Origin of the sequence: Odoribacter sp. N15.MGS-14, assembly GCF_000980245.1 — a bacterium.
GTDB lineage: Bacteria > Bacteroidota > Bacteroidia > Bacteroidales > Marinifilaceae > Odoribacter > Odoribacter splanchnicus.
On record NZ_LARE01000021.1, the window covers coordinates 1 to 43,055 of the forward strand.

General features: G+C 43.5%; 39 protein-coding genes and 1 tRNA gene. 15 read left to right on the plus strand and 25 right to left on the minus strand.

The genetic code is table 11. The features are described 5' to 3' along the window. The 4 genes from WS34_RS06530 to WS34_RS06550 form a co-directional block, all read right to left on the minus strand. The coding region (locus tag WS34_RS06530) for a carboxypeptidase-like regulatory domain-containing protein (RefSeq protein ID WP_046403857.1) at positions 1–1,043 on the minus strand (1,043 nt) is incomplete at its 3' end. Between the two features lie 398 nt (positions 1,044–1,441). Then, the gene (locus WS34_RS06535; RefSeq protein WP_041556885.1) at positions 1,442–1,861 is read right to left on the minus strand and encodes a MarR family winged helix-turn-helix transcriptional regulator; all 420 of its coding nucleotides are present in this window, start codon (positions 1,859–1,861) and stop codon (positions 1,442–1,444) included. A 134-nt stretch (positions 1,862–1,995) separates the two neighbouring features. Next, positions 1,996–2,670, minus strand: coding sequence for a potassium channel family protein (locus WS34_RS06540; protein ID WP_013613007.1), 675 nt, complete (start codon positions 2,668–2,670; stop codon positions 1,996–1,998). Between the two features lie 244 nt (positions 2,671–2,914). Then, positions 2,915–4,723: a TrkH family potassium uptake protein gene (locus tag WS34_RS06550; protein WP_286693658.1), complete on the minus strand. Its 1,809-nt coding sequence runs from the start codon at positions 4,721–4,723 to the stop codon at positions 2,915–2,917. Positions 4,724–5,061: 338 nt separating this feature from the next. Between WS34_RS06550 and WS34_RS06555 the strand changes: the two genes are divergently transcribed. Next, on the plus strand, positions 5,062–5,241 hold the full coding sequence (locus WS34_RS06555; RefSeq protein ID WP_041556887.1) for a hypothetical protein: 180 nt from the start codon (positions 5,062–5,064) through the stop codon (positions 5,239–5,241). Here the strand turns inward: WS34_RS06555 and WS34_RS06560 are convergent. After that, on the minus strand, positions 5,231–5,599 hold the full coding sequence (locus WS34_RS06560) for a DMT family protein (protein WP_013613009.1): 369 nt from the start codon (positions 5,597–5,599) through the stop codon (positions 5,231–5,233). The two genes, WS34_RS06555 and WS34_RS06560, sit on opposite strands and share 11 nt — an antisense overlap. Positions 5,600–5,794: 195 nt before the next feature. On the opposite strand from WS34_RS06560, the gene WS34_RS06565 reads away from it, so the two are divergent. The 9 genes from WS34_RS06565 (at position 5,795) to WS34_RS06605 (ending at position 14,606) form a co-directional block, all read left to right on the plus strand. Next, positions 5,795–6,634 (plus strand): AAA family ATPase, encoded by an 840-nt coding sequence (locus WS34_RS06565; protein WP_013613010.1) that lies wholly within the window; start codon positions 5,795–5,797, stop codon positions 6,632–6,634. A gap of 55 nt (positions 6,635–6,689) precedes the next feature. Further along, positions 6,690–7,055, plus strand: coding sequence for a four helix bundle protein (locus WS34_RS06570; protein WP_046403862.1), 366 nt, complete (start codon positions 6,690–6,692; stop codon positions 7,053–7,055). A gap of 82 nt (positions 7,056–7,137) precedes the next feature. Then, positions 7,138–8,112: a DUF4435 domain-containing protein gene (locus WS34_RS06575; RefSeq protein WP_013613012.1), complete on the plus strand. Its 975-nt coding sequence runs from the start codon at positions 7,138–7,140 to the stop codon at positions 8,110–8,112. A gap of 62 nt (positions 8,113–8,174) precedes the next feature. Then, positions 8,175–9,203: a Holliday junction branch migration DNA helicase RuvB gene (ruvB, locus tag WS34_RS06580; protein WP_013613013.1), complete on the plus strand. Its 1,029-nt coding sequence runs from the start codon at positions 8,175–8,177 to the stop codon at positions 9,201–9,203. A 195-nt stretch (positions 9,204–9,398) separates the two neighbouring features. Further along, the gene (locus WS34_RS06585; protein WP_013613014.1) at positions 9,399–10,949 is read left to right on the plus strand and encodes a sensor histidine kinase; all 1,551 of its coding nucleotides are present in this window, start codon (positions 9,399–9,401) and stop codon (positions 10,947–10,949) included. Between the two features lie 43 nt (positions 10,950–10,992). Then, positions 10,993–11,682 carry a response regulator transcription factor RprY gene (gene rprY, locus WS34_RS06590; RefSeq protein WP_013613015.1) on the plus strand — a complete coding sequence of 230 codons (690 nt, stop codon included), beginning with the start codon at positions 10,993–10,995 and terminating at the stop codon, positions 11,680–11,682. Between the two features lie 147 nt (positions 11,683–11,829). Next, on the plus strand, positions 11,830–12,261 hold the full coding sequence (gene rpiB, locus WS34_RS06595; protein ID WP_013613016.1) for a ribose 5-phosphate isomerase B: 432 nt from the start codon (positions 11,830–11,832) through the stop codon (positions 12,259–12,261). Positions 12,262–12,388: 127 nt separating this feature from the next. Beyond that, positions 12,389–12,928: an RNA polymerase sigma factor gene (locus tag WS34_RS06600; protein ID WP_046403864.1), complete on the plus strand. Its 540-nt coding sequence runs from the start codon at positions 12,389–12,391 to the stop codon at positions 12,926–12,928. A 334-nt stretch (positions 12,929–13,262) separates the two neighbouring features. After that, positions 13,263–14,606 carry a TlpA family protein disulfide reductase gene (locus WS34_RS06605; RefSeq protein WP_022160427.1) on the plus strand — a complete coding sequence of 448 codons (1,344 nt, stop codon included), beginning with the start codon at positions 13,263–13,265 and terminating at the stop codon, positions 14,604–14,606. Between the two features lie 363 nt (positions 14,607–14,969). Here the strand turns inward: WS34_RS06605 and WS34_RS06610 are convergent, their stop codons facing one another. From WS34_RS06610 to aspS, 11 genes are all read right to left on the minus strand, one after another. After that, positions 14,970–15,902 (minus strand): ATP-binding cassette domain-containing protein, encoded by a 933-nt coding sequence (locus WS34_RS06610; protein WP_046403866.1) that lies wholly within the window; start codon positions 15,900–15,902, stop codon positions 14,970–14,972. A 29-nt stretch (positions 15,903–15,931) separates the two neighbouring features. Continuing rightward, positions 15,932–17,785, minus strand: coding sequence for a DNA mismatch repair endonuclease MutL (mutL, locus tag WS34_RS06615; RefSeq protein WP_046403867.1), 1,854 nt, complete (start codon positions 17,783–17,785; stop codon positions 15,932–15,934). A gap of 62 nt (positions 17,786–17,847) precedes the next feature. After that, positions 17,848–18,165, minus strand: a complete 318-nt coding sequence (locus tag WS34_RS06620) for a hypothetical protein (RefSeq protein ID WP_013613021.1) — start codon at positions 18,163–18,165, stop codon at positions 17,848–17,850. Between the two features lie 5 nt (positions 18,166–18,170). Next, positions 18,171–19,298 carry a lysylphosphatidylglycerol synthase transmembrane domain-containing protein gene (locus WS34_RS06625; RefSeq protein ID WP_046403869.1) on the minus strand — a complete coding sequence of 376 codons (1,128 nt, stop codon included), beginning with the start codon at positions 19,296–19,298 and terminating at the stop codon, positions 18,171–18,173. 121 nt (positions 19,299–19,419) lie between these two features. Further along, a tRNA-Ala gene (locus WS34_RS06630) sits at positions 19,420–19,493 on the minus strand. A 76-nt stretch (positions 19,494–19,569) separates the two neighbouring features. Continuing rightward, the gene (locus WS34_RS06635) at positions 19,570–20,631 is read right to left on the minus strand and encodes an endonuclease/exonuclease/phosphatase family protein (RefSeq protein WP_022160432.1); all 1,062 of its coding nucleotides are present in this window, start codon (positions 20,629–20,631) and stop codon (positions 19,570–19,572) included. Positions 20,632–20,693: 62 nt separating this feature from the next. Beyond that, positions 20,694–21,647, minus strand: coding sequence for a rhomboid family intramembrane serine protease (locus tag WS34_RS06640; protein WP_013613023.1), 954 nt, complete (start codon positions 21,645–21,647; stop codon positions 20,694–20,696). Positions 21,648–21,653: 6 nt separating this feature from the next. Further along, positions 21,654–22,475, minus strand: a complete 822-nt coding sequence (locus WS34_RS06645) for a rhomboid family intramembrane serine protease (protein WP_013613024.1) — start codon at positions 22,473–22,475, stop codon at positions 21,654–21,656. Beyond that, a complete protein-coding gene (locus tag WS34_RS06650) occupies positions 22,472–23,992 on the minus strand; it encodes a PSP1 domain-containing protein (protein WP_022160434.1) in 1,521 nt (506 codons plus the stop codon). The genes WS34_RS06645 and WS34_RS06650 overlap by 4 nt, the downstream gene beginning before the upstream one ends. A 43-nt stretch (positions 23,993–24,035) precedes the next feature. After that, positions 24,036–25,157, minus strand: a complete 1,122-nt coding sequence (locus WS34_RS06655; protein WP_046403872.1) for a DNA polymerase III subunit — start codon at positions 25,155–25,157, stop codon at positions 24,036–24,038. Positions 25,158–25,178: 21 nt separating this feature from the next. Beyond that, the gene (gene aspS / locus WS34_RS06660) at positions 25,179–26,924 is read right to left on the minus strand and encodes an aspartate--tRNA ligase (protein WP_046403874.1); all 1,746 of its coding nucleotides are present in this window, start codon (positions 26,922–26,924) and stop codon (positions 25,179–25,181) included. A gap of 160 nt (positions 26,925–27,084) precedes the next feature. Here aspS and WS34_RS06665 point away from each other — a divergent pair, with 160 nt between their 5' ends. Then, a complete protein-coding gene (locus WS34_RS06665) occupies positions 27,085–27,564 on the plus strand; it encodes a CvpA family protein (RefSeq protein ID WP_046403876.1) in 480 nt (159 codons plus the stop codon). A gap of 21 nt (positions 27,565–27,585) precedes the next feature. Beyond that, the gene (gene tyrS / locus WS34_RS06670; RefSeq protein WP_013613029.1) at positions 27,586–28,878 is read left to right on the plus strand and encodes a tyrosine--tRNA ligase; all 1,293 of its coding nucleotides are present in this window, start codon (positions 27,586–27,588) and stop codon (positions 28,876–28,878) included. Between the two features lie 201 nt (positions 28,879–29,079). On the opposite strand, the gene WS34_RS06675 is transcribed toward tyrS, so the two are convergent. From WS34_RS06675 to WS34_RS06685, 3 genes are all read right to left on the minus strand, one after another. Continuing rightward, a complete protein-coding gene (locus tag WS34_RS06675) occupies positions 29,080–29,766 on the minus strand; it encodes an energy transducer TonB (protein WP_046403877.1) in 687 nt (228 codons plus the stop codon). A gap of 157 nt (positions 29,767–29,923) precedes the next feature. Next, positions 29,924–31,153 (minus strand): GTPase HflX, encoded by a 1,230-nt coding sequence (gene hflX / locus WS34_RS06680; RefSeq protein WP_046403890.1) that lies wholly within the window; start codon positions 31,151–31,153, stop codon positions 29,924–29,926. A 134-nt stretch (positions 31,154–31,287) separates the two neighbouring features. After that, positions 31,288–31,980 (minus strand): energy transducer TonB, encoded by a 693-nt coding sequence (locus WS34_RS06685; RefSeq protein WP_013613032.1) that lies wholly within the window; start codon positions 31,978–31,980, stop codon positions 31,288–31,290. Positions 31,981–32,187: 207 nt separating this feature from the next. On the opposite strand from WS34_RS06685, the gene WS34_RS15475 reads away from it, so the two are divergent. After that, a complete protein-coding gene (locus tag WS34_RS15475) occupies positions 32,188–32,868 on the plus strand; it encodes a 4'-phosphopantetheinyl transferase family protein (protein ID WP_286693659.1) in 681 nt (226 codons plus the stop codon). 24 nt (positions 32,869–32,892) lie between these two features. On the opposite strand, the gene WS34_RS06695 is transcribed toward WS34_RS15475, so the two are convergent. The 3 genes from WS34_RS06695 to WS34_RS06705 form a co-directional block, all read right to left on the minus strand. Beyond that, positions 32,893–33,897: an aspartate-semialdehyde dehydrogenase gene (locus tag WS34_RS06695; protein WP_046403879.1), complete on the minus strand. Its 1,005-nt coding sequence runs from the start codon at positions 33,895–33,897 to the stop codon at positions 32,893–32,895. Positions 33,898–34,065: 168 nt separating this feature from the next. Next, the gene (locus WS34_RS06700; RefSeq protein ID WP_046403881.1) at positions 34,066–35,784 is read right to left on the minus strand and encodes a phosphoethanolamine transferase family protein; all 1,719 of its coding nucleotides are present in this window, start codon (positions 35,782–35,784) and stop codon (positions 34,066–34,068) included. Between the two features lie 9 nt (positions 35,785–35,793). After that, a complete protein-coding gene (locus WS34_RS06705) occupies positions 35,794–36,957 on the minus strand; it encodes a BamA/TamA family outer membrane protein (RefSeq protein WP_046403882.1) in 1,164 nt (387 codons plus the stop codon). Between the two features lie 135 nt (positions 36,958–37,092). Here WS34_RS06705 and WS34_RS06710 point away from each other — a divergent pair, with 135 nt between their 5' ends. After that, entirely contained in the window at positions 37,093–37,611 is a 519-nt protein-coding gene (locus WS34_RS06710) for a YtfJ family protein (protein WP_046403884.1), read from the plus strand. Positions 37,612–37,670: 59 nt separating this feature from the next. Here WS34_RS06710 and typA read toward each other — a convergent pair whose 3' ends face one another. From typA to WS34_RS06725, 3 genes are all read right to left on the minus strand, one after another. After that, on the minus strand, positions 37,671–39,494 hold the full coding sequence (gene typA / locus WS34_RS06715; protein WP_046403886.1) for a translational GTPase TypA: 1,824 nt from the start codon (positions 39,492–39,494) through the stop codon (positions 37,671–37,673). Positions 39,495–39,599: 105 nt separating this feature from the next. Then, positions 39,600–40,901, minus strand: coding sequence for an NAD(P)/FAD-dependent oxidoreductase (locus tag WS34_RS06720; protein WP_022160444.1), 1,302 nt, complete (start codon positions 40,899–40,901; stop codon positions 39,600–39,602). A gap of 107 nt (positions 40,902–41,008) precedes the next feature. After that, positions 41,009–42,004: a class II fructose-bisphosphate aldolase gene (locus tag WS34_RS06725; protein WP_013613047.1), complete on the minus strand. Its 996-nt coding sequence runs from the start codon at positions 42,002–42,004 to the stop codon at positions 41,009–41,011. Between the two features lie 134 nt (positions 42,005–42,138). Here WS34_RS06725 and WS34_RS06730 point away from each other — a divergent pair, with 134 nt between their 5' ends. After that, positions 42,139–42,930: a pyrroline-5-carboxylate reductase family protein gene (locus tag WS34_RS06730; RefSeq protein WP_046403887.1), complete on the plus strand. Its 792-nt coding sequence runs from the start codon at positions 42,139–42,141 to the stop codon at positions 42,928–42,930. The last annotated feature ends 125 nt before the right edge of the window (positions 42,931–43,055 follow it).

Sequence of the window (43,055 nt, forward strand, 5' to 3'; positions counted from 1 at the left end):
CCCGAGACTACTGCCGATAGTTTCTGATTGTATATTTTCTGGGCCATTCGTTGATTGTCGTAGTTTGCATCTTCGTCGTCGTACATACCGAATTCCTTTTCGATTTCTAATTTTTCGGCGGCACTACATAAGTCGTAAGAACTGAGATCCGGAGCTTCGATCTCTACACTTCCCTGATACGTTACCCGTAAATCGCCCGAAGGGTTTTTCTTCAACTCGATGACAATCACCCCGTTGGCTGCTTTCGAACCGTATATGGCTTTCGCAGAAGCATCCTTCAGGATCGTCATACTTTCGACACGGTCCATATCCAGGTCCATTATTTTTTGTATCGAAACTTCAAATCCATCCAATACAAAAAGAGGGGCATTCGGGTCGTTCCCATAGGTCGCCTTCAAATCGGTCTCTTCCATGTTGATCGAGGATTTTCCTCTCAATACCATTTCCGGTACCGCATTCGGGTCCGATCCCAGGGCCATGTTGTCGATAAATAGAATCGACGGATCGAGATTTTTGAGTGATTGCAACACATTCGAGTTCCCCACCCGTTTCAGCTCATCGTTGCTGATGGTTTTCACCGATCCGGTAAAAGTGTTGGCTTTCCGCTCGAAAACACCGTTCACGACAACCTGTTCCAGCGTCTGCGAGTCTTCTTTCAGGATGACGTTTAATGTCGGGGCTGTTCCCACTTTGATTTCCTGGGTTTTCATACCCACAAAAGAAATAACCAGGACGGTATTGGGATCCGAGGGAATGGTAATGGAAAAATTACCGTCGATATCCGTGACTACACCTAAAGTTGTGCCTTTCACTTGAATGGTTGCTCCGGGGAAAGAGCCGCCCTGTTCATCCTTAACGGTTCCTTTTAGGGTGCGCATATTTTGCGTTTGAGGAAGAGCGGTCGAAGTGGTTATTTTTACATCGGTATTGGCACACACTGCTGAAGAAATCAGTAGGGGTGCGATAAACAAATTGCATGTTAAGCACAGTCTAAGCAGCGATCCCTTGGGGACTCCCCGCCCATAACATTGTTTTTCTTTCATAAACGTTCGTTTTTTTTCGGTATTGTTTCAGAGACAAAAGCGAAAAACGAAGGACAGAAAGGAAAAAAGGTGTAAGCTGAAATTCCGATAGGTGAAAAAGGGCGGGTGTGAAGGTTAAATGAAAAATAGATACTGATAATAAGTGAGATATAACAAGAATATTGATTAGAGTATGCGCTAGTCAATTAAATGATATAAACGAAAAAGGGATAAAAATATCCTGTAATCTGCTGTATATTATAATGCTTTAATATTGAAACTTTATAACCAAAAAAAACGAACGTTTTATTAGTTGAATAACATAATTTTATAACATTCCCGAATCGGAAAATTATTCTGTTTTTTTATCGGATTATTCCTTGGGTTTTCATCGTTTATTCTAATAAACCGTCTGATTATCAGTTTCCTTTCAGGGCTTCACAATAACGATGAATTCCGTGTATTACGATTTCAATTTCCTCGTCATCCAATACCTCCAGTATTTTGGATATCGTTTCATTAATCGAATCTGTTGCTTCTGCAAGCCGGGACTCCCCTGCTGCCGAGAGGGTGATCACTTTCCTCCGTTTGTCCTTTTCATCCTGATAGATATCCACCAAGCCGGCTTGGACTAACTTTTTTATATTTCTACTCATCGTAGAATGTTCGACATGAAGAAAATCTGCTAATTCCTGAATAGAAAGACTTATATTGTTCTTTATATGATAGAGGATATGCCGCTGACTGAATGATAAGCCCGCACGATGTTTGAATAAACCCAATTCCTTGACCAGTTCATAGTTCAGTTGGCGGAGTATATCGATATAGTTTTGCATCATGTCGTTAATAAAGGTGTTTTTATATATGTATCAAACATGGATCTTCTCTCTGCAAATATATGTATTATGCATATAAATCCAAATAAAGTTTGAAAATTTAACACAAATAATTTAAAAAATCCAAATTTTCCGGCTCAATTGCGCGAAAGTACCCGGAATCGGTTGCGTTTACCGAAAAGAATAAACACATCGTTGGCGTTGACCACAAAGTCATCGGATACTTCTTCGAGAAGTTCCATGCGTAAATACCCCTTTTCTTCATCCCGGTCATAATGTTTTATAGCGATTAATTTGAGCGAGAAATCTTTTTCCAGTTTGATGTCTCCCAGTCGTCGTCCGACAAAAGCAGGGGGAAGCTTCATTTCATAAATATAATAATCCGGTGATACCTGATAAGAATAGATTAATGTAGTTAATTCGGTTTTTGTTGCGAAAAAATCGGCATATTCTTTTTCGAGTTGAATGATTTCCGTTATACCCATTGCTTCCAGAACCGTTTTATGTAAGGTAGAAATAGCTCGGACAATAATACGTTTAGCTCCGTTTTGTTTAAGAATAGCCACGGTCAGTATAGAAGCTCCTGCATCCTTACCTAACGAAACGATATTCAGGTCTGCATCTTTCAACGGTAAATTGCGGGCAGCCTGTTCGTTGTTGAGGTTCAGGCAGATCGTATTTTTAATACTATCTTTATATGCATTCACTTTATCTATATCTTTATCGACCCCGATAACTTCATATCCCATGGCCGTCAACCGTTGAGCCAGCGCCATCCCGAAATTCCCCAAACCGATGATAATACATTTCATAACAAAAAACAAAAAACAATAAGCAATAGGCTAAAGGCTATAAGCAATAGGCTAAAAGTAAAAATGAATAACAATAACGTCTACGTATATTTTAAAAATGAGTTCCTTTTCTTTTCCCCCTTTTAGCTTCCTCCTTTTCTTCTCCTTGTCCCTCGTTTCTTGCCTTTTTCTTTTCGCTTTTCGCCTATAGCCTATAGCTTTTCGCCTATAGCCTTTGGCCTTTCGCTTATAGCCTTTCGCCTTTTTAAACAATCACATTCTCCTCCGCATAAGTATAACTTTGTGAACTTTGCCGGGGAATAAGTCCTGAAAGTAAAGTGATCAATCCCACTCTACCTACGAACATCGTCAGGCTGATGATGATTTTTCCGGCCGTATTCAACTGGGAGGTAAAGTCGAGGCTAAGGCCTACGGTACTTATCGCCGACGTGACTTCGAATAAAATTTGGGTGACCGATCCCTCCGGTACCCAAAAAGCCACCAGGCAGGTGGCGGTTCCGATCCACAGGATAGATAATAATATGATTGCATGAGCCCGTCGCACGTTTTCCGATGGGAGTTGACGTTTAAAAATTTCGATTTTTTCTTTGCCTCTCAGCGTATTGATGATATTCTTCAACGCAATAGTAATCGTTGTTGTTTTTATCCCCCCGCCGGTAGATAAGGGCGAAGCGCCGATCCACATCAATAGGAGAGTCAGGAACAAAGTCGACGGCAGGAGAGAAGTCAGATCGACTGTATTAAAACCCGCAGTGCGGGGAGTCACTGCACTGAAGAAAGACACCGCCAGCTTTCCTCTTAATGGAAGCCCTCTCAGGCAATTGTTGTTTTCAGACAACCAGAAGAGTAAAGTTCCTCCCACAAGGAGCAGTAAAGTTGCCGTAATGACAATACGGGTAGTGGTATTCACAATTCTTACATGCGACGGCATACGTTTCGAAGAGCCGGTAAGCCGGTAAAAAAGGTTTCTGACTTTATGATTTACCAGTTTACCGTAATTGAACAGGATGGGAAACCCGATCCCTCCCAATATAATCAGGGTGGCTATCCAGCACTGTAAGCCGTATAAATCCCGGATACCCGGATGGTACAGATTGCCCGTTAAAGTTGAAAAACCGGCATTGCAAAAGGCCGATACGGCATGGAAAATAGCAAAAAATATCTTATTCGGTATAAGGTAGGGGGAGAGATCCCGGATCTCCCACCACAAGATCCAGGCTCCGATAGCTTCCACGATAATCGTCGTGAAAAGTGTGTAGAAAAGAGTTCGGAAAATATTGTTCATCGATTCCTCGCTCAGGATATTTTTTAAAGCCATTTGATCGTTAAAAGAGGTTTGGGTGAAAAAAGACAAAGCGATAAAACTGGTGAAAGTCATGACCCCGATCCCTCCGATTTGGATCAGCAAAAGGAGAACCACCTGACCTGTTGTAGTAAAAGTGGTGGCCGTATCGACAACCGTCAGGCCCGTAATACACACGGCACTCGTAGAAGTGAACAGGGCATCGATGAAACTCAGCGATCCATGATGCGCTTTCGGTAACATAAGCAGGAAAGCACCTGTCAGGATGATGGCCAGGAAACTGTAGACAAACGTCATTTCAGGTCTTATATGCCGTTGTAATCCCGTAACTACCACTTTCGAGAGATGGATGATGCTTATAAACAACAAGAGAATATGGGTCAGGATATGATCTGTTTTTTGTAACCAGTTGTCGGTGGGAAAATGAGCCGGTGTTTGGGTCAGGATAACGAATAACAAAAGTGCTAATACGATAATCTCTATCCAATATCCTTTCTCTTGCCAGATCTCTTTGGGATCCAGAAAGATCGTTGCGATACTGCCGAAAAAGAAAATCCGGATGATGATATTGAATCCCTCTGTAACGTATCTTTTCCCTGCCTCACTGATCGCATAACCGTATTCGTAGGCCATCAGTACGATCGTTGCCACTGAAGCGAGGATAAATAAAATACGGATCAGCTGGACGGTCGCTTTTTTCAGGATACGTCGGAGATTGTTGAGTTTATATCTGAATTCGGTAGAAAACATATATACTGGGATTTAATATAAAATGAACGGGATTATATCAGAAAGGTTTTCTTCCGGAATTGTTTTTCTTTGTCAAAATTTGAATGAGTATATATTATTACGTCATTCTTTCTGCTTTTAATCTCTAGCTCTGTTTTTTTGTTCTTACGGTATGGGGGAAAAACAGATCGTTTTATTGAATTCTGTTGCATTTAATTACCGGGTGCGTTTTTCAAGATCCTGATCAACTTTTTGAATAATGCCATAAAATTTACTGAACAGGAAAGTATCTCGATGGGATACTGCCTGTCCGATAACCGGGAACTTTATTTTTAGGTCAAAAACCGGTATTCGGCCGTTTGGTCAGACTCGATCCTTTTGTTCAGGGGATAGGTTTGGGATTGGCCATCTGTGAAATGATCGTCCGGAAAATGAAGGCCGGATCGGTGATGACTCCCAACCCGGCGAAGATGTCGAATTTTGGTTTACCTTACCGTATAAACCTGTCCAACCCTCCTGAAAATAGGCTTATTTCATAAATACAAAATATACGGCCATTACCAGACATACTCCCGCTGCCAGGTGATTCCATTTTAATGTTTCTCCCTGAAAAAAGATCATCGTGAAAATGGCAAAAATGATAAGGGTAATCACTTCCTGGATCACTTTCAGCTGAACAAGTGTAAACGGTCCGCCATTGCCTTGAAAACCGATACGGTTGCCTGGGATTTGGAGCGAATACTCGAAAAAAGCCATTCCCCACGATATCAGGATAACACCGATGAGCGGCCAGTTGTTGATCACTTTCATCTCTTGCAACTTTAAATGTCCGTACCACGCAAAAGTCATAAAGATGTTCGAACAAACCAGTAATAAGACGGTATATAACCCTTTCATAGATTCAGGTAAAAATTAAAACTAAAAGATAATGAATTGAAATCGTTTCAAGCGCCGCAAAATTATATCTTTTCTGATTTACTTATTCTTTTTTCTCATCTGTTTTTCATTTTTGTTTTCTATCTTTGTTGAAGGGTCGATTGTTGCGGCTTGCTCTTTCCACCCTTTTACATTTTTACCTTTTACTTTAAAGTTATGTCGAATACGGTTCATAGTATCGAAATCCGGAATCTCTGGAAGAAATACGATTTTTTTTGGGAGAATCTCAATCCCGATGTGAATATATTGATTGGAATCAATGGAAGCGGTAAGACGACCTTATTCAATATCATCGATTCCATCATGATGGCTGATGTAAAACGATTGAGAATTTACGGTGTCGGGGTAAAGATTACCATCGACGATTATACCGTCGATTTCCAACAGAAAATGACTGCAGGAGAGTTGAAAACTGCATTGAGAAACGTAAAATATCAAAAAATCAGTACTTTCGACGTTCCGTTCCGGGACCGGCCGAAAGCCGGTAAAGAGTATAGCCAGTTATATAACGAGCTGCATACTATTGTATACGATATCGGCGGGTCCAATCCTTCTTTCTCGGATTATCGGTTGAAAGCGACTAATTTCCCTGAAGAAGCCGGCCGGATTAATCAACGCATCAAAACACTTTTTGAGACGGTCGACCGGCTTTTTGCCAAAACACAGAAGACCATTCAAATTGATCCGCATACCAATCATCTGATCTTTATCGACGATGGAGAAGTGATACCGCTTTACAAACTATCATCCGGGGAAAAGCAGTTGTTGCTGATTCTGATGCGTGTATTCCTGATGGAAGAACAGCCTTACATCCTCTTGATGGACGAACCTGAAATATCTTTACACATTGAATGGCAATATAAATTATTCGAAGAAATCCGCCATCTGAATCCCAATTGTCAGATCATCACTTCCACCCATTCTCCCAGCCTGTTCGGCGATGGTTGGGGAGATAAGCTGGTATTTGTGGAAGACTTGATAAAGGTAAAAAGCTAAAAGCCAGAGGCTATAAGCGACAAGCTAAAGGGTGGAAAGTTAAAGTAGAGAAGATATGATACCGTTATTAAAAGATAAAAGTTATTCTTTTGCTGTTGAAATTGTACGCCTGGTTCAGTACTTACAGCAGGAAAAGAAGGAGTATGTGCTAAGTAAACAAATTTTGAAAAGTGGTACGTCTATCGGGGCATTGATTCATGAAGCCGTTTTTGCTCAAAGTGATTCGGATTATTTAAATAAGTTGGCAGTGAGCTTAAAAGATGCGAATGAAACGTTGTATTGGTTGAATTTATTACGGGATACCGATTATATTTATATTGATTTATATGAAAAATTAGCTGAAATTGTTAAAGAATTAATAGCACTTTTAGCTTCGTGTGTAAAAACTTTGAATAACAGACTAAAGTCAAAAAATAGTTAATAGTACTCAGCCTATAGCTCTTTGCTTTTAGCTTTTAGCCTATAGCTTTTTGCTTATTTTTTAACTTTTTACTTTATATTTTATGTTTGGTGCTCGTGCTGAGAATCCCTCTCGTGCTTCGCATTTTGCTAATGCGGCACGGCGTTTTGCTCTGGATGCGAAAATGTTTCGCTGTAGGGCGGCTGTACATGTTGAAAACAAAGACGATATTGCTTTCTGGGGAGCTGTACTGAAACATTTCCGGCCGGACGATAAGTTTCACTTCATTTCCGGTTCACGGAACGAATATGGACGGGAGACTTGTGGAGTTACCCAATGTTTGAAATATTTTGATTTCCTGAGTCCCGATTTCTTCATTTGTATCGACAGCGACTATCGTTATTTGTTGAGGGAAAGAAAGATTGATGTCAAACATTTCGTGCTTCAAACTTACACCTACTCTTTTGAAAACCACCACTGCTTTGCCGATGGCCTTGACGATGTGTGCAGCAGAGTCACCCACTTAAAAAATACGGTATTCGATTTCCGTCGGTTTCTGAGTGACTTTTCAGCCATCCTGTACGATCTTTTCATATGGCATCTTTACTTTCAGAATGCCGATCCCGTGCTTTTCAGCCAGTTCGAATTCGATGCTTACATCAGCTTGTCCAATTCCAAAGCTTTTCCTTTGGTATACGACAACGGGGCCCGGGCGTTGGATGAACTACGGATGAGAGTCGAAAGAAAAATCAATTACCTCGGACGTAAATATCCCCATGCCGATCTGGCTATTGTTCGTGAAAAATACCGCGAATTGGGATTAAAACCCGATAACGTGTATTTCTTTATTCGCGGTCACAACCTGTACGATTTGATTTCGATCGTATGTAAAGAAGTTTGTAAGGCTATGCTGCGCACAGCAAAGAAAAACAAAGTTGTCACCCACGATATGGTCAGTGAGTTGTATCGCAGACGTAACAATCTCGACTACGAATTGCGACAGAACATAAAATACGGAGCTTATTTCCCGATCCGTAAACTAGAGCAGGATATTCGGGAGTTTTTGGGAGAAAATTGACCGGTGCTTTGATAGCACTATTAGTTTTCCTATTTTTGGATGAAAATCTGTAAATACGAACCATGAGTGAATTCGATATAAGAAACACCGATTTAAAAGAAACCGAAAAAGAGTTCGAGAGGGCTTTAAGGCCGTTGAATTTCGGCGATTTCCAAGGTCAGAAAAAGATTGTCGAGAATCTCGAAATCTTCGTGCGGGCTGCAAAGATGAGGGGCGAATCGCTGGACCATGTCATCCTTCACGGGCCTCCCGGACTGGGGAAAACGACTTTATCCGCCATTATTGCCAACGAATTGGGGGTAGGCATCAAAATTACTTCCGGACCGGTACTCGATAAACCCGGAGATTTAGCCGGACTATTGACCAACCTGGAAGAGAACGACGTGCTCTTCATCGATGAAATACATCGTTTGAGTCCTGTGGTCGAAGAATACCTGTATTCTGCTATGGAAGACTACCGCATCGATATTATGATCGATAAAGGACCTGCAGCCCGTTCGGTACAGATACAAATCAATCCGTTTACCTTGATCGGCGCTACTACCCGTAGTGGGTTACTGACCGCTCCCTTGCGGGCTCGGTTCGGTATTAATTGCCATCTGGAATATTACGATACCGACATCCTTTCCGGAATCATTTCCCGTTCTGCCGCTATCCTGAATGTGGGGATTACCGGTCAGGCTGCTATGGAAATCGCTTCCCGGAGCCGGGGTACACCCCGTATCGCCAATGCATTGCTGCGCAGAGTGCGCGATTTTGCAATGGTCAAAGGTAATGGAAGCATCGATCGTGACATCACCCGTTATGCACTCGAAGCATTGAATATCGATAAATACGGGCTGGATGAAATGGACAATAAAATCCTGCTCACCATTATTGAAAAATTTAAGGGAGGACCGGTGGGCCTGACGACGATTGCTACTGCTGTCGGCGAAGATGCCGGTACCCTGGAAGAAGTGTATGAGCCCTTCCTGATCAAAGAAGGGTTTATCAAGCGTACTCCGCGCGGTAGGGAAGTGACCGACTTGGCTTATAAACATTTGGGGAAAACCCGTAGAAATGACGGTGGGGAACAAATGACACTTTTTTAAGGGTATAAGGGAAAAAACAAAGGGAGAAAACTAATATTTTAACATTTGTTTTAGAGACCTGCCACAGAGCGAATTTAACAAATCGACCTTCCCTCTAGTAAAGTGTTAAAATCGGCTAGTGTTATGAAGTAACGTTATAGGTTAAAGTGTGTTAAGTGTGCAAAGTGTTAAATTTGAAGTGTTAAATTTGTGGGTATGAGAAAAAAACAGATTATCATACTAGGTGTGGTTTTAGGTCTGTCATTGTTGGGATTGATCTTTACACAGGCGAGGTATTTTCAAACGGCTTTTCAGTTGAAAAAAGCACATTTTGATTATCTCGTCAATAAATCTATCGACCAGGTAACGACTTATTTAGAAGAGAAGGATAAGCAGCAGATGGCCGAAGAAAAGAAAAACGAAATCCACCATCTGGGGAAAAATGGAGTCGTCCATGAAATGCCCCGGGCTCTGGATTTACGTCCTGGGCTCAATGTAAAGAATGATATGAATATTGTCATCGATTACAGCCGCTTCCCCATCGGTTACGACGAAAGGATAGAGAATGTATGGGAACTGTTCGGACAGAAAGGCAATCGGAATCTCCAGAATTCTATCCAGAAATCCCGCCAGGAAATCAAAAACAGTCTGGGAAAAGAATATGATCTCGTGGTTAAAAAGATTCCCGAAATGCCCGAAAAATCGATCGAAGAACGATTGGATGGCAGCGATCTCAAAGAGATTATCGGTGAACGTTTAAGGAATAACGGTGTCAAAATTCCTTTCGAGTATGCGGTAAAAGAGAAAGGGGAATTTATCCTCATGTCACAAAACTTCTTCAATCAGCATTCCGATTACACCTACAACCGGAAAATGAGTTTTGGACAACAGCAGGAACCGGCCACCCTCTTTCTGATTTTTCCCGATCAGTCACATGATCTGTTGTCTTCTGTCGTCTTGTTATTGCCCAGTTTGATCATCACCATTTTGTTGGTGTTGTGTTTCGGATTCTGTATCGTAGTCATCGTTAAACAGAAAAAATTATCTGCGATCAAGAACGACTTCATCAATAATATGACACACGAATTTAAAACCCCGATAGCGACCATTTCTTTGGCTGCACAAATGCTTAAAGACGGGGCTGTGAACAATTCCCCCTCTACCATCGACCATATTGCCGGGATTATCCGCGATGAAAGTAAACGGCTCACTTTCCAGGTAGAAAAAGTGCTCCAGACCGCTTTGTTTACCGAAACCCGGATGAAACTGAAACTAAAAAATGTCAATCTCAACGAGGTTGTTGAAAATCTTGTGACAAAATTTAGCCTGCGTGTAGAAGATAAAGGAGGACAACTCTATAGTTATTTAGAGGCTGACCAGGATGAAGTTTATGCTGATGAGGTACACATCACGAACGTAGTATCCAATTTATTGGATAATGCGATAAAATATTGTACTAAAGTTCCGGAGATCAGTGTTTACACCCGGAATAAAGGTCAGGAAATAATTATTAGTGTGATAGACAATGGCATAGGAATTGCTGCGAAAGAGCAAAAGCTGATTTTCGAACGTTTTTATCGGGTTTCGACCGGTAATTTACATGACGTAAAAGGATTCGGCCTCGGATTATCCTATGTAAAAACTATCGTGGAAGCACACGGAGGGCGTATCGAAGTGGAAAGCGCTGAAGGAAAAGGAAGCCGATTTGATATTATTTTACCATTAACCTCAAAAAAACAAAAAGTAAAGAGAACTTTATTTTTCTAAAAGCGTATATTTTTCAGAGAATTTATTTAAAAACTAAATAGTTATGGAGGAGAAAATAAAAATTTTATTAGCAGAAGATGATACGAATCTGGGTATGCTCCTGAAAGAATATCTGAGGGCAAAAGGATTCGAGACTGTTTTATGCGAAGATGGGGAGGTAGCTTATGAAGCCTTTCTGAACCAGCCTTTCGATATATGTATCCTGGATGTGATGATGCCTAAAAAAGATGGCTTTACCCTGGCTAAGGAAATTCGCCAGATCAACAGCGAAATTCCAATCATTTTCCTGACGGCTAAAAATATGAAGGAAGATGTCCTGGAAGGCTTCAAATTAGGGGCTGACGACTATATGAGCAAACCTTTCAGCATGGAGGAGTTATTACTCAGAATCGAAGCCGTACTGCGTCGTTCTACCGGACTCAAACCTGAAGATGAACAGGAAATCTTCAAAATCGGTAAATTGACCTTCAACTCTAAAAAACAGACCCTGTTCGATGGAGAAGAAGAACAAAAACTGACGACAAAAGAGTCTGAGCTCTTGAAATTATTATGCCAGAATGTCAACAAAGTGCTCGAAAGAAATTATGCACTCAAAAACATCTGGGCCGACGACAATTATTTCAATGCCAGAAGTATGGATGTTTACATCACCAAATTACGTAAACACCTTAAAAAGGATCCTTCTGTTGAAATCATCAACGTTCACGGTAAAGGATATAAGCTTATTCTCTAAAAAAGAAATATTTTCTTTGCGGGTATTCGGAAGAATACCCGTTTTTTATTTGCTTTCCTTAAGGATAAAACTTTAACTTTGTATTTCAGAATAATCACATCGTTGTAACAGTTTGCACGTTGCGACTCTAATAACAAATCGATAGAAATGAAAATAGCTATTGCCTGTGACCATGCCGGTTACGAATACAAAGAAAAATTAGTGGCATTCCTTCGCCAGAAAGGTTATGAAGTAAAAGATTTCGGTACACATTCTGCTGAAAGTATGGATTATCCCGATACTGCCCATCCGATGGCTGCTGCTGTTGAATCCGGCGAGTTCGAGAGAGGAATCGCGCTCTGTGGGAGTGGGAATGGGATTTGTATGACTGTCAATAAACATCAGGGTATCCGGGGTGCACTCTGTTGGACGACCGAAATCGCCTGGTTGGCACGCCTCCATAACAATGCCAACGTATGTTGTATCCCTGCCCGTTTTATCTCCTTCGACGATGCTCAGGATATCGTCGAGCGTTTTCTGTCTACCGAATTTGAAGGTGGAAGACACCAGAGAAGAATCGAAAAAATTCCCCTAAAATAAGGATTTATATTCTGTTTGAAATAAACAACTAGCGGCTGTCTATCGGATGAGGCAGCCGTTTCTTTTTCATAAGGGTATTGTTTTTTGCCCGGTTAATTATATTTTTGTGATGGATAACGGTAGATAAATGAACGGTTTAATCGAAGATATAAAACAAGGTGACAGGGCAGCTTTCCGGGAGTTGTTTGAAGATTATTATCCGATATTGTGTGTATTTGCTATGAAATATATACGGGATGAGGAACAATGCAAAGACGTTGCTCAGGAAACCTTGCTGACCTATTGGCAGAATCGGGCCGACTTTGAGGATATCTTTAAAGTAAAAGGATACCTTTATCGGGTTGCACGGAATCGTTGCCTCAATATGATCAGACGCGAACAGGTCGATGAACATTTTGTCAAAGAAGCTTTGACAGAATCTGAAGCGTATTTCGAAAATGAGGTTATCCGGCAAGAAACTTATCTTTTGGTGAGGAAAGCGGTCGGAGCTTTACCGGTACAGATGCGTAAAATTATTGAGCTGGCCATGCAGGGAAAAAAGAATGCTGAAATCGCTGCCCAATTGTCTATATCCGAGGGGACCGTCCATACCCTCAAGAAAACTGCCTATAAAAAACTTCGTGACCGGTTGCAGGAACATTTCTATCTTTTACTTTTCTGGATTTAAAGCGTTGGCATATTTCTTACAGGAGTATCTTAAAGAATCAATTTTTTTTCTGTATATGAGAGTTTGATATTTGAATAGACATGTTTTATTTGTTTATCATAAAAATTGAAGGTGGTGATTTTATTTGATTTTTTAGGATTTGATTTTAAATATTCGGCATTTGTAAAATGGTGACAGGGCTAAAAAGAATGGTTTTAATCCTTCCGGTGAATGGAAGTAAAGCACTGGTGATTACGGAAGAGAGTGGTTAAATAAAGGTTAAAGCTCCCTATTTTGATCCGATCACAATCGCAGTTTATTAAATTCGCTCATCTTAAATTAAAATTATAGTAATATGATGAAATTCTCTTTCCTTGCTATTCTTATAATGGCTCTCATGTCATGTAATAATGCATCTAAAACTACTGTGCGGGTTCATCTCGACAAACCCCAAGGTGAAATCAAACCTCAGTTGATAACCAAGGATTCTACTTACGTGATGGCTTTGGATTCGACGAATACTGCCCTTTTTGTGATGGCTGAAAACCTTAAGCCGGGTTACGCTACCGTTGTATTGGGTAGAATGCAGGTGCCGGTTTATGTTGAACCGGGCAAAAGTTTCGACGTTTCTGTAAAATTCGAAGGTCGTCGTATGATTCCTGCATTCACCGGTGAAGGCGCTAAAAAAAATGAATACCTGAATAGTCCGGCTTTACGGTTTAGCCCCGATTATAAGTTGGAAGAAGCTGAATTTTTGGCCTCTTTAGACGAACAAATAAAGAAATTGAATGAAAATTTGGATACCCTGGGATTCGACCCGCAGTTCAATCAGTTAGAGAAAAAAAGATTGGCTTATATGGTTTATGGACCGCTTCCTATTTATCCCCTTTATCATCCCTACTATGCACAGGCTCCTGATTTCAAGCCTACCGATGCTTTCTACAATAAATTGGTTTCCGCAATTACCGAAGATGAAGCTTTGATTGGTATGAATTGGTATCAGGAGGCGTTGATCGGTCGGGTTCAGGCGATGGCTGCTAAAGATCTGGAAGATCGCGATAATCTGACTTTCACGAAAAAACAATTGGATTACGTTGAACAAAACTTCAAAAATCCTGCAGTTGTTGAATATTTGGTCGATCAAATCGTTACCGCTTATGTGAAAGATTCCGGTGTCGATCATTTGGCTGAAGTTGCTCCGGTATATAGTGCTAAAGTTACCGATCCTGCAAAAAAAGCTAAATTCGACGAATTGTGTGCAAAATGGGCTAGAATTGCTGTTGGACAGCCTTCACCGTCTTTCAAATATCTCGACATCAATGGCAAAGAGGTTAGCTTAGCCGATTTGGCCGGAAAATATGTCTATATCGACACCTGGGCTACCTGGTGTGGACCTTGCCGGGGTGAATTGCCTCACTTGAAAACTTTAGAAGAAAAATACGGAAAAAAGAATATTTATTTCGTAAGTATTTCTTGTGACCGCGACAAAGCAGCCTGGGAAAAGATGGTAAAAGAAGATAAATTAGGAGGTATCCAGTTGCACAACGGTGGCGACAATACTTTTATGGATGCTTATATGATTACCGGAATTCCTCGTTTTATCCTTTTGGATAAAGAAGGAAAAATCATCAATGCAAAGATGACCCGTCCTTCAAATCCTGAAACAGCTAAAACTTTCGACGCTCTGGAAGGAATCTAATCAGCCGTTTTTCAAATCGGTTGTCCTCGAATGAATACCCCCTGAAAGTTTTATTACAAGCTTTTAGGGGGTATTTATATGTCAAAATAAATGAGTTGGTGTATTTTATAAACTCATTCTATTTATCTTTTAAGTTACTACCATTGACTTATCTTCTACATTTTTGTAACTGTTCAAACCTCTGTAATTATTTAAAAACCTACATTACCATGGATTAGTGTCACTTCGTTCCGGATCCGTATCTCCTTTTAGGTTGGCAAGCCTTGGATTGTGGTTGGTAATCTCGATCCGGAATGTAGTTTCGTCAACCGGTATCGAAGATGTGCCGATCTGCACGGCGCTGATCGGTCATCTCCGGCTACGTTAATCTTTTCCCGGCTTTGCCGGAAAATTCTGTGTATATCGGTGGAAAATATCTTCCAGCTGATAAACTTCTGTATGCAATGCGATAATCGGACAGCGGCGAACGGCAGCCTCGAAAAACAAGGCTTCCCGTGGATCTTTCCCTTGGGGGGAAGTTAAACGCCAGCAGTTCGGAGCCTGTTGTGAGGTGTGAGTGAACAGTTCGCTTTTACTTAGCCAGTGTGTATCGCTTCCCGGGCTGAATTCAACGCGAAGTACCATCCCTTCGTCTGCATGTGTACAGATCTCTCCGATCGGTCGGTCCGCAACGATTTTTCCCTGGTTAATGATTATTACCCGGTCACAAATCGCTTCTACCTCCTGCATAATATGGGTCGATAACAACACCGTCTTCTTTTTTCCGGTTTCTTTGATCAAATGCCTGATCTCTTCCAGTTGGTTCGGATCGAGTCCCGTCATCGGTTCGTCCAGGATCAGAATCTCGGGATCGTGCACCAAAGCTTGCGCTAATCCCACTCTCTGCCTGTATCCCTTCGATAATTGTCCTATTTTTTTTTGAATTTCCGGCTCGAGTCCGGTTCGCTCTATGATCGCATTCACCTTCGCTACAGGCCGGCCGACACGATAAAGCCGGGCCACGTGAAGCAGATATTCCCGGATATACAGATCCGGGTAGAGTGGGTTTTGTTCGGGTAAATAGCCGATAATAGCTTTGATTTTCAGTGGATTTTCACGCAGATTCATCTCCTTGATCCTTACTTCTCCCTGATAGTCGTTCAGACAGCCGGTAATGATTTTCATGGTAGTAGATTTACCGGCTCCATTAGGTCCTAGAAAACCGCATATTTCACCTTCTTCCAGCCTGAAACCGATATCGTCCAGCGCCTTTTGCCGGCCATATGCTTTACTGACATGCTCTAATATTACCGACATATTCTTTTCGATTAAACGCGACTCTGTTTTTATTTAAACCAACTGTTCACATCCTCATAATTCAGAATGTGGATGATCGTTTTGCCGTCTGCAGTGAAATTATGATGTTTACAGGCAAAAAGATTACCGGTCATTTCATTCATTTCCTCACAGCTGAGTGCCGTATTGTAACTGATTGCCGAGGCCTTTGCCAAAGCCAGTACCACCCGTTCTTTCATCTTCTCCCGGATACTGCCCTCCGTGTTTTTATAATGTTCGATCAGTTCGATCAGCACTTCCTTCGCCCGGGTATAAGATAAGTCCGGTGGGGTGGCATGTATGGCATAACCGTTTTTACCGAAAACATTTAATTCGAACCCTAAATATTCCAGGTCTGCAAGAATTTCTCCTACCAGCATAAAATCGCCTGCCGACAACTCCAGTATTTCCGGGAACAGACTCTTCTGCCCCGTTACCTTTTGCGTATTCAGGGTCGTCATATATTTTTCGAATAAGATGCGTTCGTGGGCTCTTTTCTGGTCGATCAGCATCAAACCGCTTTGTACCGGCGTAACGATATACCGGCCTTTCAGTTGGAAATAGCAATTCGTATGCGGTACCACCGGATTGATATTTTCGGTCATTTCCGGTATCGAAGTCTGAATCGATTCCTCCTTTTCCTTTAAGCCGTCGAATAAGATATCCCAGTTGGCCGGTGCTTTTTCCTGGTGAAAACTGCTTGCCGTGCGACTGGGATGTTCGAAATCCGAATCCTGTGGATTAAGCTTACTGCTGCTGTAATTGAAAGGATTATAGTTCGGATTATAGTTGATTCGCGGAACATAGGGGGCTGCTGGCTTCTCCGTAGGAATGAGTTCGATACTTCCAGCCGTATCGAAGTCCAGGGGAGGAGTGATATTGAATTTTCCCAGGGCTTCCTTGATACCTGCCAACAAGATTTGGAAAAAATCCGTCTCATTCTGGAATTTGATCTCCGTTTTCGTCGGATGTATATTGATATCGATTAAAGACGGATCCACCGTAAAATAGATGAAATAGGAGGGGATACAATCCACACCGATCAGTCCCGAATAGGCCTCCATCACTGCTTTATGAAAAAACGAATGCTTCATAAAACGGTTATTGACGAAAAAATATTGTTCGCCATAAGTCTTTCGGGCTTGTTCCGGACTGCAAATGAAACCTTTGATATCTACCAGACCCGTGGCACAATCGATATTGATCAGTCTTGAATTGATCGACTTGCCGAAAATATTTACGATCCGCTGGCGTAGTCCCGAAGGGGATAAGTTGTAGATCACATTTCCGTTGTTCGACAAACAGAAGCTGATCTCCGGATTCGTCAAAGCTACCCGCAGAAATTCATTGGTAATATTGCGCAATTCCGTCGTATCGGATTTCAGAAACTTCCGGCGGGCAGGGATATTATAAAAGAGGTTCCTGACCGAGATGTTCGTACCTTTCGGACAGCTGACAGACTCCTGATTTTTTAGTTCCGAAGCCGCGATAAAGATAGAGGTGCCCAATTCATCTTCTTCCTGCCGGGTTTTTAATTCCACCTCCGATACCGAAGCGATAGAGGGAAGGGCTTCTCCCCGGAATCCTAAGGTGTTGATACTGAATAAATCCTGTGCCGAAGCGATTTTTGAGGTCGCATGCCGTTCGAAAGCCATCCGGGCATCCATGTTCGACATGCCTTTCCCATCGTCGATCACCTGTATGATCGCTTTCCCGACATTCTTCAACACTACCTGAATATGCTTAGCTCCTGCATCGATCGCATTTTCCATTAATTCCTTGACAACAGAGGCAGGACGTTGTACGACTTCTCCTGCTGCTATCTGATTGGCTACTGAATCGGGTAAAAGATGAACGATATCCATATTGATTGATGTAGTTAAGCTAATGTGCCGTTATATGATAGGACAAAGATAATGGATATTTGTCAAAGTCCCAGAAATCGCAGGATACCGTCCGGATTCTTTACAAACACATAAAAGGCCATGATGAACAACAACGTCAGGATCATAAACAAACGCAGCGCATAATTGCTATTCAGCCCGTTACGGTTCGCCTTCCGTTTTTCATACTCCTGTCTGAATTGCCCTTTTATATTCGGGATATAAGTTTTATCGTCGTCCTTTAAGCCGAGTTCTGCTTTTACCCTGCGCTCCCGTTCTTCCCGTTCTTCTTTGGCAGGATCCCAGTAGCGGGGTTTCAGATTGAATCTTCTGTATTCCGGTTTTTTAAATATCAAAAACATAATTACTACTGATTTTCAAGGTTATGATTTAAATCGTCCGATGGGGTAGAAGCTGCCGATGGCTTCGGACGTCCGCCGAAATGTTGCCCTATCCATTTCGGTACGATAAAAACACCTACGAACAGATAAGGATAATAAGTGATCAGACGCCATACGATGGCCATAGCGATCGCTACACCGGCTCCTCCTCCTATAATAAAGGAACCCAGATATTCTTTAAATACGAATTCGGCAAAACCGCTTCCTCCCGGAGTCGGACTGATCAGCATCATGATCCACATAATCAGTTGCCGGGCAAAAATCAGAAATTGAGTCGCCCAATCCGTATCCTTCAATACAAAAAAGGCCATTAAGATCGCATTCACTACCCAATACCGTGCCGTCCATGAAAAGAAAGTGGCTCCGAAAGTCTTCAGCCAGAAAGAAAACGGCATATGACGCAATTCGTAAGAGTTGCGGATGATATCCGAACCTGCTTCGTTGGCACTGTGCCGCCATTTACGTAAAAGCTTTAATTTGAAACATTTCATCAATAGATATTTCAGCCCCCGGGGATTCTTGAAAAGTCCGTAGCTCAGAATTAAAAGATACACCAGCTTGATCGAATAGCCGCCCACTGCAAACCAGATCAGGCTTTTGCTTACTCCTGAACTCACTCCCGACATCTCCCACAACCCGCTCGAATCCACACAAAGCAAAATAATCGGAAACATCAGAATAAAATAAAGCTCGTCCAGAAAAGAAGTAGCCATGACAATAGCCGAGCTACGTCCTACTTTGATCCCCTCTTTATTGACAAAAAGAATAGCGAGACTGGTACCGCCGATCGCTGAGGGAGTTACCGCCGAGGTAAATTCCCAAAGAAAAATAATCCGGATCGACTTGATCCAGCTCAAACGATCCCCCGAAAGAACCCGGATACGGATAACATACCCCAGATCACGGATAAACATACACATCACTGCTACGAAAAGCCAGAACACCGAGCTCCAGCCGAAAGAAATTTGTTCGAAAGCAGTGAGATCGAATTCCCGGTATAGCATATACGACACAACACCCAGACCGATAATGACCGGGTAAATGATCTTATAGGGACTGATCTTACGGGTTAGTTTTTTATCTGATTCTTCCATAAAACGAATAATAAGAATTCGATAAAACAATAAAGTCCATAAAGTTAATGGAAAGTTTCCTGATAAGGAATACCTTCGGTCATAAACTTTATGAACTTTACAAACTTTAAGAACTCTGGAGTGGAGAGTATCGGGGTCGAACCGACGACCTCTTGCATGCCATGCAAGCGCTCTAGCCAACTGAGCTAACCCCCCCATAATTTTCTTTAACGCTGCAAAAATAGAATAATTCCCTAAATCCACCAAATAATCTTCAGAATTTTCTGATAAATCAACTTCCCTTCCTTATCTTCACCTTGATCGGATAATGATCCGAAAGCGTGATATCCTCCCGGGTATAACCCACCGTATATAGTGTCGGGGAATGTAAGACATAATCGATGCGGAAAGAGGGAAACTCTCCGATGTAAGTATTGCCGATGCCCCGGCCTTTTTCAATAAAACTATCCGTTAACTTCCTGCTTAATTGCCTGTAAGTATAGGAGAGAGGAGTATCGTTGAAGTCGCCGCACAATATCACAGGATAAGGGCTTCCGTCGATATGCCGTTGAATTTCCTCCGCCTGATGCGCCCGGTTCTTGTTCGCTATCATTAAGCGTGTCGTGAGATTCTTCACCCCTTCGGGGATATCGTTACCCTTCAGCCCTGAACTGATTTCTTTCATAAATTGCCGCTCCTTCTTGCCCAGCTTGTAGGATTCCAGGTGAACACTGTACAACCGCACCGTATCTTTTCCTAGCTTGAAATCTCCGTAAATACAAGAACTGCTGTAACCAGGGGCGAAAGTCAGGTGTCCTTTGTGCAGAATCGGAAGCCTGGAAAAAATAGCCATATCCTTCTCGATATAATAATAGGGGTAGGTATGCAATTGTTCGATTACCGTTTTCCGTCGGTCCGGATTCCCGTTCATTAGAAATTCCTGCAAGCAGATCACATCCCCGTCGAATTTATTCAGATAATTGAATAATTTTTCCCTCGTGTTCTTCTGATTACTCCAGCCATACACATCGAAATAACGGATATTGTACGACAAGAGCGACAAATCGTACGAAACATCCCCCGTTTCGGTTTTCGCTGTCCCGTAGTAAGTCCTGAAAGTCGGATACCCGATCGCAATCACGACTACGATCTGCCAGGCCCTCCGCTTCCAACGGAAAATCCAGTACAGTAAAAGGATAAAATTGCCGATCAGAAGATAAGGATAAGCCAAACCCAGTAACGAAAAAAAGACAAAGGTATTGGGGTTGATTATAGGGGAAAGATATGCTCCTATTAACCCGAACGCAGCGATCAAACTGACGATATATACAATCTTATCCAATATTTTCAGCATAGTAGGGAAAGCACTTCTGGTTTGATAAAGAACCGGTATCTGGTTTACTTACCTCCATAAAATCAGTTTTTAGCCTTGAAGAGGATTGCTTTTTCTTCCCGGGTCAGGCTTTCGTAACCCGAACGCGAGATTTTATCCAGAATCTCGTTGATCCGTTCTTGCTCATTCTTCTTATGGGCATTGTATTCCCGGTCGTTCATTTCCGAGACATGCTTCTTATACCTCACCCTCATCTTCTTCTTCCGCTGGAAGAGCCGTCCGATCCCTTCGAAAAAATTCACGATCCCTGAAGCAAAGTCCCGGTTTCTTCTCACTCCCACGATAAAGAACCATCCGAACAGGGCTCCGCCTAAATGGGCGATATGTCCCCCCGCATTTCCCGAAGATATACTCATAATATCGATCAGGGCGGTAAACAACGCCAGATAAACCAGTTTCACCGGTCCGAGCAGGAAAATATAGACCTTATGTTGCGGCAGATAAGTACATACCGCAAAGACGATTGCCATCACAGAAGCCGACGAACCGATAGCCCACGAGGTCAGCCGTAGCGCCGGGCGGGGGAAAGGACTGATTTGAGGCTCACTGAAATAAGGGAAAATATTATAGGCCGCAATATACAGCAAACCTCCGAATAGGCCACCCAGAAGATATACACCCGTTAATTTACGTTCCGTAAAATAATTCAGGAAAAAACTCCCGAACCAATAAAGCCATAACATATTGAACAACAGATGTAAAAAATCGAACTGAGTAAACATATAGGTGAAGATCGTCCACGGACGGCTCAATAAATACTCCGGATCTGCCGGCACGCCGATCCATTCCAGCAATGTCGGATAAAATTCTTCTCCTTTCCCCAACAACAACATCATGATATATATCAACTTCAAAGCAAGAAAAATCCCGCAATTGATATAAATCAGACGGGTGAGAGAAGAACCCTTCCGGAAAGAATTTTTGATCCCTTCCCGGATTCCTTCTGAAAAATTTCCGCCGTAATTGTTGTAATACATCATCTCTTAATAGAACCTTCGCCTGTTTTTACTCCAGTATTTGACCATAAAGAAACCGAACAACATCCCTCCCAGATGAGCGAAATGGGCTACATTGTCCGTTGCGCTATTCTGCATGCCCAGGAAAAGCTCCAGCAGACCGTATCCCAATACAAAATACTTCGCTTTGATCGGAATAGGTATAAACATCAGATACAATTCCGTATTCGGAAACAGCATTCCGAATGCCAGCAAGATACCGAATATCGCTCCCGAAGCCCCGATCATCGGGACATTTACTTTCAGTTCTACGATCTGACGGAAGAGTTGTTTCCCTGCTACAATGTATTGTTGCGAATCCGGATTGTTGGTCCAATTATCCACCACCTCCCACACCCACTGGGCCGGATGGCCTAGCTGACGCTCCACAAGCTGCGCTAAAAGCGCAGGAGAAGGCGCATTCTGGAAGGCATAATATTGCTCCATCAGCCGGTGGATTTCCAACCAGCCGACCGCACTATTCAGCAAGCCCGCCCCGATACCGCAGACAAAATAGAAAATCAGAAAACGCTGCGTTCCCCATACCGACTCCAGTATCCGGCCGAACATAAAAAGAGCGAACATATTGAAAAACAAATGCCCGAAAGACCCGTGCATAAACATGTGTGTGACATATTGCCATGGGCGCCAAAAGACAGATTGCGGCAAATGAAGTCCTAATAGATGGGCTGTATCCACATGCATCCGGCTATCGATAAACATACTCAGAAAGTACATCACGATGTTCAGAATCAATAAAATTTTGACAGCAGGGGTAATACCGGTAAAAGGACGATAGTTTTGCATCATTGTTCAGTTTTGGATTGTGAATGCTGATCGGTTCGTGGCTTGGGCCTTTGTATAGGTCTCGAATCTCTGCGCTGATCCTGTCTCGGGCCGTTACGGAAAGGCCGTTGTCCTCCCCGTTCTCCGTTTCTTTCATTTTTTTCGTTACGGGGAGTGTTAGAGTTTCCATTTTCACGATTATTATTATTTCGTTGCCTGGAATGACGCTTCTTCTGCTTCTTTTCGTCGAAACGGTTCAGGCTTTCTTCTCCCACGCCGTCCGTATATTTTATATCTGTCGGGGTATTTCCGCTTTCTTCTACCGCTTTTGGAGGAATAATTCCTTTCCGGTTCATCGCGATGATTTCCTTTACCCGTTTCACCGGAATCTGGATAAAAATACCCTTCCCTTCTTTATCCGTACTATAAGACATCATCTGACCGAAGATATCCGTTTTTTGATGGTAAAGCAAACCCTCTCCCGTATTTAAAGTAATATTGGTCGAAGGGAAATCTTTCTGCGCATCGACGTACGCATCCACTTCATAGTTCAGACAACATTTCAGTTTCCCGCACTGTCCGGCCAGCTTCTGAGGATTCAGCGAAATATCCTGATAGCGGGCGGCTGAGGTCGACACCGAAATAAAATTCGTGATAAAAGTCGAACAGCATAATTTGCGTCCGCAGGGACCGATACCCCCGATTCTGCCTGCTTCCTGACGTGTCCCGATCTGTTTCATTTCGATACGGATATGGAAAGTCTCCGCCAACACCTTGATCAGCGTCCGGAAATCCACCCGGTCGTCTGCGATATAATAAAATATAGCTTTTGTTTTATCTCCCTGATACTCCACATCACCGATCTTCATATTCAGTTTCAGGTCGGCTGCGATTTTCCGCGAACGGATCATCGTATCGTGCTCTAAAGCAATGGCTTGTTGCCATTTCTCGATGTCGTGGGGTTTGGCCTTCCGGTATACCTTCTTCAGCGGATTCCGCTCGAGATCCACCCGTTTGATCCGGATTTGTTCCTTTACCAGTTCACCCGATAAAGATACCACCCCGATGTCGTGTCCCAAAGCTGCTTCGACCGCCACGATATCTCCTGCTTTTAAAGCTAGTTTCGACGGATTACTGTAAAACCCTTTCCGTGTATTTTTAAACCTTACTTCTACGATCTCCGGGGCACAATCCGTTGCAGGCAGATCTTCCAGCCAGTCGTATACCGTCAATTTCCCCGCTAGCAAACGATGGTCGATTACCGGCACATCCCGCCGCGGATGCTTCGTATGAAGTTCCTGAATTTCCTCTTCTTCCTCTTCTTTTTTCGGGACTGTAAATTCCCCGGCTTCGATAATTTCTATCTCTTCCGTCTCTTCGATCTCTACGGCTTCCTCCGTCGGTTCTCCCGGTTGTTCACGGGGTTCCCCGGTCGAAGGCCCCGATTGCTCAGGCGTCGCTTTGCCGTTTACTTTTTCTTGCCCGGGCGAAACGAATTCTTCTTCCTGGCTTATATTTTCGTTATTGTGTATATCGTTCATAAATTGATTTTTTCATTATATATTATTGTACGTGAAAACAGTTTCAATTGGGTCTGATATTTTGCATGACTTTTATGCAGAGATCCGTAAAAATGATTTTTGCATTTCCGTTCCGGCTGATGTCGCTATAAGCACGCTCGAACTCGTTGCTCAATGGAATGACATTTCCTTCATGTACATAAGGGGCAAAGCGTTGTGAGAAATTTTTCTCCCGTTCCGTCATATAATTCAGTTGCTCCAAACCGAAATTCCGGACAAAATTTTCCCGGATCATCCGTGAGGCATGCGCTAAGAAATTCTTTTGCCTTTCTCTTCCAAGGCTGCATATTTCATTGACCCATTCATTCACCGGAAGCATTTTTCTTTCCCAGCACAGCCGCATGAGGCTGATAAATTTTTCCTGGTTGTAAATTTGCTCTTCTGTTTCGTCCAGCAACCGCAGGGCTTTATACCAGTTTCCCGAAGCTACATGGGCATATTCTTCCGCTTTTTGTGCAGCGATTCCTTTTTCAGCTATCAGCTGTCGTTGTATTTGCTCCTGATGCAGGGGAGGAATGTGAATACGCTGCAAACGCGATTGTATCGTATTGATGATCTGTTCCGGATGCTCCGAAACCATCAGAAACAATGTCTTGTCGAACGGCTCCTCGATGATCTTTAACAGTTTGTTCGAGCATTCCGGATTCATCTTTTCCGGCAACCACATCACCAGAATCTTATAATCCGATTCGAATGATTTCAGGTTCAGCTTACGGAGAATATTGGCACTTTCTTCGGTATATATCGCGGCTTGTGCATTATCCTCTACTCCCATTTCCGTATACCATTCTTCCAGACCGAAATAATTCGTCCGCGTCAGCAGACGCCGCCATTCGTTGATATATTCATCACTGACCGGGCTTTTTGTTTTCCGGACAACCGGAAATACAAAGTGCAGATCCGGATGGATGTATTTCTGTATTTTCTTACACGAAGGGCATTCTCCGCAGGCATCTTCTTTTTTATCACCTGTGCAAAAGACATATTGGGCGAATGCCAAAGCCAAAGCCAGAGAACCGTATCCCGTTTCTCCGGCAAATAGTTGGGCATGACTGATCCGCCCCGTCCGGAGAGAGGTGATCAGTCTTTGCTTGATATCTTCATGTCCGATTACATCCTTAAACACTTGTATGAATTTAGGGGTAAATCATTGATTCAGTTTAATGCCTAATTCCTTGAATTGCTCGGCCGAAATCTCCGACGGAGAATCGATCATCACATCCCGGCCCGAATTGTTTTTCGGGAAAGCGATGGTGTCTCGAATGCTGTCCAGGCCTGCAAACATAGAAACCAAACGGTCGAAACCGAAGGCGATACCACCATGAGGAGGAGCGCCGTATTTGAAAGCATTCAACAGGAAACCGAATTGTTTTTCAGCTTGCTCCGGGGTAAATCCCAGACATTTGAACATCCGTTGCTGCAATGCTGTATCATGGATCCGGATAGAACCTCCCCCTACTTCCACGCCGTTGATCACCATGTCGTAGGCATTCGCTCTCACATCTCCCGGCCGTGTTTCCATCAAATCGATATCCTCTGGATTCGGAGAGGTGAACGGATGGTGCATCGCATAAAAACGTTGTGTCTCTTCATCCCATTCCAACAACGGAAAGTCGACGATCCATAACGGTTTGAATACATTTTTATCTCTCAATCCCAGCCGGTTTCCCATTTCCAGACGAAGCTCACACAACTGGGGTAAAGTTTTGTTTTTCGCTCCGCATAAGATTAGGAGCAGATCGCCCGGTTGAGCTTGGCAGGTGTCTAGCCATACTTTCAGCTCTTCGGCCGTATAGAATTTATCTACCGACGATTTTATGCTGCCGTCTTCATTGTATTTGACATACACCAATCCTTTCGCTCCTACCTGCGGACGCTTCACGAAATCGGTCAGCTCGTCCAGCTGCTTACGGGTATACGAAGCACAACCCGGGACACAAATCCCTCCGATATATTCTGCACTGTTGAATACTGCAAAGTCCTTGGTTCGGGCCAGACGGGTCAGGTCTACGAATTTCATACCGAAACGGATATCCGGTTTGTCACAACCATATTGCTCCATCGCTTCATGCCACGTCATCCGCGGAAATGCCGGGATATCGATGCCTCTGATTTCTTTAAAAAGATGGCGGATCATATCTTCGAAAATACCGAGTACATCTTCCCGTTCTACAAACGACATTTCACAATCGATCTGAGTGAATTCAGGTTGACGGTCTGCCCGAAGGTCCTCGTCCCGGAAACATTTCACAATCTGATAGTATCGGTCGAAACCGGCGACCATCAACAGTTGTTTGAAAGTCTGCGGGCTTTGCGGTAATGCATAAAACTGTCCCTGATTCATCCGCGAAGGCACCACAAAATCACGGGCTCCTTCGGGAGTACTCTTGATCAATACCGGCGTCTCTACCTCCATAAATTGCTTGCCATCCAGAAAATTACGTACCAAATGCGCCATCCGGTGACGCAATTCCAGGTTCCTGCGCACTATTTGCCGGCGTAAATCGAGATAACGGTATTTCATCCGGATCTCGTCACCCCCGTCCGTATTGTCTTCAATAGTAAAAGGAGGTATCTCCGAACGGCTCAGAATCTTTACCGTATCTAAGATAATTTCGATCTCTCCTGTAGGTATTTTATTGTTTTTACTGGCTCTCTCCACCACCTTACCTTGAATTTGAATCACAAATTCCCGTCCTAACTGTGCCACTTGTTTTTTTATCTCTTCAGAAGCAGATTCTTCTGCCACCAATTGGGTAATTCCGTATCTGTCGCGGAGATCGATAAATGTCATGGCTCCCAGGTTTCTGATTTTCTGAACCCAGCCACTCAAACAGACATTCTCGTTTACATTTTCAAGCCGAAGTGCTCCGCATGTGTGTGTTCTGTACATTATATTTTGTTTTTATAAAGTGATATGTTAACAAGGGGGTATAAGAACCCTATTTACCAATTGGCGAAAATACTAAGAATTTATCAAATAATAGAAAATGAAAGGAAAAAATGCTCCCGATAAATTCGTATCTTTGAAACCCGTTTAAATCGGATTTGCCATGAACTATATTGACATTGTTATTCTCTTGTTTTTACTATACGGCGCTTTCCGTGGATTCTCGAAAGGATTGATTATCGAGGTCGCCACTTTAGCCGGGCTGATATTGGGGGTTTTCATTGCCATACGCTACAGCCCTTTTACCGAAGGGATATTGAAAGACTTCCTGAATATCACGTCCCGTTACTTGTCTTATATCGCTTTGGCCGTTACCTTCCTGTTGGTTGTGATTGTTGTCTATTTGCTGGGGAAGATGTTGACCAGACTGGTCGATATTATTTCGTTGGGGTTGGTCAATAAACTGCTTGGCACCCTCCTCGGTATCGCAAAATATTTCATTATGGTTTGTGTACTTTTAATGATTGTCGATGCTTTGAACGATAAATTCCATTTTATCAGCGAAGAAACCAGGGAGAACAGTTTGTTATTCGATCCTTTTCTTAACTTTGCACAACAGATGTACAACACGATCCGCTTTTGAAACGATATAAAATAGAATACGATGAATTTTGTTGATGAATTAAAATGGAGAGGCATGATTCATGATATCATGCCGGGAACAGAAGAACTATTGGCTAAAGGACAAACTACGGCATACGTAGGTATCGACCCGACTGCCGATTCTCTGCATGTCGGACATCTGGTCTCTGTGATGATGATGAAACACTTTCAGATGGCCGGGCACAAACCGATTTTTATTATCGGTGGAGCTACCGGTATGATCGGCGATCCTAGTGGCAAATCACAGGAAAGAAACTTGTTAGACGAAGAGACTATCCGTAAAAATATGGCCGGGATCAAAGCTCAGTTATCCCGGTTTATCGATTTCAACTCCACTGCTTCCAATGCTGCTATTATGCTGAATAACTACGATTGGATGAAACAATTCTCATTTCTGGATTTCATCCGTGAAATCGGTAAGCATATTACCGTCAACTATATGATGGCTAAAGATTCCGTAAAAAAACGCCTCAGTAGCGAGTCGGCCCAGGGTATGTCGTTTACAGAATTCACCTATCAGCTGGTGCAGGGATACGATTTCCTTCATCTGCGTAAAAACTACGGTTGTATGTTGCAGATGGGAGGTTCCGACCAATGGGGAAATATTACTACCGGAGGCGAATTGATCCGTCGTAAAGAAGGGCTCGACGCCTATGGCTTGACCTGGCCGTTGATGACCAAGAGCGATGGAAAAAAATTCGGGAAAACCGAATCGGGGAATATCTGGTTAGATCCCGAACGTACTTCTCCTTATAAATTTTATCAGTTCTGGTTGAATACCACCGATGAAGATGCCGCACGTTATGTCAAAATCTTCACCATCCTGCCTCCCGCTCGGATCGATGCTTTGATCGCTGAACACCGGGAAGCTCCGCACCTCAGGAAATTGCAGAAAACCCTGGCAAAAGAAATTACTTGCCTGATCCATGGGGAAGAAGCTTACAACCTGGCCCTGGAAGCCTCCCAAATCCTCTTTGGGAATGCAACCTCCGAGACCTTGAGGAAAATCGATGAAAATACTTTCCTGTCCGTATTCGAAGGGGTTCCCCAATACGAAATTGCGGCGGCCGATTTAAAAGCAGGTATCTCCATTGTCGACTTCTTAGCCGATAAAACAGCCATCATGTCTTCCAAAGGAGAAGCCCGCAGAGCTTTGAAATCCAATGCTATCGGTATCAATAAAGAAAAAGTACAGGGTGAAGAAACCATCATCGGTGAATCTCACCTCATCGACGGAAAATATATCCTCGCCCAAAGTGGCAAAAAGAATTATTTTCTCGTAATCGTTAAATAACGGCTCCATAAAATACAAGGCTACAAAAAAGTTTATTCTTTTTTGTTGCCTTGTATTCTTTAGGCAGTTATATACATGTTTATACTTATAAACTTACATTTAGGGTAAATTATGTATATAAACACTTTTTTTATTTCAACTCTCCCCCCCAACTCAGTAACTCATCAACTCAATAACTCAGTAACTCAATAACTCAGTAACTCAATAACTCCCTATCTGAAATGCAATCGGAAGCGTATAAGCCACCCTCACCGCTTTGCCTCTTTGTTTACCGGGTTTCCATTTCGGCATCACCGACACCACTCTCACCGCTTCCTTATCCAAAGAAGCATCTACTCCGCGCACCACTTTGATATTGCTCACACTGCCGTCTTTTTCAACCACAAACTGAACGAATACTTTCCCCTGTACCCCGTTCTCAAGGGCAATTTGAGGATACTTCACATGCTTTGAGAGCCATTTTTGTATATTCTCCGGAAATACCGGCATATCCTCGCTCGGCACGAAAGCGATTACTTCGTCTGTGTCGTATTCCTCATCGTAATTCAAATTATTCAGGTCGAAAGATTCTTTATTATTACTTTCGTCATCTGCATCGATGATATCCAGATCGTCCGACAAAGGATCTATTTCATCCACAATTTCCAGTAAATCGAAAGGCTTCGGGGCTGGGGGAGGAGGTGGGGTAATCTGATGCATCATGGTGATCGGTACCATCTCGATTTCGGTCGGGATTTCAGATACCGTGACGAAATCAGCGGGTTGACGCCCGGAAACTTTCCATTCGAATGCGAATAGAATAGTACCCAGGGCAAGCATAAGACCTATTTCCAAAAAAATATTTTTCTTGTTTTCAAGGTCTGCCTGAGGTGATTTTTTTACTTCCATAATCTTTCATTTTAATGTTTCCAGACTTTTCCGGTTCATTAAAAATAAAAGAATATGTTTAAAAAACAAAATTATGAATGATTGATTTTAAGTATTTGTTAATATTAAAACGTTTTCGTTGAGGTATTGTCTTAATATTAACAAATAGTAAAGAAACCTACTCTTCTGTTTCCGGATTGTTTTCGGTATAATCCTGGTATAAAAAGTCATTATAGGGGAATCGTGCCGAATGGATCTCTTTGACGATACCGTAAAGCTTTTCTTTCAGTTCTTCTATATTCTCCTTTTTAACGGCCGATATATATACGGTTTCACTTCCCTGTCGCGACATCCACATTTGTTTCAGGTCGTTCAGACTATAGTTTTCTCTGGTCACAGGGGTTAAATCGTCTTCTTCCTTCTGTACATAATGAAAAGCGTCGATTTTATTGAAAATGATAATCGTCGGTTTGGGTTCTTTGATCAATTCTGCCAGAGTAGCATTGACCACCTTCATCTGATCTTCGAATTGCGGATGGGAGATATCCACGACATGAAGAATAACGTCTGCCTCGCGCACTTCGTCCAACGTAGATTTGAACGATTCCACCAGGTGATGGGGTAATTTACGAATAAAACCTACCGTGTCCGCCAGCAAAAACGGCACATTTTTAATCGCAATTTTCCGCACGGTCGTATCTAGTGTAGCAAACAATTTGTTTTCTGCAAATACATCCGATTTACTCAGCAGGTTCATCAACGTCGATTTTCCGACATTCGTATAACCTACCAAAGCGACACGCACCAGTTTACCCCGGTTTTTCCGTTGAATGACCTTTTGTTTGTCGATCTTGGTTAGTTCATTTTTCAAACGGCTGATTTTATCCCGGATGATCCGGCGGTCGGTCTCGATTTCCGTTTCTCCCGGTCCTCTTAATCCGATACCTCCTTTTTGTCGCTCCAGATGTGTCCACATTCCGGTCAGACGCGGAAGTAAATACTGGTATTGAGCCAGTTCCACCTGGGTTTTGGCATGTGCCGTACGTGCCCGGCTGGCAAAAATGTCCAGAATCAGGTTCGTCCGGTCCAGCACTTTGATTCCCGGAAAGACAGATTCTATATTTCGTAACTGTGTCGGGCTCAATTCATCGTCGAAAATAACCATATCTACCGGGTTTTCTTCGGTGTAAGCTTTGATTTCTTCCAGTTTCCCTTTGCCGATAAAAGTGGCATGTACCGGTTTATCTAAATTCTGTGTGAAAATTTTTACCGTTTCTGCTCCCGCTGTCTCTGCCAGAAATGACAATTCGTCGAGATATTCGGTCATCTGCTCGTAGGTGATCCCTTCCGATTGAAGGGCTACTCCTACTAATATCGCTTTCTCTGCTTCCTGATCCGTATAATACATATAAAATAATAAAATTTGAAGGCTGCTGCAATAACGTAAAACAGAGGCCTGCTGTTTCGGCATTCACCTTTTTCATGACAAAAGAAAGGGCTGACAAAAGATGACAGCCCTTTATAAATTTGATCGATAATCTGCTAATTGTTCGATAACTGGAAGTTGATCGGCAGAGTGTAGGCTACACGTACAGGTTTACCTCTCTGCTTTCCTGGTTTCCATTTCGGCATCGACTGCACAACACGTACAGCTTCCTTATCCAAAGAGGCATCTACTCCTCTCGCTACTTTTACGTCGGTAATAGAACCGTCTCTCTCGATCACGAACTGAATGAAAACTTTCCCCTGAATACCGTTTTCCATGGCCAGAACCGGATATTTTACATTCTTCGCAATCCATTTCGATACATTACCACCCGGGAAACTCGGCATATCTTCAACTACCTGGAAAATCTCTGACTCTCCGGTATTCTCTTCACCATATTCTCCAAAATCGGCGACATTTTCTATCACTTGGTTCTCCGATTGGTCTTCTGCGTCTAAAATTTCAAGATCATCGTCGATATTGGTGTCATCCTCTACAATATCGATCAAGTCCGTCAATTTCGGGGCTGGAGGAGGTGGTGGTGGAGGTTTTAGCATTTGTTGCGTAATCGGAATAATCTCATCTTCTATCTGTTCTTCAGCGGGAGTCTGAAATGGAGTTACTTGTTCGGTGGAAGATTTCCATTCAAAAGCAAATAACAGCACCGCTAAAGCCAGAGTAAGTCCGATCTCGAAGAAAACGCCTTTCTTCCCTTCCAGATCTGCTTTCGGTGACTTTTTAATTTCCATGATATTAAATTAATGTATTTATGTTGTCTTTTTTCTAGGGGGTAAAAGTAAAGAAAATCGGATTAAATACCAATATTTCAAACGTTTTTTTTGAATGAAACGTTAAATTTTCAAGGAACTGTTTTGTCAAATCTTAAGGATTTTAACAATTTTACGATTTTTTTTCTCCAAGCTTATCGTATTTTTGTAATCTTTATTTCAACCGACATGCTTAAAATTTATTATTTACGGATTTCCGATTTTCAGCATCTCTCCGAAGATGAACTGTTTCCGTTAGTAGGTGAAGACACGGTCCGGAAAGTAACCGGATACAAAAATCCCGGAGTCAGGCGTACAAAATTATTGGGTGAGGGGATGATTCGGCGGTTATTGTTCCGTTTGTGGGGACTGCACAAAGAAGATTACCTCATCCGTATAGGTGAACATGGTAAACCATTGGTGGAGAGCCGGTTTTCGGTTTGGTATAATTTATCGCATTCCGGTGATTATATCGTGGCGGCTTTTTCGCATCTCGAAGTCGGAATCGATATCGAGCAAAAAAGGAAAGCCCGCATGGAAGTGGCCCGGCGTTTTTTCCATCCTGCAGAAATTCAGTGCCTGCAAAATCTTGCCGGAGATGCGCAGGATGAACTGTTTTTCCGTTATTGGTCCGTGAAAGAAAGTTTTTTAAAATACATCGGTAGCGGCTTATCCTCCCCCTTGTCCGGTTTCGAAGTCCGCTTCGACGATCATCGGCCCCGCATATTTCAGTCAGAAAACCTTCGAAATCTCTCTATCTCTGCCTGTCCGGTCGATCCCGCATACAAATGCTTCGTTTGTGCAGAGACTACCGAAGAACCCGGGATCTTTCCATTCCTCGTCCCGGATCTCTTCCTGCCGGATGAATAACCGTTGTTATTCGCTTCCTTCCGTTTAAAGTCCTTTTTTACACAGATATTCGGCAATCTGTACTGCATTCAGAGCGGCGCCTTTTTTGATTTGGTCGCCTACTAACCAGAAAGTCAATCCTTTTTCGTCCGCCAGGTCTTTGCGGATACGGCCTACATACACCGGATCTTTGCCTGATAAGAAAAGAGGCATCGGATAATCCTGTTCTGCCGGATTGTCTTGCAATACCAGACCTTCGGCACGGGAAAAAGCTTCCCGGACTTCCTCTACCGAGAGCGGGCGTTCTGTTTCGATCCAGATACTTTCCGAATGGGCCCGTAAGGCCGGTACTCTCACACAAGTAGAGCTTACCCGGATATCCGAATGCATGATTTTCCGTGTCTCGTTGAACATTTTCATTTCCTCTTTGGTATAGCCGTTATCCGTGAAAACGTCTACCTGAGGAATCAGGTTAAAAGCCAGTTGATAGGCGAATTTCTCCACCGTAGGTGTTTCCCCTGCCAGGATTTGCCGGTACTGATTATACAGTTCGTCCATAGCTGCTGCGCCTGCGCCGCTCGCTGCCTGATAGGTCGATACACGGGCCCGGGTGATGTGGCTCAATGGTTCGATGGCTTTTAAGGCAACCACCAGCAGGATAGTCGTACAGTTCGGATTCGCGATGATGCCACGGGGACGGTTGAGAGCATCTTCCGGGTTGACCTCCGGTACCACCAAAGGTACCTCTTCGTCCATTCTGAAAGCACTCGAATTATCGATCATTACAGCCCCGTATTTGGTGATCGTTTCGGCAAATTCTTTCGAAGTACCGCCTCCGGCCGAAACGAAAGCTATGTCGATGTCCTTAAAGTCGTCGTTGTGTTGTAAAAGTTTTACAGTCAGCGGCTGACCACGAAACAGGTATTGGGTGCCGGCGCTCCGTTTCGAACCGAATAACACCAACTCATCCATAGGAAAATTTCTTTCTTCCAATACGCGCAGAAACTCTTGTCCTACTGCTCCACTTGCCCCGACGATAGCTATTTTCATATTTTCAGGTTTTAAAAATGTATGATTATTGGATTGCAAAATTAATGTTTTGATGATCTCTAAAAAATATCCCGGTCGTTTTTTTCATCAAACATACTGTGTGTTTAATTTTAAACATCGGCTTTCCCGATAAACCTGTGTTTCCTCAGGGATTCCGGTTGTTAGAGTTTATCGGTGGTCCAGATGATTTTTTTCGATCATAGCTTTATCTTGCTTCTTCAAGCCCGAATTATACCAGAAAATAGGTTGATCGTGATCGGTCAGATACATCCTTCGCCGGGCTTTATAATCAGGGCTGATCAGTGAGTAACCGGTATTCAGTAATGGGGTCGTGATAGAGGCCATGTCCAGCATCGTGTGAAAAGCCACGATTGTAGATACCGGTTGTGTCTGGTTGGCGAGTGCCGTTGCATATCGTTCCGGGAATTCCTGCCGGTACTGATCGGAAAACCATAAGAATAGTGGTATGTGCAATTGATAATACGTCGGATGGGGCGAAGCATGCAGGAAGCGTTTCCGGTCGTCGTCCAACAAATCTTCCCCGTGGTCCGGGCTATAGTAAAGTGCTGTCGTATGATTCGTCGAATCCAGAATCTGGATCAGATGGTGCAGAAAATAGTCCGTATAACGGATGCTGTTGTCATATGCGTTGATCAGTTGTTGCCGGTTTTTCACCTCCACTTCTGTCGCTTCGTCCGGGGTAAAATGGGCGAACTCCCTCGGATAACGTTCAAAATAGTTGAAATGTGAACCATAGGTGTGCAACACAAAAAATAAGTTATCCGGTAATGAATCGATATAATGCTGCACCAACGGAAGCATGGCATCGTCGTAGTTATTGACGGTATAGATCCCTCCTGCCGATGCCGGGCGGATATTGTGGTGGAAATCCGCTTCTGCTGCAAAATAGTCGGTAAAAGTACGGTTAGGCGTCTGATTCGAGAGGAAAATCGTTTTGAACCCTGCTTCTTTAAAGGCTTCGACAATACTTTTTTGCCCATAGATGTCTTCGAAATGTTCGGCATTGGCGGCGGATAAAATCAGGGGAACACTTTTATGTGTAGCATTTGCCTGTGTAATGGCATCTTTATATAAAGCCAGGCCCTGAATCTGGGATAACAGGGGGTTCGTTTCCCGTTCATATCCCCAAAGGCTCCAGTTCACCGCCCGGCTGGCTTCTCCTACTACCAACACATAAATCTCTCTATCCGCCGATTTTACACTTTTATGGGCCTGGAAAGTGAAGCCTTTCGACGTGAGAGGATAAATCATACTCCGTTGCCATTTTTTCACGGCAAAACGAAGATTATAATAGATATTCACCGGGAATACGTCGTATTGCAATTTATAGCTTCCCGTATTCCTGTTCGTAGCCGTGAAGGTCAAACCGTACGAAACCAGCCCGATAATCAACCCGGTACAAGCCATCTTTTTCCGGAACACAGGCGTCAGATGCACCCTCTTTTTACAACCGATAGCTGCAATCACAATCGTAGGGATATAGATCACACAAACCAGGATGATCGCCGGCCACAGATTATTCAGCAATTCACTGGCTTCCGTCACGTTGGTCGTCGCCAGGTTCAGAAACATATCGACAGCGATCACCGATTCGCCGAACAGGTAGAATAAAACGATCTGAAAAGCATTGAAGATCAATTGCGGGATCAATATCAGCTGCATCAATCCGATATTTTTCAACCACGAGAATACAAAAAGATACATCCCCAACGGAAAAGTGACCAGGATCACCTTTCCCATAAAAGAATAAGGTTCTGTAAATACCAGCAAAATACAGGGAATCAGGTTGACGATAACGAAGAAACGGAATAACTGACGTGCATCGGTCAGAAAACGCCGGAATAACAGATTTATTTGATGTAACATAGTCATTGTTTAAAAAGCTTCGTCGATATTAAAATAAAAAGCACTTTGCCCTTTTCCGAATCCATAATCCAACCGGACATTTACCCGTTTCTTGAATTCCCACCGGTAGCCGATGCCGTAAGTAGGCAGCGTTTCCTTCCATTTGAAGTACTTGAATTTCGGAAACACATTTCCTGCACCTCCCCAAAGGGCGATTCCATGCCGGTTGTAGATATGTTGTCTTAGTTCTACCTGAGTTTGTATCAGGTCGTTGTCCCGGTATTGTCCTTCATAATAGCCTCTCATCTGATAAGAACCTCCCAATAGGGCGACCATACTCCAGGGGGTATTGCCATAATTGAATGTCCCCTGCAAATCGGATGCCAGAATGGCTCCTTTCCACAACTTATTGTATTGCCTGAAGAATACTTCTGTCCGTTTGAATTTGTTTCCCCAGAAATCCGGGAAAAAGAGCTGGTCGATTCTGGCATAAGTTCCCCGGTATGGATTAGGAAGAAAATCCCTCGAATCATAAGTCAGAAACAGACCGAATCCTTGTGTGGCGATATTTGCTTTTTCACCGTCCAGAAAACCGGGGTCTTTAAAATCTTTACCGTTGACATGCCTGAAAAGTCCCGTCACACCCAGATAGGTGTTGGGAAACAGACGGCGTGAGAAATCCACCCGGATTTGTTTCTCCAGGCGTTTGTAAGTCGTGTAATGATCCTTCTGATTTCCGTTTGTATAACCGATACCCCAGTATTTACTCGGAAAAGAAAAGAAGTAAAAATTGATCCCGAGCCTGTATTTGTCTTCTTTAAAAATGGTCGTCCCCCGGATGCCTAACAGATAAAAACCGGTGGTAGTTACGTCCCCGTAAAAAGAAATGTTGGAAGGCGGAAGGGTCAGATGCTCCCGGTCTACCCGGTACAGTCCCGAAGCTACCAGACCTAGTCCCAATTTGGTGTCGCTCGAAAAATGCGGTCCGCCGATAACCGAGAAATCGAATCGTTTGGTTTCTTTCTCCTGGTTTGCTTCTGTGAAATAGCGGTATACATTTTTATACATCCTTTTGAAAAAGGCAGGACGTGACTCCAGGCTATCCACAGATAATGTGTCTGTAGTTAGGGTATTTCCATGGCTTATCGAGTAAGACAAGAGGAAGAATAAGATGAGGAGTACGCATTTCTGCATGCTTTTCTTTTTATTGACTTTATTTTCAAATGTTTAATGCACTTTTTTTCGTCCTGTACAAACCATTTTCGTACAAACTGTAAAACATTTACGCAAGAATGATGCCAAGGTTCAATAAATGAAAATGAATTTGAGATGAAAAAGATTTTTATTCTATGTTTAGGAATAGGACTCCTCTTCTCGTACCAAGGGTTCGGACAAGTGGGAGAGCAGGTTGAGAATGTCGATATTCTGAATATGAATAACGATACGATTCCCTTACCTTTTCTGGGACAGAAAAATTTGCTGATATTCTATGCCGATCCGGCACGTCCCGGACAGAACAAAACCTTCCGCGATTATTTCAAGACTCATCCCATTACGGGTCCTGAAGTCGCTTCTTACGGAATTATCAATCTGGCTGCAGCTCCTTTACTTCCCAATTCCTTGATTTTGAGAAAGGCACGCAAAGAGACGGCCGGTACCGATGCCCAGCTATATGTCGATCCGAATAGCCTGCTGAGCAATGCCTGGCATTTACCTGGGGCAAACGACAATTTTACCGTGATTTTTGTCAATAAAGACCGGATAATCGAATTTTATAAGGCGGGCCAGCTTTCCGATCAGGAACAACGCCAGGTCATAGAATTGATCGATAAATACGGTGGGAAATAAAAATAGGTTTAGATAGGTGAGACAATCTAAACCTATTCTGATCTGGTATTCAGGTATTATTACTCTTCGACAGTCGAAATCCGCTTACTTTGGCGTTTCCGTTCTGTTTCGTCCAGGATAATTTTACGAAGACGCATCGCATGAGGGGTAACCTCTACGTATTCGTCCTCCTGGATATATTCCAGAGCTTCTTCCAGACTGAATTTAACCGGAGGTGCGATATTGACTTTATCGTCCGAACCACTGGCACGCATGTTCGTCAGTTTCTTAGACTTACAAACGTTGATCACGATATCGTCGGGACGGGTACTTTCACCGATCACCTGGCCGGCATATACTGTTTCGCCCGGTTCGATAAAGAATTTCCCTCTATCCTGCAATTTGTTGATAGCATAAGCAAAAGTATCTCCCGTTTCCATAGCGATCAACGAACCGTTGATTCGCATTTCGATCTCTCCTTTATAAGGTTCGAATCCTTTCAGACGGTGTGCGATGATGGCTTCTCCTGCCGAAGCCGTCAGCAAATTGCTACGCAAACCGATGATTCCGCGTGAAGGAATGTCGAAATCCAGGTGAACACGGTCGTCGCGGGTTTCCATATTGTTGAGGACTCCTTTTCGCTTCGTAACCATTTCGATGGCTTTCCCCGAAAATTCTTCCGGGATATCGATCGTCAGTTCTTCTATCGGTTCGCATTTCTGACCGTCGATTTCTTTAATGATTACCTTCGGCTGTCCCACCTGAAGCTCATAGCCTTCCCGCCGCATCGTTTCGATCAAAACACTCAAATGCAATACACCACGGCCGTAAACGATGAATGAATCCGCGCTTAATCCCGGTTCTACCCGCAGGGCCAGGTTCTTTTCCAGCTCTCTGTCCAGCCGTTCCTTGATGTGGCGTGAAGTGACGTATTTACCGTCTTTACCGAAGAAGGGCGAGTTATTGATCGTAAACAACATACTCATCGTCGGCTCGTCGATAGCGATCGGGGTCAGGGCTTCCGGATTTTCAAAATCGGCGATAGTATCTCCGATCTCAAATCCTTCGATACCTACGATAGCACATATTTCTCCGGCCTCTACTTCCTCTACCTTTTGTTTTTCCAGTCCCTCGAACAACATCAAATCTTTGATCCGGCTTTTGATCTGTGTCACCCCGTCTCGTTTGCAAAGGGTGACCGGCATACCGGATTTCAGTTTTCCCCGGGTCAGTTTACCGATAGCGATCCGCCCGATATAAGAGGAATATTCCAATGAAGTGATCATCATCTGAGGAGTTCCTTCGGTTGCTTCGGGTTCGGGGATATCTTCGATGATTGCGTCCAAAAGGGCGGTAATATCTTCTGTTTTGTTTTTCCAGTCCGTCGACATCCAGCCTTGTTTGGCACTTCCGTAAATCGTTTTAAAATCCAGTTGTTCTTCACTGGCTCCCAGTGAGAACATCAGATCGAAGACCTCTTCCTGCACTTCGTCCGGTCGGCAGTTCGGCTTATCCACCTTATTTACCACCACGATAGCTTTCTTGCCTAATCCCAACGCTTTCTGCAATACAAAGCGGGTTTGGGGCATCGTGCCCTCGAAAGCATCCACCAGTAACAATACGCCGTCGGCCATGTTCAATACACGTTCCACCTCTCCGCCGAAATCCGAGTGGCCCGGAGTGTCTATAATGTTTATCTTATAGTCTTTATAATGAACAGAAACGTTTTTTGCCAGGATAGTAATTCCCCGTTCACGTTCTTGATCATTATTATCCAGAATTAAATCTCCACTTTGTTTTTCGTTTTCTCTGAATTGTTTGCCCTGCAAAATCATTTTATCCACGAGGGTTGTTTTTCCGTGGTCGACGTGCGCAATAATGGCAATGTTTCTTAATTTCCGCATTTGTGTATCTATAATTTTAGGGGGACAAAAATACAATAAATTATTGACAATGAAAATAGTGGAGGTGAAAATGCGGATAAATCGTTGAAAACGTGTGAGAATACGTTACGAAGACGAATCTGTGTCATCGGGCGGAGTTCGTTTTGTCTTAAAGATCAGCCGGATTGCCTGATCGTAGGTCAGATAATTCCAAAACCAGTTGAGTAGGATTTCCAGTCGGTTACGGACACCCAGGATCGAGCGCAGATGGACAGCCATCCAGAGAAACCAGGCGACGAATCCCTGGGTTTTCAGATGAGGGAGGTCGGCTACGGCCTTATTGCGTCCGACGGTTGCCAGAGTACCTTTATCACGATAATGGAAAGGTAGTGGCGGTTGATGATGTTCGAGCAGGCACAGGTTGCGGGCCAGTAATTTTCCCTGCTGTAAAGCTACCTGGGCTACTTGTGGATGGCCGTTGGGATAAGCGGGTTCGTTTTGCTGTGCAATGTCCCCGATAGCGAAGATATTGGATTGATTTTTCACCCGGCAAAATTCGTCTGTCAGTATTCTGCCCCCTTTGCCGGTCACCGCTTCGGGAATACCTTCGAACAGGCGGGCTGTAACCCCGCTTACCCAGATCACTGTTTCGGTCGGAATACTTTCGCCGTTAGCCAGTACAATGGCCCCGTCCCGGTAATCCGTTACCCGCGTATCCAGTAAGAGTTTAACCCCCATCCGGCTGAGGAAACCGCCCGCCTTTTCGGATGCTTCGGGCGACATGTTGCCTAATACCTTCGAAGTCCCTTCGACGAGGTAAATGTGGAGTGTGGCAGAAGTGAGGTCGGGATAATCTTTTTGCAATACATAGCGTTTCATTTCGGCTAGTGCTCCCGAAATCTCTACTCCGGTAGCCCCTCCTCCTACTACCACCAGATTGAGCAACCGTTGCCGTTTCGTGGCATCGTCTGCGGTCAGGGCTTCTTCGAATTTCGTCAGAATATGGTTCCTCAATGCCATGGCCTCGGTGACGCTTTTCATCGGTAAGGCATGAGCCTGTATATTTTGCATCCCGTAGTAGTTGGTAGTCGTACCTGCTGCAATGACCAGATAGTCATAACCGAGGCTACCGATCGTCGTTTCGATCTGATTTTCCCGGGGAACGATCCGGGTGACCCGGGCCATGCGGAAATGAAAATCCGGTATATGCCGGAAATCTTTTCGGAAAGGAAAAGCAATAGAGCCGGGGTTCAGGCCGGCTGTCGCCACCTGATAGAGCAGAGGCTGGAATTGGTGATAATTGTTCTGGTCGATCAATACAAGCTGAAACCCACTCCGACGCAGGCTGTCGATTAATTTCATGCCACCGAAACCTCCTCCGATGACAACTACACGTTTACGGGTTGTTGCAGGTATATTCAGGCTCATGGGTTATTCTTATTACATCCGTTGTATACGGACCGGGCCTGATATGGTTATGTCAGGGGCGGTAGAAAAGAAAAACACCGGCTCGGCGGCCGGTGTTTGATAGGCATTTATTTTACCGTATTGGCACTTCCCAGTACATCTGTCAGTTTGTGTTTATACAGTTCTCTCAGTGAGTCACGGGCCGGGCCCAGGTATTTCCGCGGGTCGAATTCGGCCGGTTTGGTAGCGAAAATTTCACGCACAGCAGCAGTCATCGCTAAACGGCCGTCGGAGTCGATGTTGATTTTACAAACAGCCGATTTAGCCGCTTCCCGTAACTGATCTTCCGGGATACCGATTGCGTCTTTCAGGGCACCGCCGTATTTGTTGATGATTGCCACTTTATCCTGAGGTACGGATGAAGATCCATGCAGTACGATAGGGAAACCCGGGATACGTTTTTCAATTTCCTTCAGAATATCGAAACGTAATGGAGGAGGAACCAATACGCCGTCGGCGTTCCGTGTACATTGTTCCGGTTTGAACTTATTCGCTCCGTGGGAAGTTCCGATAGAGATAGCCAGTGAGTCTACCCCTGTCTTTTTAACGAAATCTTCTACTTCTTCAGGACGGGTATAAGTGTGGTGTTCGGCAGACACTTCGTCTTCTACGCCAGCCAGTACACCGAGTTCTCCTTCTACGGTTACATCGAACTGATGAGCATATTCCACCACTTTTTTGGTCAGCGCTACGTTTTCATCATACGGAAGATGTGAGCCGTCGATCATGACTGAAGAAAAGCCCATGTCGATACAACTTTTGCAAAGCTCGAAGCTGTCACCGTGATCCAAATGTAAGGTAATCGGAATATTTAAACCCAGCTCTTTAGCATATTCTACAGCCCCTTGAGCCATATAACGAAGCAGGGTCTGGTTGGCATATTTACGAGCACCACTGGAAACCTGAAGGATTACCGGTGATTTACATTCGACAGCTGCCTGGATAATGGCCTGCATCTGTTCCATGTTGTTAAAGTTAAAGGCTGCAATTGCATATTTCCCTGCCATTGCATTTTTAAACATTTCTCTGGTATTCACCAGTCCTAAATCTTTGTAGTTGACCATAACTTATATATTAAAAATTGTATTTTGCTTCAAATGTAGAAAATTATCCACAAAGTATCAATCGGGTATTGAAAAGTTTTAACAAATAATCGTCGTACACGATAGCGGAAAATTATGGGAACGGATTCCTGATTATGAAAATTACGATTATCGGAGCCGGAAATATCGGCGGGGCTATTGCCCGGGGATTAGTAAGGGGAGGCGTGTTCAATGCTTCGGATATTACTTGTACGGATTTGATGCAGGCGAATCTCGACCGTTTATTATCGGCAGATGCTTGTTTTAACGTATCACAGGATAATCCGACGGCTGTTCAGGGAGCCGATTTAGTAGTTATCGCGGTAAAATCCTGGCGCGTGGAGGCTGTGATCGACGAGATCCGGGGTACACTCGATTATGAAAGGCAATCGGTCGTTTCCGTCGCTGCCGGGATTCCTTTCGAGCGGTTATTGCGTTATTTTACGAAAGATGCAGAGGTTCGGCCTGCCTTATTCCGGGTGATTCCGAATATCGCTATCGAGGTTTCCAGTAGTATGAACTTTGTCGCTTCCTGTAATGCCACTCCTGAACAAGAGAAAGTGGTGGTCGATATTTTCAATCAATTGGGAATGGCCATGTTGATCAAAGAGGAGTTGATGATGGCCGGAACAGCTTTGGCATCCAGTGGAATCGCTTTTGCCTTGAGGTACATCCGGGCGGCTAGTGAAGGCGGGGTTGAACTGGGTTTTTATCCCGATCAGGCCAAAGAGATCGTACTGAAAACGGTAAAAGGTGCCGTAGATTTACTGCTTACTCATGGCTCCAATCCCGAAACAGAAATCGATAAAGTTACCACCCCTGGAGGGATAACCATTCGTGGCCTCAATAAAATGGAAGAAGAGGGCTTTACCTCAGCCGTGATCAAAGGCCTCAAAGCCAGTAAATAAAAATTAAAGCTAAAGGTTATAGCGGGAAAAGATCAGCGTATCCGGAGGGCTCTGATTAGTGCTTTGCTGATCAGCGTATCTGCGATACTGATCAGTGGACCTTCGGTTCTGATAAACATTCCCTA

Coding starts and splice junctions, on each gene's coding strand:
- WS34_RS06565 (WP_013613010.1), top strand. CDS start 5,795: ATGTCGAATACGGTTCATAGTATCGAAATCCGGAATCTCTGGAAGAAA.
- WS34_RS06625 (WP_046403869.1), bottom strand. CDS start 19,298: ATGGAAGAATCAGATAAAAAACTAACCCGTAAGATCAGTCCCTATAAG.
- WS34_RS06610 (WP_046403866.1), bottom strand. CDS start 15,902: ATGTCGGTAATATTAGAGCATGTCAGTAAAGCATATGGCCGGCAAAAG.
- ruvB (WP_013613013.1), top strand. CDS start 8,175: ATGAGTGAATTCGATATAAGAAACACCGATTTAAAAGAAACCGAAAAA.
- WS34_RS06700 (WP_046403881.1), bottom strand. CDS start 35,784: ATGTTACATCAAATAAATCTGTTATTCCGGCGTTTTCTGACCGATGCA.
- hflX (WP_046403890.1), bottom strand. CDS start 31,153: ATGTATTATACGGATCAGGAAGCAGAGAAAGCGATATTAGTAGGAGTA.
- WS34_RS06640 (WP_013613023.1), bottom strand. CDS start 21,647: ATGTATTACAACAATTACGGCGGAAATTTTTCAGAAGGAATCCGGGAA.
- WS34_RS06605 (WP_022160427.1), top strand. CDS start 13,263: ATGATGAAATTCTCTTTCCTTGCTATTCTTATAATGGCTCTCATGTCA.
- WS34_RS06635 (WP_022160432.1), bottom strand. CDS start 20,631: ATGCTGAAAATATTGGATAAGATTGTATATATCGTCAGTTTGATCGCT.
- WS34_RS06720 (WP_022160444.1), bottom strand. CDS start 40,901: ATGAGCCTGAATATACCTGCAACAACCCGTAAACGTGTAGTTGTCATC.
- WS34_RS06535 (WP_041556885.1), bottom strand. CDS start 1,861: ATGATGCAAAACTATATCGATATACTCCGCCAACTGAACTATGAACTG.
- WS34_RS06730 (WP_046403887.1), top strand. CDS start 42,139: ATGAAAATTACGATTATCGGAGCCGGAAATATCGGCGGGGCTATTGCC.
- WS34_RS06575 (WP_013613012.1), top strand. CDS start 7,138: ATGTTTGGTGCTCGTGCTGAGAATCCCTCTCGTGCTTCGCATTTTGCT.
- rprY (WP_013613015.1), top strand. CDS start 10,993: ATGGAGGAGAAAATAAAAATTTTATTAGCAGAAGATGATACGAATCTG.
- WS34_RS06725 (WP_013613047.1), bottom strand. CDS start 42,004: ATGGTCAACTACAAAGATTTAGGACTGGTGAATACCAGAGAAATGTTT.
- WS34_RS06600 (WP_046403864.1), top strand. CDS start 12,389: ATGAACGGTTTAATCGAAGATATAAAACAAGGTGACAGGGCAGCTTTC.
- mutL (WP_046403867.1), bottom strand. CDS start 17,785: ATGGATATCGTTCATCTTTTACCCGATTCAGTAGCCAATCAGATAGCA.
- WS34_RS06665 (WP_046403876.1), top strand. CDS start 27,085: ATGAACTATATTGACATTGTTATTCTCTTGTTTTTACTATACGGCGCT.
- WS34_RS06710 (WP_046403884.1), top strand. CDS start 37,093: ATGAAAAAGATTTTTATTCTATGTTTAGGAATAGGACTCCTCTTCTCG.
- WS34_RS15475 (WP_286693659.1), top strand. CDS start 32,188: ATGCTTAAAATTTATTATTTACGGATTTCCGATTTTCAGCATCTCTCC.
- typA (WP_046403886.1), bottom strand. CDS start 39,494: ATGCGGAAATTAAGAAACATTGCCATTATTGCGCACGTCGACCACGGA.
- WS34_RS06540 (WP_013613007.1), bottom strand. CDS start 2,670: ATGAAATGTATTATCATCGGTTTGGGGAATTTCGGGATGGCGCTGGCT.
- WS34_RS06685 (WP_013613032.1), bottom strand. CDS start 31,980: ATGGAAATTAAAAAGTCACCGAAAGCAGATCTGGAAGGGAAGAAAGGC.
- WS34_RS06705 (WP_046403882.1), bottom strand. CDS start 36,957: ATGCAGAAATGCGTACTCCTCATCTTATTCTTCCTCTTGTCTTACTCG.
- WS34_RS06620 (WP_013613021.1), bottom strand. CDS start 18,165: ATGTTTTTGATATTTAAAAAACCGGAATACAGAAGATTCAATCTGAAA.
- rpiB (WP_013613016.1), top strand. CDS start 11,830: ATGAAAATAGCTATTGCCTGTGACCATGCCGGTTACGAATACAAAGAA.
- WS34_RS06695 (WP_046403879.1), bottom strand. CDS start 33,897: ATGAAAATAGCTATCGTCGGGGCAAGTGGAGCAGTAGGACAAGAGTTT.
- WS34_RS06650 (WP_022160434.1), bottom strand. CDS start 23,992: ATGAACGATATACACAATAACGAAAATATAAGCCAGGAAGAAGAATTC.
- WS34_RS06550 (WP_286693658.1), bottom strand. CDS start 4,723: ATGTTTTCTACCGAATTCAGATATAAACTCAACAATCTCCGACGTATC.
- WS34_RS06560 (WP_013613009.1), bottom strand. CDS start 5,599: ATGAAAGGGTTATATACCGTCTTATTACTGGTTTGTTCGAACATCTTT.
- aspS (WP_046403874.1), bottom strand. CDS start 26,924: ATGTACAGAACACACACATGCGGAGCACTTCGGCTTGAAAATGTAAAC.
- WS34_RS06675 (WP_046403877.1), bottom strand. CDS start 29,766: ATGGAAGTAAAAAAATCACCTCAGGCAGACCTTGAAAACAAGAAAAAT.
- WS34_RS06585 (WP_013613014.1), top strand. CDS start 9,399: ATGAGAAAAAAACAGATTATCATACTAGGTGTGGTTTTAGGTCTGTCA.
- tyrS (WP_013613029.1), top strand. CDS start 27,586: ATGAATTTTGTTGATGAATTAAAATGGAGAGGCATGATTCATGATATC.
- WS34_RS06645 (WP_013613024.1), bottom strand. CDS start 22,475: ATGATGCAAAACTATCGTCCTTTTACCGGTATTACCCCTGCTGTCAAA.
- WS34_RS06570 (WP_046403862.1), top strand. CDS start 6,690: ATGATACCGTTATTAAAAGATAAAAGTTATTCTTTTGCTGTTGAAATT.